General features: G+C 73.4%; 57 protein-coding genes (1 of these 57 cut by a window edge). 29 read left to right on the top strand and 28 right to left on the bottom strand.

What is annotated here, in order from left to right; translation table 11 throughout:
- Both ACFRU2_RS08620 and ACFRU2_RS08615 read right to left on the bottom strand, forming a co-directional pair.
- On the bottom strand, positions 1-131 hold the start of the coding sequence (locus ACFRU2_RS08620; RefSeq protein WP_382969357.1) for a spermidine/putrescine ABC transporter substrate-binding protein. The gene continues 1000 nt to the left of window position 1, outside the view; only the first 131 of its 1131 coding nucleotides appear in the window; it begins with the start codon at positions 129-131; the stop codon falls past the left edge of the window.
- A gap of 130 nt (positions 132-261) precedes the next feature.
- Positions 262-1449 (bottom strand): aromatic ring-hydroxylating dioxygenase subunit alpha, encoded by a 1188-nt coding sequence (locus tag ACFRU2_RS08615; protein ID WP_382969354.1) that lies wholly within the window; start codon positions 1447-1449, stop codon positions 262-264.
- Positions 1450-1856: 407 nt separating this feature from the next.
- Here ACFRU2_RS08615 and ACFRU2_RS08610 point away from each other — a divergent pair, with 407 nt between their 5' ends.
- From ACFRU2_RS08610 to ACFRU2_RS08575, 8 genes are all read left to right on the top strand, one after another.
- A complete protein-coding gene (locus ACFRU2_RS08610; protein ID WP_382969352.1) occupies positions 1857-2258 on the top strand; it encodes a hypothetical protein in 402 nt (133 codons plus the stop codon).
- A complete protein-coding gene (locus ACFRU2_RS08605) occupies positions 2255-3565 on the top strand; it encodes an NADH-ubiquinone oxidoreductase-F iron-sulfur binding region domain-containing protein (protein WP_382969350.1) in 1311 nt (436 codons plus the stop codon). Before ACFRU2_RS08610 ends, ACFRU2_RS08605 begins: the two co-directional genes overlap by 4 nt.
- The gene (locus ACFRU2_RS08600; protein ID WP_267041223.1) at positions 3562-3753 is read left to right on the top strand and encodes a ferredoxin; all 192 of its coding nucleotides are present in this window, start codon (positions 3562-3564) and stop codon (positions 3751-3753) included. Before ACFRU2_RS08605 ends, ACFRU2_RS08600 begins: the two co-directional genes overlap by 4 nt.
- 1 nt (position 3754) lies before the next feature.
- A complete protein-coding gene (locus tag ACFRU2_RS08595) occupies positions 3755-5857 on the top strand; it encodes an acetate--CoA ligase family protein (RefSeq protein WP_382969347.1) in 2103 nt (700 codons plus the stop codon).
- A gap of 133 nt (positions 5858-5990) precedes the next feature.
- Positions 5991-7166: an acyl-CoA dehydrogenase family protein gene (locus ACFRU2_RS08590; RefSeq protein ID WP_382969344.1), complete on the top strand. Its 1176-nt coding sequence runs from the start codon at positions 5991-5993 to the stop codon at positions 7164-7166.
- Between the two features lie 90 nt (positions 7167-7256).
- Positions 7257-8432 (top strand): acyl-CoA dehydrogenase family protein, encoded by a 1176-nt coding sequence (locus ACFRU2_RS08585; protein WP_382969341.1) that lies wholly within the window; start codon positions 7257-7259, stop codon positions 8430-8432.
- 62 nt (positions 8433-8494) lie between these two features.
- Positions 8495-9355: a 3-hydroxybutyryl-CoA dehydrogenase gene (locus tag ACFRU2_RS08580; RefSeq protein WP_382969338.1), complete on the top strand. Its 861-nt coding sequence runs from the start codon at positions 8495-8497 to the stop codon at positions 9353-9355.
- 132 nt (positions 9356-9487) lie between these two features.
- The gene (locus tag ACFRU2_RS08575) at positions 9488-10123 is read left to right on the top strand and encodes a TetR/AcrR family transcriptional regulator (RefSeq protein ID WP_382969336.1); all 636 of its coding nucleotides are present in this window, start codon (positions 9488-9490) and stop codon (positions 10121-10123) included.
- A 71-nt stretch (positions 10124-10194) separates the two neighbouring features.
- Here ACFRU2_RS08575 and ACFRU2_RS08570 read toward each other — a convergent pair whose 3' ends face one another.
- From ACFRU2_RS08570 to ACFRU2_RS08535, 8 genes are all read right to left on the bottom strand, one after another.
- Entirely contained in the window at positions 10195-11616 is a 1422-nt protein-coding gene (locus ACFRU2_RS08570) for an ATP-binding protein (protein WP_382969333.1), read from the bottom strand.
- The gene (locus ACFRU2_RS08565) at positions 11613-12344 is read right to left on the bottom strand and encodes a response regulator transcription factor (RefSeq protein ID WP_382969331.1); all 732 of its coding nucleotides are present in this window, start codon (positions 12342-12344) and stop codon (positions 11613-11615) included. The genes ACFRU2_RS08570 and ACFRU2_RS08565 overlap by 4 nt, the downstream gene beginning before the upstream one ends.
- 25 nt (positions 12345-12369) lie before the next feature.
- Positions 12370-12942 (bottom strand): hypothetical protein, encoded by a 573-nt coding sequence (locus ACFRU2_RS08560; protein WP_382969327.1) that lies wholly within the window; start codon positions 12940-12942, stop codon positions 12370-12372.
- A 57-nt stretch (positions 12943-12999) separates the two neighbouring features.
- Positions 13000-13743, bottom strand: coding sequence for a cytochrome c biogenesis CcdA family protein (locus tag ACFRU2_RS08555; protein ID WP_382969324.1), 744 nt, complete (start codon positions 13741-13743; stop codon positions 13000-13002).
- Positions 13740-14363 (bottom strand): TlpA family protein disulfide reductase, encoded by a 624-nt coding sequence (locus ACFRU2_RS08550; RefSeq protein ID WP_382969321.1) that lies wholly within the window; start codon positions 14361-14363, stop codon positions 13740-13742. The genes ACFRU2_RS08555 and ACFRU2_RS08550 overlap by 4 nt, the downstream gene beginning before the upstream one ends.
- Positions 14360-15139: a thioredoxin family protein gene (locus ACFRU2_RS08545; RefSeq protein ID WP_382969319.1), complete on the bottom strand. Its 780-nt coding sequence runs from the start codon at positions 15137-15139 to the stop codon at positions 14360-14362. Before ACFRU2_RS08545 ends, ACFRU2_RS08550 begins: the two co-directional genes overlap by 4 nt.
- 288 nt (positions 15140-15427) lie before the next feature.
- A complete protein-coding gene (locus ACFRU2_RS08540; protein ID WP_382969316.1) occupies positions 15428-15991 on the bottom strand; it encodes a hypothetical protein in 564 nt (187 codons plus the stop codon).
- A 226-nt stretch (positions 15992-16217) separates the two neighbouring features.
- Positions 16218-17111 carry a CAP domain-containing protein gene (locus ACFRU2_RS08535; RefSeq protein WP_382969313.1) on the bottom strand — a complete coding sequence of 298 codons (894 nt, stop codon included), beginning with the start codon at positions 17109-17111 and terminating at the stop codon, positions 16218-16220.
- Positions 17112-17404: 293 nt separating this feature from the next.
- Between ACFRU2_RS08535 and ACFRU2_RS08530 the strand changes: the two genes are divergently transcribed.
- The 6 genes from ACFRU2_RS08530 (at position 17405) to ACFRU2_RS08505 (ending at position 24665) form a co-directional block, all read left to right on the top strand.
- Entirely contained in the window at positions 17405-19906 is a 2502-nt protein-coding gene (locus tag ACFRU2_RS08530) for a SpoIIE family protein phosphatase (RefSeq protein ID WP_382969310.1), read from the top strand.
- A gap of 76 nt (positions 19907-19982) precedes the next feature.
- A complete protein-coding gene (locus ACFRU2_RS08525) occupies positions 19983-21350 on the top strand; it encodes a pyridoxal phosphate-dependent decarboxylase family protein (RefSeq protein WP_382969307.1) in 1368 nt (455 codons plus the stop codon).
- Positions 21351-21414: 64 nt separating this feature from the next.
- Positions 21415-22014 (top strand): putative glycolipid-binding domain-containing protein, encoded by a 600-nt coding sequence (locus tag ACFRU2_RS08520; RefSeq protein WP_382969305.1) that lies wholly within the window; start codon positions 21415-21417, stop codon positions 22012-22014.
- Positions 22004-22681: a GAP family protein gene (locus tag ACFRU2_RS08515; protein ID WP_382969303.1), complete on the top strand. Its 678-nt coding sequence runs from the start codon at positions 22004-22006 to the stop codon at positions 22679-22681. Before ACFRU2_RS08520 ends, ACFRU2_RS08515 begins: the two co-directional genes overlap by 11 nt.
- A gap of 110 nt (positions 22682-22791) precedes the next feature.
- The gene (locus ACFRU2_RS08510; RefSeq protein WP_382969300.1) at positions 22792-23337 is read left to right on the top strand and encodes a potassium channel family protein; all 546 of its coding nucleotides are present in this window, start codon (positions 22792-22794) and stop codon (positions 23335-23337) included.
- A complete protein-coding gene (locus ACFRU2_RS08505; protein ID WP_382969297.1) occupies positions 23334-24665 on the top strand; it encodes a chloride channel protein in 1332 nt (443 codons plus the stop codon). The genes ACFRU2_RS08510 and ACFRU2_RS08505 overlap by 4 nt, the downstream gene beginning before the upstream one ends.
- Before the next feature lie 49 nt (positions 24666-24714).
- Here ACFRU2_RS08505 and ACFRU2_RS08500 read toward each other — a convergent pair whose 3' ends face one another.
- Both ACFRU2_RS08500 and ACFRU2_RS08495 read right to left on the bottom strand, forming a co-directional pair.
- On the bottom strand, positions 24715-26121 hold the full coding sequence (locus tag ACFRU2_RS08500; RefSeq protein WP_382969295.1) for a serine hydrolase domain-containing protein: 1407 nt from the start codon (positions 26119-26121) through the stop codon (positions 24715-24717).
- A 193-nt stretch (positions 26122-26314) separates the two neighbouring features.
- Positions 26315-27373, bottom strand: coding sequence for a PP2C family protein-serine/threonine phosphatase (locus tag ACFRU2_RS08495; RefSeq protein WP_382969294.1), 1059 nt, complete (start codon positions 27371-27373; stop codon positions 26315-26317).
- A 346-nt stretch (positions 27374-27719) separates the two neighbouring features.
- Here ACFRU2_RS08495 and ACFRU2_RS08490 point away from each other — a divergent pair, with 346 nt between their 5' ends.
- Entirely contained in the window at positions 27720-28460 is a 741-nt protein-coding gene (locus tag ACFRU2_RS08490) for a hypothetical protein (RefSeq protein WP_382969292.1), read from the top strand.
- 26 nt (positions 28461-28486) lie between these two features.
- On the opposite strand, the gene rpsN is transcribed toward ACFRU2_RS08490, so the two are convergent.
- Positions 28487-28792: a 30S ribosomal protein S14 gene (rpsN, locus tag ACFRU2_RS08485; RefSeq protein WP_382969290.1), complete on the bottom strand. Its 306-nt coding sequence runs from the start codon at positions 28790-28792 to the stop codon at positions 28487-28489.
- Positions 28792-29028, bottom strand: a complete 237-nt coding sequence (gene rpmB / locus ACFRU2_RS08480) for a 50S ribosomal protein L28 (protein ID WP_382969288.1) — start codon at positions 29026-29028, stop codon at positions 28792-28794. Before rpmB ends, rpsN begins: the two co-directional genes overlap by 1 nt.
- 68 nt (positions 29029-29096) lie before the next feature.
- Between rpmB and rpmG the strand changes: the two genes are divergently transcribed.
- From rpmG to rpsR, 4 genes are read left to right on the top strand one after another with little or no spacing between them, the layout of a single operon-like run.
- Positions 29097-29261, top strand: coding sequence for a 50S ribosomal protein L33 (rpmG, locus tag ACFRU2_RS08475; RefSeq protein ID WP_030162346.1), 165 nt, complete (start codon positions 29097-29099; stop codon positions 29259-29261).
- 52 nt (positions 29262-29313) lie between these two features.
- Positions 29314-29562 carry a type B 50S ribosomal protein L31 gene (locus ACFRU2_RS08470; RefSeq protein ID WP_382969286.1) on the top strand — a complete coding sequence of 83 codons (249 nt, stop codon included), beginning with the start codon at positions 29314-29316 and terminating at the stop codon, positions 29560-29562.
- Positions 29559-30728, top strand: a complete 1170-nt coding sequence (locus tag ACFRU2_RS08465; RefSeq protein WP_382969283.1) for a CobW family GTP-binding protein — start codon at positions 29559-29561, stop codon at positions 30726-30728. Before ACFRU2_RS08470 ends, ACFRU2_RS08465 begins: the two co-directional genes overlap by 4 nt.
- A 49-nt stretch (positions 30729-30777) precedes the next feature.
- On the top strand, positions 30778-31017 hold the full coding sequence (rpsR, locus tag ACFRU2_RS08460; RefSeq protein ID WP_382969282.1) for a 30S ribosomal protein S18: 240 nt from the start codon (positions 30778-30780) through the stop codon (positions 31015-31017).
- A gap of 63 nt (positions 31018-31080) precedes the next feature.
- Here the strand turns inward: rpsR and ACFRU2_RS08455 are convergent, their stop codons facing one another.
- Positions 31081-32574, bottom strand: a complete 1494-nt coding sequence (locus ACFRU2_RS08455; RefSeq protein WP_382969279.1) for an MFS transporter — start codon at positions 32572-32574, stop codon at positions 31081-31083.
- Positions 32575-32719: 145 nt separating this feature from the next.
- Between ACFRU2_RS08455 and ACFRU2_RS08450 the strand changes: the two genes are divergently transcribed.
- The gene (locus ACFRU2_RS08450; RefSeq protein WP_382969276.1) at positions 32720-33244 is read left to right on the top strand and encodes a MarR family winged helix-turn-helix transcriptional regulator; all 525 of its coding nucleotides are present in this window, start codon (positions 32720-32722) and stop codon (positions 33242-33244) included.
- Between the two features lie 23 nt (positions 33245-33267).
- Here the strand turns inward: ACFRU2_RS08450 and ACFRU2_RS08445 are convergent, their stop codons facing one another.
- Positions 33268-34290, bottom strand: coding sequence for a glycoside hydrolase family 26 protein (locus tag ACFRU2_RS08445; protein WP_382969273.1), 1023 nt, complete (start codon positions 34288-34290; stop codon positions 33268-33270).
- Positions 34291-34544: 254 nt separating this feature from the next.
- Here ACFRU2_RS08445 and ACFRU2_RS08440 point away from each other — a divergent pair, with 254 nt between their 5' ends.
- The 3 genes from ACFRU2_RS08440 to ACFRU2_RS08430 all read left to right on the top strand — a co-directional run bounded on the left by ACFRU2_RS08440 (position 34545) and on the right by ACFRU2_RS08430 (position 36783).
- Positions 34545-35237, top strand: coding sequence for a hypothetical protein (locus ACFRU2_RS08440; RefSeq protein ID WP_382969271.1), 693 nt, complete (start codon positions 34545-34547; stop codon positions 35235-35237).
- 96 nt (positions 35238-35333) lie between these two features.
- The gene (locus tag ACFRU2_RS08435) at positions 35334-35840 is read left to right on the top strand and encodes a DinB family protein (protein WP_382969269.1); all 507 of its coding nucleotides are present in this window, start codon (positions 35334-35336) and stop codon (positions 35838-35840) included.
- Between the two features lie 118 nt (positions 35841-35958).
- Positions 35959-36783, top strand: coding sequence for a YhjD/YihY/BrkB family envelope integrity protein (locus tag ACFRU2_RS08430; RefSeq protein ID WP_382969266.1), 825 nt, complete (start codon positions 35959-35961; stop codon positions 36781-36783).
- Between the two features lie 31 nt (positions 36784-36814).
- Here ACFRU2_RS08430 and ACFRU2_RS08425 read toward each other — a convergent pair whose 3' ends face one another.
- The 3 genes from ACFRU2_RS08425 to ACFRU2_RS08415 form a co-directional block, all read right to left on the bottom strand.
- Positions 36815-37084 (bottom strand): DUF6296 family protein, encoded by a 270-nt coding sequence (locus ACFRU2_RS08425; protein ID WP_382969264.1) that lies wholly within the window; start codon positions 37082-37084, stop codon positions 36815-36817.
- 144 nt (positions 37085-37228) lie between these two features.
- Positions 37229-38323, bottom strand: coding sequence for a glutamate--cysteine ligase (locus tag ACFRU2_RS08420; RefSeq protein WP_382969261.1), 1095 nt, complete (start codon positions 38321-38323; stop codon positions 37229-37231).
- Positions 38324-38378: 55 nt separating this feature from the next.
- Entirely contained in the window at positions 38379-38882 is a 504-nt protein-coding gene (locus tag ACFRU2_RS08415; RefSeq protein ID WP_382969258.1) for a hemerythrin domain-containing protein, read from the bottom strand.
- A 169-nt stretch (positions 38883-39051) separates the two neighbouring features.
- On the opposite strand from ACFRU2_RS08415, the gene ACFRU2_RS08410 reads away from it, so the two are divergent.
- Together ACFRU2_RS08410 and ACFRU2_RS08405 are read left to right on the top strand one after the other, a co-directional pair.
- A complete protein-coding gene (locus ACFRU2_RS08410) occupies positions 39052-39594 on the top strand; it encodes a hypothetical protein (protein ID WP_382969256.1) in 543 nt (180 codons plus the stop codon).
- Position 39595: 1 nt separating this feature from the next.
- Positions 39596-40036 carry a hypothetical protein gene (locus tag ACFRU2_RS08405; RefSeq protein WP_382969253.1) on the top strand — a complete coding sequence of 147 codons (441 nt, stop codon included), beginning with the start codon at positions 39596-39598 and terminating at the stop codon, positions 40034-40036.
- Here the strand turns inward: ACFRU2_RS08405 and ACFRU2_RS08400 are convergent.
- Entirely contained in the window at positions 40000-41460 is a 1461-nt protein-coding gene (locus ACFRU2_RS08400; RefSeq protein WP_382969251.1) for a mycothione reductase, read from the bottom strand. The two genes, ACFRU2_RS08405 and ACFRU2_RS08400, sit on opposite strands and share 37 nt — an antisense overlap.
- 108 nt (positions 41461-41568) lie before the next feature.
- Positions 41569-41724: a DUF6131 family protein gene (locus tag ACFRU2_RS08395; RefSeq protein WP_204357835.1), complete on the bottom strand. Its 156-nt coding sequence runs from the start codon at positions 41722-41724 to the stop codon at positions 41569-41571.
- A 198-nt stretch (positions 41725-41922) separates the two neighbouring features.
- Here ACFRU2_RS08395 and ACFRU2_RS08390 point away from each other — a divergent pair, with 198 nt between their 5' ends.
- Entirely contained in the window at positions 41923-42372 is a 450-nt protein-coding gene (locus ACFRU2_RS08390; RefSeq protein ID WP_382969634.1) for a flavin reductase family protein, read from the top strand.
- A gap of 14 nt (positions 42373-42386) precedes the next feature.
- Here the strand turns inward: ACFRU2_RS08390 and ACFRU2_RS08385 are convergent, their stop codons facing one another.
- The 3 genes from ACFRU2_RS08385 to ACFRU2_RS08375 are packed head-to-tail and all read right to left on the bottom strand — an operon-like array spanning position 42387 to position 44372.
- On the bottom strand, positions 42387-43412 hold the full coding sequence (locus ACFRU2_RS08385) for an iron-containing redox enzyme family protein (protein ID WP_382969249.1): 1026 nt from the start codon (positions 43410-43412) through the stop codon (positions 42387-42389).
- Positions 43409-43705 (bottom strand): CDGSH iron-sulfur domain-containing protein, encoded by a 297-nt coding sequence (locus ACFRU2_RS08380; RefSeq protein ID WP_382969246.1) that lies wholly within the window; start codon positions 43703-43705, stop codon positions 43409-43411. Before ACFRU2_RS08380 ends, ACFRU2_RS08385 begins: the two co-directional genes overlap by 4 nt.
- Positions 43689-44372, bottom strand: coding sequence for a HemK2/MTQ2 family protein methyltransferase (locus ACFRU2_RS08375; protein WP_382969243.1), 684 nt, complete (start codon positions 44370-44372; stop codon positions 43689-43691). Before ACFRU2_RS08375 ends, ACFRU2_RS08380 begins: the two co-directional genes overlap by 17 nt.
- A gap of 279 nt (positions 44373-44651) precedes the next feature.
- On the opposite strand from ACFRU2_RS08375, the gene ACFRU2_RS08370 reads away from it, so the two are divergent.
- Positions 44652-45578 (top strand): SigB/SigF/SigG family RNA polymerase sigma factor, encoded by a 927-nt coding sequence (locus ACFRU2_RS08370; RefSeq protein ID WP_382969240.1) that lies wholly within the window; start codon positions 44652-44654, stop codon positions 45576-45578.
- Positions 45579-45612: 34 nt separating this feature from the next.
- A complete protein-coding gene (locus ACFRU2_RS08365; protein ID WP_382969238.1) occupies positions 45613-46590 on the top strand; it encodes an anti-sigma factor RsbA family regulatory protein in 978 nt (325 codons plus the stop codon).
- 10 nt (positions 46591-46600) lie between these two features.
- On the opposite strand, the gene ACFRU2_RS08360 is transcribed toward ACFRU2_RS08365, so the two are convergent.
- Positions 46601-47818 (bottom strand): anhydro-N-acetylmuramic acid kinase, encoded by a 1218-nt coding sequence (locus ACFRU2_RS08360; RefSeq protein ID WP_382969632.1) that lies wholly within the window; start codon positions 47816-47818, stop codon positions 46601-46603.
- A gap of 65 nt (positions 47819-47883) precedes the next feature.
- The gene (locus tag ACFRU2_RS08355; RefSeq protein WP_382969236.1) at positions 47884-49206 is read right to left on the bottom strand and encodes an MFS transporter; all 1323 of its coding nucleotides are present in this window, start codon (positions 49204-49206) and stop codon (positions 47884-47886) included.
- Positions 49207-49463: 257 nt separating this feature from the next.
- On the opposite strand from ACFRU2_RS08355, the gene ACFRU2_RS08350 reads away from it, so the two are divergent.
- Positions 49464-50072, top strand: a complete 609-nt coding sequence (locus ACFRU2_RS08350; protein ID WP_382969234.1) for a response regulator transcription factor — start codon at positions 49464-49466, stop codon at positions 50070-50072.
- Positions 50073-50106: 34 nt separating this feature from the next.
- Here the strand turns inward: ACFRU2_RS08350 and ACFRU2_RS08345 are convergent, their stop codons facing one another.
- Entirely contained in the window at positions 50107-51879 is a 1773-nt protein-coding gene (locus tag ACFRU2_RS08345; RefSeq protein ID WP_382969231.1) for an ATP-binding cassette domain-containing protein, read from the bottom strand.
- A complete protein-coding gene (locus tag ACFRU2_RS08340; protein ID WP_382969229.1) occupies positions 51873-53777 on the bottom strand; it encodes an ATP-binding cassette domain-containing protein in 1905 nt (634 codons plus the stop codon). Before ACFRU2_RS08340 ends, ACFRU2_RS08345 begins: the two co-directional genes overlap by 7 nt.
- Between the last annotated feature and the right edge of the window lie 244 nt (positions 53778-54021).

The following is a 54021-nucleotide window of genomic DNA, read 5'->3' as shown; positions in this document are numbered from 1 at the left end:
TCCGCGGTCGCTTTGCCGGCCGGGTCGTCACCGGACGCGAACCCGCAGCCGGCCGCCGACAGGCCGAGTGCGGCGGCGGTGCCGGCGCGGAGGAGAGAGCGTCTGGACAGGAAGTGTGCCTCGGGGGACATGCGGGGTCCTCTCCGTAGGGGGCCGCTGGGGGGGGCGGCGGGTTGGGACGACGTGCGGGGTGCGGGGTGCGGCACGGGGGCCGTGGGGCCGTGGGGCCGTGGGGCGAACGGAGGGTGCCTCAGGCCCGGTTCAGCTCCCGGCGTCGGGCTCGCCGGGATCTGCGGCGGCGTCCAGGTCCGCCCGGATGCGCCCGGCGAACCATCCGACCGCCGACTCGCGGCGGGACAGCGGGCCGGGCTCGAAGCCGGGGGTGGAGAGCCCCTTCTGCACGCGGGCGACCAGTTCGACGTCCTCGTCGTTGGTGATCCAGCCGATGTGGATGTTCAGGCGGCGGGCGATGCGGGTGCGCAGGCTCGTACCGCGCCGGGTGTAGAAGCCGCCGGGGACGGCGACCCGGTCCACCGCCGTCGGGATCGCGGTCCAGGCAAGGACGTGGTCGGGGTAGAAGTCGATGAGGGTGTTCGGGTAGATGACCGCGTAGCGCCAGACCCGGCGGTCGGCTTCGGCGAGGCCCGGCATGGGGGCGGCGATGCGCTGGTAGAGGCGTTCGGCCCAGTTCGAGGACGGCTTGTCCCGCAGGGGCGAGGCGAACAGGGCGTAGGACTCCGCGATCTCGCAGGAGTAGCCCTGGTAATCGAGCAGCCGCATCAGGCCGGGGTGGGCCACCGGCACGTGGTAGCCCTCCAGGTAATTGTCGACCGTCACCTTCCAGTTGGCCTCCTGGACCTCGGCTCCCGCCAGGTCGTGGATCCGGTCGCGGCCGACCGGCACCAGATCGGCCCCGGCGTAGTGGCCGACGGCTTCGGCGAGCCCGGCGCACTGCTGCGCCAGGGGCACGGCGTCGAGGTCGAGGTTGACGAACACGAACCCGAGGAAGGATTCGACGCGGGCCGGGAACAGGCCGAGCGCGGGCTTGTCCAGGCAGGGGATCTGCCGTGCCTCCGGGGCTCCGACCAGGCTCCCGTCGAGGCGGTAGGTCCAGCCGTGGTACGGGCAGCGGATGGCTTTGCCGGCCGGTTCGGGGGCGGTGACCAGGCGCGTTCCGCGGTGGCGGCACACGTTGAGGTGGGCCGCGAGGGCGCCGTCCTCGGTGCGGACGACGAGCACCTCGCGGCCGGCGACGGTGGCGGCGAGCCGGGCGCCCGGGTCCGGCAGGTCGGACTCGTGGCAGACGAGCTGCCAGGCCTTGGCGAAGACCTTCCGGACCTCCTCGGCGGCCGTGTCGGGATCGGTGTAGTAGCGGGCTGACAGGGCGGGCCCGGGGACGTCCGGGACCGGCTGGTCGACCGGGGGCTTTTCAGGGGCTCTGGAGTGCATCGGGTGACTCCTCCGTAGCGGCGGTGCGGGATCGGTCTCGGCTCAGGGCATCGAGACGACCCGGCGGTGGACAGCAGGCCGGGGCGGACGCCAAGGCCTTGCTGACCGATTGGACAGCCAGATTGCTGGCTGATTTCCGCCGGGTCAAGACTTGTACGCTGACCGATCGGTCAGCTAGCGTATTTCTTGTCGCTGCACCGACGTTCGGCCTCTTCTGGGCCTTTTGTCGGGCTGGATGCAGCCCCGCCGCCCTGGCGCCCGCCCGGGCCCCGCACCCTTTCCAGCCCCTCCCCCCTGCCGCACGCCATCGGCGTCCCTGCTGTGAGCCCCGGGCCTTCCCATACCGCCCCCGGCTCCCGGCACCGGCCCCGTGGCCCACGGCACCCCCACTCCTCCCGGAGGCACGCATGAGCGGTCGTCGGCATCTGGACTGGCTCGGGCTCACCCCCGAACCGGAGCGGGAACTGCCCGCTGCGGTCGCCGCCCTGCGCGCTTCCCCGGCCCGTCCCCCCACGGACCTGGTCGCCTCCGAGCGGCGCCGCCTGGAGCACCTGGTCCTACGGGGCAGCCGGCGCGGCTGGCTGCGCTACCTGGCCGAGGTCACCGCGCTGGTGACCGCCGCGGCCGGCGGCCCCGGGCAGGACGACCGCGCGGCCGCCCTGATCGCCGGCGAGGTGGTCCTCGACCACCACCGCATGCTCATCGGCCTCCCGGGAACGGGATACGCCCGCACCGCCGCAGACCGCACCGCACTCGAGAGCGCCGTACGGACCCTGCGCGCCACCCCTCGGACAGGAAGCAGCCGATGACCACGATCCGATTCCCGACGGGGCCGCCACCGGGCTCCGTACTCGGCGCCGCACCCGGCACGACGGAAGGCGTCGAGGCGTACCTCGCCGGCGGCGGCTACACCGACGCCACCGGCCCGGACGAGCTGCTGCACCACCTCGCCGCATCCGGTCTGCGCGGGCGCGGCGGGGCCGGCTTCCCGGCCGCCGTCAAACTGCGCGCCGTCCGCGACCGCGGCGGCGTCCCGGTGGTGGTGGCGAACGGCGAGGAGGGCGAGCCCGGTTCGGTCAAGGACCGCTGGCTGCTGCGGGCCAGGCCCCATCTGGTCCTCGACGGCCTCGCCCGCGCCGCCGCGGTCACCGGCGCCGTACGCGGCTACGTCTACCTCTCGGACCCGGTGGCCGCCGACCGCGTCCGCCGGGCCCTCGCCGAACGGGAGCCCTGCCTGCCCGTCGAGGTCGTCGAGACCGCCCACACCTACGTCGCCGGGGAGGAGAGCGCGGTCGTCCGCCGGATCGACGGCGGGCCGGCCCTGCCCACGGCCAAGCCGCCCCGCCCCTTCGAGCGCGGTGTCGGCGGCGCGCCGACCCTGGTCTCCAACGTCGAGACGCTCGCCCGGATCGCCCTCACCGCCGCCCGTCCCGGCCTGCGGCAGGCGATCGCCCGCTCCACCCTGGTGACCCTGTCCGGCGGGAGCGCGACCCCCGTCCTCACCGAGGTCCCCTACGGAGTCCCCCTGCGCACGCTGGCGGCCGGGCTCGGCGCTCCGGACGCGGCCGGGGCCCTGATGGGCGGCCTGTTCGGCGGACTCGTCGACGCCCGCGCCCTGGACCTCCCCCTCGAACCCGGCGCGCTCGCCGAAGCCGACACGGCACTGGGCTGCGGAGCGATCCGCTTCCTCGCCGCCGGGGCCTGCCCGGTGAGCACCGCCGCCGACGCCGTCGGCCACCTCGCGGCGGAGAGCGCACGGCAGTGCGGGGTCTGCGTCTCGGGCACCGCGGCGGTCCGCGACGCCGTGTACGCCCTCGCCGCGGGGACGGCCGGCCCCGACACCCTCAGCCACCTGGACCGGTGGGCGCAGGGCCTGCCCGGCCGTGGCGCGTGCGGCCTGCTCGACGCCGCAGCGGGCCTGGCCGGCAGCCTCCTGCGCGCCTTCCCCGAACCGGTCCGGTCCCACCTGCGCGGGCCCTGTCCCGGCTGCGCCCGCGCCTCCTCACCCGCGAGCGGTCCCGGGCACCGCCTCACCGTGGCCGTACCGGACGTCTCCGACACGGCCGCGGACGACCGGACCGAACCCCGCTTGCCCGCCCTGAAGGGAACACCGTGAAACTCCTGCTGGACTCCACCCGCTGCCAGGGCTACGGACTGTGCCAGGAACACGCACCCCACCTGGTCGAACTCGACGAGTGGGGCTACGCGAAGGTCCTCTCCGTCACCGTCCCGCCCGGCGCCGAGGAAGCGGCGCGCGCCTGCGCCGAGAGCTGCCCCAACTCCGCGCTCAGAGTGGAGAAGTGACATGGAACGTGATCTGCGCGCTCTCTTCGACCCCCGCTCGGTCGCCGTGGTCGGCGCCAGCGACGACCCGGCGAAGTACGGCCACGCGGTCGCCTCCCAGGCCTTGCGCGCCGACGGCCGGCGCCCGGTGCACCTGGTGAACCGGCGCGGCGGCACCGTCCTCGGCCGGCGGGCGGCCCCGTCCCTCGCCGCGATCGGCGAACCCGTCGAGCTGGTGGTGATCTCCGTCCCCGGCAGCGGCTTCGAGGCCGCCGTGGAAGAGGCCCTGGCCTGCGGGGCGAAGGCCATCGTCGGCATCACCGCAGGCTTCGCCGAAGCCGGCCCCGAGGGAGCGGCCCGGCAGCGCGCGGTCGTCGCCCGGGTCCGGGCGGCCGGAGCCGTGCTCGTCGGACCCAACTGCCTGGGCATCGCCGACAACACGACCGAGCTGTACCTCGCCTCGGACCGCTTCGCACCCGGCGGCGTCGCCCTGCTGAGCCAGAGCGGCAACCTCGCCCTCGAACTCCAGCTCCGCGGCGCTCCCCACGGTCTGGGCTACTCCAGGTTCGTCTCCCTCGGCAACCAGGCCGACGTCACCCTCGTCGACCTCGTCGAGGACTGCGCCCGCCACGAGGCCACCGAGGCGATCGCCGTGTACGCCGAGGACTTCGGCGACGGCAGGGCCTTCGCCCGGGCCGCCGCGGCGGGCAAGCCGGTGGTCCTGCTCACCGCCGGGCGCGGCTCCGCCTCGGCCCGCAGCGCCCTGTCGCACACCGGAGCACTCACCACATCGGCCGATGTCGTGGCCGCCGCCTGCCGCGACGCCGGAGTGGAACTCGTGCGCACGCCGCGGGAGATGACCGTCGTACTGGCCGCCCTGAGCAGCCGCCCCGGGTCTCGTACGGGAGGAGGCCGGACCGCGGTCTTCACCGACGGCGGCGGCCACGGGGCGATCGCGGCGGACGCCGCGGAGGACGCCGGGCTCGTCGTGCCAGAGCTCACCCCCGCAACCCAGGACCGGCTGCGGACGGTGCTGTGGGCGCAGTCCGCGACGGGCAATCCGGTCGACCTGGCGGGGATGGGCGAGCAACAGCCCCTCTCCTATGCCGACACGGTCGCGGAACTCCTCGCCGCCGAAGAGGTCGACGCGGTCCTGATGACGGGCTACTTCGGCGGGTACGCCGCGTCCGAGGGCGGCCTGGGCGGCGGCGGACAGACGGGCGGCTCCGCGCTCGCGGAAGGGGAGACGCGGGCCGCCGAGAAGATCGTCACCCACTTCGCGGGCTCGCCGAAGCCCCTGGTGGTGCAGTCCATGTATCCCGGGTCGCCGAGCTGCCGGGTGCTGGCCGAGGCCGGCATACCGGTGTTCGCCGCCACCGAGGACGCCGCCCGCGCGCTGTCGGCGATGACCGGCCGGTCGGCGGGCTCCGCACCCGAACTGCACGAGCCGCACGAACCGCCCGGGATCCCCGCGCTGCCGGCAGCCGCCCCACCCCTGCAGGACCCCGGGTACCACCGGGTACGCGCACTGCTCGGTGCCGCCGGGGTGCCGTTCCCGGCCGCCCGTGAGGTCACCGACGAGGCCGGAGTGCTGGCCGCGGCCGGGGAGTTCGAGGGCCCGTACGTCCTGAAGGCCCTGCACCTGCTGCACAAGTCCGACGCGGGTGGCGTGGCGCTGCGCCTGGCGGACCGGGACGCGCTCCTCGCCGCCTACCGGGACATGCGCGCCCGGCTCGGCGCGGGCACGTACTCGGTCGAGGCGATGGCGGACCTCTCGGACGGCATCGAGCTGATCGTGGGCGTGAACCGCGACCCCCGGTTCGGACCGGTCGCCATGGTCGGGCTGGGCGGGGTCCTCACCGAGACCCTGCGCGACGTGGCCTTCGCGCCGGCGCCCGTACCGGCGCGGCGGGCGGAGGAGCTGCTGCGGGGGCTGCGCACCGCCGCTCTGCTCGCGGGTGTCCGGGGCAGGCCGGCCGTCGACGTGGCCGCCGCGGCGGCCGTGATCGAACGCATCACCACGGTGGCCGCCGCGCATCCGGAGATCGCCGAGCTGGAGGTCAACCCGCTGCTGGTCCGCCCGGACGGCGCCCTGGCCCTGGACGCACGGGCCGTCCTGGGCTGAGCGACCGGCCCGCCTTCCGGCACGACGCACCTCTCTCACCCATCAGATCGATCAGATCCATCACGCCCCTCACACCCATCACAACTCTTCCGCCCCTTCCGCCCCTTCCGTCCCTTCCGCCCTGGAGAGCGTCATGGACTTCCGCTACACCCCCGAGCAGGCCGACCTCAAGGCCCGCGCCGCCGCCTATGCCCACCTCCTGATGGGGTACGAGGAGCAGTCCGAGGAAGCGGGTGGCCCCCTGCCCGCCGCGACGGTCCGCGAACTGACCCGTGCCGCCATGGACGCCGGCGTCTACGCGATCAACATGCCCGCGGCCTGGGGCGGGGCCGGCCTGTCCCTGCTGGACCAGGTCATCGTCGAGGAGGAGTTCGGCAAGGTCACCAACTGCCTCTGGGACATCCCCTGGCGGCCCGCCAACGTCCTCGCCCACGGCACCGAGGCGCAGCGCGAGAAGTACCTCCTGCCGGTCATCCGGGGCGAGCGGTTCGACGCGTTCGCGGTCACCGAACCCGGTGCCGGCTCGGACCCCGGCTCGTGCACGAGCACCGCGACCCGCAGCGAGGGCGGCTGGCTGCTGAACGGCGAGAAGTGGTTCGTGACCTGTGGTGACATCGCCGACTTCCTGCTGGTGCAGGCCGATGCGGGCCCGGAGCGGGCGGCAACCCTGTTCTTCGTGGACAAGGGGGCGGCGGGCGTCGAGATGACCCGGGTCCCCCGGTTCATGCACTCCGCGGTGAACGGGCACCCCGAGTTCACCTTCACCGACGTCTTCGTCGCCGACGAGGACGTGCTCGGCGGAGTCGGCAACGGCTACGAGCTGACGAAGGAGTGGTTCACGGACGAGCGGCTGATGATCGCGGCCCGGACCGTCGGAGCGGCGGAGCGGGCCCTCGAACTCGCCCGCGACTGGGCGGTGCGCCGCCGCCAGTTCGGCTCCCCCATCGCCGACTTCCAGCTGATCCAGGGCATGCTCGCCGACTGCGCCGTCGACATCGCCGTCAACCGCGCCTACACCCACCAGGTCGCCTGGGAGGCCGACCAGCCGCACACCGACCCCAAGACCCTGCACGCCAAGGCGTCTACGGCCAAGCTCGCCGCGAGCGAGGCCGCGGGACGGGTCATCGACCGGTGCGTGCAGATCTTCGGAGGCCGCGGCTACGACCGCTCGTACCCCGTGGAGCGGATGTACCGGGAACTGCGCGTCGACCGGATCTGGGAGGGCACCTCCGAGATCCAGCGCCTGATCATCGCGAACGAGCTCGTCAAACGAGGTACGCGGGCCCTCGCGCTGCCCGGCAGCTCCTGACGGGTCCCCGTCGCCACACGCACCACCACCACAACCGGCACCACCACCTGCCCCCTCACCCACGATCACGATCACGAGGACGAACAGAACATGGACTTCCGCCTCACCGCCCGTCAGGAAGAGCTCCGCGACTCGGCGCGCGCCCTCACCGCGTTCATCACGAAGTACGAACTCGACTGCGAGGAGAACAACGGCCTGCCTCCGCAGGCCCACGCCGAGATCCGCGACGCCGTCCTCGACAGCGGCCTCCAGGCCGTCAACATGCCCGTGGAGTGGGGCGGCGCCGGCCTGACCATCCTGGAGCAGGTCACCGTCCAGGCCGAGCTCGGACGGCTCACCGGCGCCCTGTGGGACATGGTGTGGCGGCCGGCCAACGCGCTGTCCTTCTGCACGCCGGAGCAGCGCGAGCGCTACCTCGTCCCGGTGATCCGGGGACAGCGCCGCGACTGCTACGCGGTGAGCGAGCCCGAGGCCGGCTCCGACCCGCAGAGCCTGCGGACCACGGCGACGCCGACCGGGGACGGCGGCTGGGTGCTGAACGGCGAGAAGTGGTTCGTCACCGTGGGCGACCACGCCGACTTCATGATCGTGCTCGCGGCCGCCGGGGAGGAGCGGGCACCGACCCTGTTCCTCGTCGACAAGGACACCCCGGGCATCGAGATGACCCGGGTGCCCCGCTGGATGCACACCTTCGTCTACGAGCACCCCGAGTTCACCTTCACCGATGTCCGCCTGCCCGCGGACGCCGTGCTCGGGGAGGTGGGCACGGGCTACGACATCACCCGCTCCTGGTTCACCGAGGAGCGGCTGATGATCGCCGCGCGCACGATCGGAGCGGCGGAGCGGGCCCTGGAACTCGCCCGCGACTGGGCGGTCGAGCGACGCCAGTTCGGCTCCCCCATCGCCGACTTCCAGCTGATCCAGGGCATGCTCGCCGACTGCGCCGTCGACATCGCCGTCAACCGCGCCTACACCCACCAGGTCGCCTGGGAGGTCGACGAGGGCGCCCTCGACCGCAAGACGCTGCACGCGAAGGCGGCCATCGCCAAACTGTCGGCGAGCGAGGCGTCCGGCCGGGTCATCGACCGCTGCCTGCAGATCTTCGGCGGCCGCGGCTACGACCGCTCGTACCCCGTCGAACGGCTCTACCGCGAGCTGCGCGTCGACCGGATCTGGGAGGGCACCTCCGAGATCCAGCGCCTGATCATCGCGGGCGAACTCGTCAAGCGCGGCACGGGCGTACTGCGGATGCCCTCGGACGTGTGACCTCCGCAGCCGAAGAATCCCGAGAGTCCCGAGAGTCCGAAGAGTCCCGAGGGGGAGAGCCGATGACCGACGTCGAACGGGTCGGGATCGTGGGGTGCGGCCTGATGGGCTCCGGCATCGCCGAGGTCTGCGCCCGCGCCGGACGGGACGTGGTGGTCGTGGAGACGAGCCGGGCGGCGGCCGACGCCGGCCTGGAGCGGATCGCCCGCTCCCTGGCCCGTGCCACGGCCGCCGGGAAGCTGTCGGCCGCCGAGCGCGACACGGCGGTGGGCCGGATCGCGATGACCACGGACATGGACCGGATGGCGGACCGGGACCTCGTCGTCGAGGCGGTGGCCGAGGACGAGCGGGCGAAGCTGGAGGTCTTCGCCCGGCTCGACCGGACCGTCGGCCGCAGGGACGCGGTCCTCGCGACGAACACCTCCGCCATCCCGGTCATCCGGCTGGCGGCGGCCACGTCCCGGCCCGAGCAGGTCGTCGGCCTCCACTTCTTCCAGCCCGTCCCGGTGCTCGCGCTGGTCGAACTGGTGCCCTCCTTGCTCACCTCCGCGGAAACGGTGCGGCGCGCGCGGGAGTTCGCCTCCGGCGTGCTGGGCAAGCAGGTCGTCCACGCCGAGGACCGGGCCGGGTTCGTGGTGAACGCGCTCCTCGTTCCGTACCTGCTGGCGGCCGTACGGATGGCCGCATCACGGACCGCGTCGGCCGAGGACATCGACCGGGCCATGACCCTGGGGTGCGCGCACCCGCTCGGGCCGCTGGCCCTGGCCGACCTCATCGGCCTGGACACCGTCCAGGCCATCGCCCGGTCGATGTACGCGGAGTACCGGGAGCCGCTGTACGCCCCGCCGCCGTTGCTGGCCCGGATGGTGGACGCGGGCCTGCTCGGCCGCAAGACCGGCCGGGGCTTCCACACCTATTCCTGACCACCGTGCCCCGACGGCCCGGGCCCGGCCGCCCCATGCGCGAGGATGGGGTTCGGCGGGCCGGGCCGCCGGGGCCTTCCGCCCACCCACGCACCCGATCCGACGGGTGCGCCGACACGGGGAGCAGCCAACGTGACCAAGGCCGAGCGTGCACTCGAAACGCGGGAGCGAATCCTCACGGCCGCGTGCGAAGTCATCGCCGACATCGGTTTCGAGCACGTCAGCATGCGCAAGGTCGCCGAACACGCCGGTGTCTCGAAGGCCCTGCTCCACTACCACTTCGACACCCGCGAGAAGCTCTTCGCCGAGGCGATGACGCATTCCTTCGCCAAGACCGGTACGGACACCGGCAGCGAGGACGATTCGCTCCCGGCGGCCGTCGTCCTGGCCCGGATCGTACGGAGCATGCTGCCCACGGACGCCGAGCTCCGCCAGGACTGGAAGCTCTGGCAGGAGCTGTGGGTGCGCGCCCTGCGCGACGCCACGGCCCGGGACCTCGCCGTCGACCTGTACGACCAGCTGCACGCGTGGGTCGCCGGAGTCGTGGAACGGGGCATCGCTTCCGGCGAGTTCACCGACTGCGACGTCGCCGAAGTGGGCACGTTGGTGCTGGCGCTGTGCGACGGCCTCGGCAACCGTCTGATGCTGGAGGACCCCCGCATCGACCACGCCACGGCCCAGTCGACGATCTGGCGGGCGATCGCGCCGGCCCTCGGGATCGCCCCCGTCTTCCCCGAGGTCGCGCCCGAGGTCTCCCCGGCGGTCTGACGGCGCGGCCCGCCCTGGTCCTGCACCGGCGACCCCGCCCCAGGCCTACGCCGGCGGCCCGCCCCGGGCCTTCACCTGGCGCGCCGCCATCCCGTACGCCGCCGCGAGGCGCGCGGCGCGCGCCCGGACGGCAGGGGTGCGGCCAGGCCGAAGACCACGGTGATCCGGGCGCCGCCGCGCGGGCCGCGGGCGATGCGCACCGAACCGCCGGTGACGGACCCGGCCCTGCGGGCGATGTCGAGGCCGAGCCCCGAGGAGCCGGTGCTGCTTCCGCGGGAGAGTGCCTGCTCCGGTTCGGGGATGCCCGGACCGGCGTCCTCCACGACCAGTTCCACGGCCTGGGCGGTACGGGCGACGCGGACGGCGAACGCGGTGCCGGGCGGGGTGTGCCGGAAGACGTTGCCGATGAGCGCGTCCACCACGGCGGCGACGTCGTCCTCGGACAGGCCGACGGCCGCGGGCTCCTGGGTGAGGTCGAGGGAGCAGGGGCGGTCCTGTTGCTCCGCCAGGACCGCCCAGAAGGCGGTCCGGTGGCGCACGACGTCCGCCGCCTCGCAGCGGGGTCCGGCCGGTCCGGGGTGCGGGGCGTGATAGGCCCTACCCGTGTCCCTGTCCGTGCCCGCTTCCGTGCCGAGCATGCCCTGTCCCATCGGTCCCACGGCGAGCGGGGTGCGGGCCGCGGTGATGATGGCCCGGAGTTCCGTCTCCAGGGCGCACACGGCGGCCTCGACCCTGGCCGACTCCGGTGAGCCGGCCATGCGTTCCGTTGCCAGGTGCAGGGCGGTCAGCGGGGTGCGCAGCCGGTGGGAGAGGTCGGCGACCAGTTCGCGTTCGACGGCGAGCAGTTCGGTCATCCGGTGGGCCATGGTGTTGAAGGCGATGCCCGCCTCGCGCAGTTCCCTGGGTCCCATGGGGTCCACGCGGGCGTCCAGATTGCCCCGGCCCAGGGCCTGGGAGGCGTGGGCGAGCCTCTTGGAGGACCTGACGACCTTCGCGCCGAGCCGGTCGGCGACCAGGACGGAACCGCCGACCAGTCCGACGGCGAGGAGGAGCATGACCGTCCAGGAGGCCGTGACCCCGCGGGTCAGCTCCTCTTCGGGGACGAAGTTCTCGATGACGGCGACCTGGTCCCCGGGCAGTACCACCGGCTGCAGGCAGATCCACCCGCCGGCCATCTCCCGGGAGATGGACTCGCGGCCCTGCTGGGCCCGTTCGAGCAGGGCCGCCGGGGCCCGGGACGCGCCGAGGGCGGGTTCGTCCGGCAGGTGGACGACCAGGTACTCGGCCGCGTCCAGGCTGGCGGCGGATTCCCGCAGGGCGGACGGATCCGTGGTCAGGGCCAGTACGGGGGCCAGGGCGGCGGCCTGCTGCTCGGCCGCGGTGACGCTCTGCTCCTTGACGAGCGACATCACCAGGGCGGCCAGCGGTATGAGGAAGGAGAGGGCGACCATGGACGTGACGGCGAGCGCCACTCCGGCGAGCGAGCGTCTCACCGCGGCGCCACCAGCTTGATGCCGACGCCGCGGACGGTCAGCAGGTAGCGCGGGGCCGCCGCGCGTTCGCCGAGCTTGCGGCGCAGCGAGGACAGGTGCACGTCGACGGTCTGGTCGTCGACGTAGGGTTCGCGCCAGACCTCGGTCAGCAGCCGCCGTTTGGAGACGACCTGACCGGTGTGGTGGGCGAGGAAGGCCAGGAGGTCGAACTCGCGGCGGGTGAGCCGCAGCTCACGGCCGGACAGGTGCGCGGTGCGCGCCCCGGGGTCCACCGCCAGCTCGCCCACGATGGTGGGGCGCAGCGGTTCGGCGGCCGGCGCCGGCCGCGAACCCCGGGCGCCGTGCGCGGCATGGGCGGGCGGCAGCGGGTTGGTGCGCCGCAGGACGGCGGAGAGGCGTGCGATGAGCTGTCCCCCGGAGAAGGGTTTGACCAGGTAGTCGTCGGCGCCCGCGTTGAGGAGCCGGATGATTTCCGCCTCGTCGTCGCGGGCGGTGGCCACCAGGACGGGAACGGAGGAGATGCCCCGGATCATCCGCAGTGCGTCTCCTCCGTCCAGATCGGGCAGCCCCAGGTCGAGGACCACCGCGTCGACGGGCGACTGGGTGACCTCGCGCAGGGCGCCGAACCCGTCGCCCGCGCTGCGTACGGCATAGCCGTGCTCCGCCAGGACTTCGATGAGTGACTGGCGGATGCTGGGGTCGTCTTCGACGACCAGGACGCTCGGCATGGGCACACCTTAGTGAACGCTCGTTCTATCGGTCGCCGAAGGTGGGGCCCTTGTCGGTGACGCGCAGGTGGACGGGGCGGTCGGAGACCGGAATGGTGCACCCCTCGTCCGCACTGCAGCTCGCGTACCCGAGGAGTACGGTCGCGTCCCCGTTGCCGTCCAGGCGGACAGGCAGGGTGGTGGTGACCGGGCCGTCCGGGTAGACGGGGACCGGGGCTTCGACGCCGGGCACGCTGATCGTCCGTACGTCCGCCGCGGCCGTCAGCTTCCCGTCCGCCCGCAGGACTCCGGTGACGCCCAGCGAGGTCGGCCGGCCGACGCCCTCGATGCCGGTGGCCGGCAGATCGGTGCTGTAGAGGTGGAACCCCTTCTCCTCGGGGGTGAAGACCGCGGTCAAGGTGCCCCGCGGTGGCTGCCATGCGGAGACCGAGAGGGTGACGGTGACCCCGTTCTCGGTGAAGCTCGTCGTGGGCGTGGGCGTGGGCGCGGGGGCGGTCGCGGCGGTCTGTTCGCCGCAGGCCGTGAGGGCGGCCAGGGAGAGCAGGGCGGCGGCGAGGCGGGCCTTGCGGGAGTGGCGCGCGTACGGGGACACGTTCATCGGCTGTGCTTTCGTCAGGGAGGGAGGGGCGGGGGGAGGGAAGGGGTTCGGCCGGGTCTACACGGCCGTGGTGTACGCCGCGCTCCACAACTGGAGCCGGTAGACCAGGTCGTTCCACAGACCGGAGGCCAGCAGCACGCCGACGAGGACGAGCATGCCGCCACCGGCCCGCAGGACCCACTGGTAGTGCCGTTTGACCAGGCCGAAGGCGCCCAGTGCGCGGCGGAAGGCCAGGGCGGCGAGGAGGAACGGCAGGCCCAGCCCGAGGCAGTAGGCCGCCATCAGCAGGGCCCCGCGGGCCGCACTGGCCTCGCTCCAGGCGAGCGCCTGTACGGCGGCCAGCGTCGGGCCGATGCACGGGGTCCACCCGACCGCGAACACGGCCCCCAGCAGCGGCGCGCCCGCCAGGCCGAGCACGGGCCGCCGGTGGCTGCGGAACTCCCGCTGCGTGAAACCCGGCAGGAAGCCCATGAAGGAGAGCCCCATCAGCACGGTGAAGACGCCGAGCACCTGGGTGACCACCTCCTGGTGGGCCAGCAGGGTGCGGCCGAAGTACCCGAACAGGGCGCCGCCGGAGACCAGTACGGCCGTGAAGCCCAGCACGAACATCGCCGCGCCGGCCGCCATGCGGCTGCGCTGCCCGCCGCGGGCGTCCGCCAGGTCGGAGACCGACAGGCTGGTCACGTAGCTGAGGTAGCCCGGTACGAGCGGCAGGACGCACGGCGAGAGGAAGGAGACCAGTCCCGCGAAGAACGCCACGGGGGCGGCGACGACCAGCGTCCCGTGGAGGAGCCCCGTCATGCCGTCTCCTGCGCGACGCGGGCGAGCAGGGGCCTCAGTTCCTCGTCGGTGACCGCTCCCCCGATGCTGACGGCGATCCGGCCGCGGCGGTCGATCACCAGCGTCGAGGGGATGGTCTGCGGGTTGAGGAGCGCGGGCGGGAAGCGGAGCAGGAGCTCGCCGGTGGGGTCGTGGAGGCTGGGGAATCCCAGGCCGTGCGCGCGTACGAAGGACTGCGCCGCCGCGCGGTCCCGGTCGCGGGTGTTGATCCCGAGGAACCGGACGCCCTGCGCGCGGGTCTGCCCGCTGAGCCGCTCGAGGTCGTCGGCCTCCGCCCGGCAGGGCCCGCACCACGATCCCCAGACGTTGAGGACGACGACCTGGCCCCGGAACTCGGCGAGCCCGAGCGGCTTTCCGTCCAGGTCGGCGCCCGTCAGCGCGGGCGCGTCCGGCCGGGCCCCGGAGTCCACGACCACGGCCGCGGACATGGGCCTGACGGCTGCTCTCCCCGGGCCGGGCGCCTCCCCGTTGCCGTCGCCGCCGTCGGGGGCGGCGCCCGCAGCGGCGTAGAGGCACCCGGCGAGCGCCACCGCGAGGCCGGCGCCGGCCAGGGCGGTGGAGCGCGGGAGGGTTCGTCTCATGACGCCCACTTGCGGAGGAAGGAGCCGAGGCCGTCCGAGGTCAGGGCGGGATTGCCGGTGACGTGGGTGTCGGTGCGCACCGTGCCGGACGGCGAGACCACGACCAGGACGGGCATCTTGTACGTCCCGCCCGAGGGGCTGTACTTGCTCAGGAGGGCGGAGTTGGCGGAGCTGTTGCCGCCGATGTCCACCTTGACCAGGTGGTACGAGGCTCCGAGGATCGACGCCGTCTGGGGCTGGGCGAAGACCTTGTCGGCCGCCTTGCAGTTGCCGCACCAGTTGGCGCCGAAGTCGAGCAGCACCATGCGGCCGTCGGCCTTGGCCGCGCGCAGCGCCGCGTCGATCAGCTTCTGTGCATCGGCCGAACTGTCGTAGCCGGGGCCGGGTATCCGGGCCGCCGGGGCGGGCGCGGCGGAGGTGCGGGACGGCTTGGGGGCGGGCTTGGCGGACTGGGCGCGCGAGGGGGTGGGCGAGGCGCCGGCCGGGGTGGCGGCCGGTGCGGACGCCGACGGCGCCGCGGAGGGCGAGGCGGACGCGGTCGGGGACGCCTCCGCGGACGCGGACTCCGTTGCGGCCCCGGTGCTCTGCGAGGGCTGTCCGGCCGTGGCCGGGGCGGCGGCGCCGGTGGGCTGGGCGGACGGACCGCACGCCGCGGTCAGCCCGGCGGCGACCACGGCCGCGGCCACCAGGGGCAGCCGCACGGCCAGGGGCGCGGCGGAGCCCGGGCGCGGCGTGCGGCGGGTGGCACGGGCGGGTCGGAGTATGCGAGAAGTCATGGCGAAGACACCCCAAGGCACGGTTCGGAGTACGGAAGCGCGAAACGCCTTCCGGATCGGTGGAGCCGATGGCACGGCAGCACGGCGGCTCGTCGGGGGCGCCGGGACAGGGGTGCCCGGGCGCCGAGGGCCGCTCGGCTGACGCGAGCATAGGACCGCCGGGGGCCGCCGGAACCGGCTGGGCGTGATCTTGAGGTTCCCCTAAGGAACAGCTCACCTTCCGCTTCGCCGGAGCTCGGGAGATAGGCGCGCACAAGGGGGTGGACCGCCGAAAAGGGGTCAAGGGTATCAGAAGGACGTCTCGCGCACGCTGGCCTTCGCCGACGGGGTGATCGTCGCGGTGATCACCGAGCGGTGGTCCGCGCCGGTGAACGTGACGGTCAGGGTGTCGTCCACGGTCTGTGACGTGGCGGCCTTGTATCCCCGGCCGGGGACCGCGGAGATCAGGCACACGCCGCGGTTGCCGTAGCGCACGGTGACCTTGCCGCCTTCGGAGGGAACGGTGTGCAGGCCGTATCCGCCCCCGGTGCAGTCGACGGACGGTTTGGGCGCCGTCGTCCGGGGCGTGGCCGTCGGGGCCTTCGCGGAGGCGGGTGTCGAAGCCGGGGGTGACGGCCGCTCCGTCGCGACGGGCGACCCACTGGCGGTGGCGTCCGGGGACTGCGGGCTCGGTGACGGGGCCGGCACCGCCGTCCAGGCCGGCGGCGTCTCGACGACCGCGGGGGCGGACCGCGCGACCGGGGGCGTGTGCCTGGTCGAACCGACGACGAACTGGACCGTGCCGAGCACGGCGGTCACGCTGGCGGCCGTGCACGACAGCCATATGAGCAGGTAGCGCGGAATTCGGGGCACGGCCCCATAGTGGCCGACCCGTTCGGCCGGCCGTCACCGCCTCCCCCGTAACGGACCCGGCCGCGCCGGACGGCCCGCCGGACTAGCCCCGGACGGCCTCCGGACGGCCTGCGGACGGCTCCTTGGACGGCTCCTGATGCGCGGGAACGCAGACGTCCTCCTGGCCCGCGTACGGGTCGGAGGACGACGTGTGCCGGGCCCCGTGGGTGCGGGGCGGGTGAGGGGTCTACCCGGCGGTTCCGAAGTTCTGCGTCCACCAGGGGCCGCCGTCGCCCTTGTGGAAACCTATGCCGATCTCGCGGAAGCCGCAGTTGAGGATGTTGGCCTTGTGGCCGGGGCTGTTCATCCACGCGTTCATGACCGCGGCGGCGTCCGCCTGGCCGCGGGCTATGTTCTCGCCCAGGCGGGACCAGCGGTATCCGGCGGCCTCCACGCGGGTGGTCATGGTGGACCCGTCGGGCCCGGTGTGGGACATGACGCCGCTGCGGGCCATGGTGTCGCTGTACGCCCGTGCCGCGGCGCTCAGCTTCGCGTTCGCGGTCACCGCACCGCACCCGGCCGCGGCCCGCTCCTTGTTGACCAGGGCGAGGACCGCGGACTCCACGGCGGAGGAGCCGGAAGAACCGGAGGAACCCGAAGAACCCGAGGAACCGGAAGACCCCGAGGAGCCCGAGGAACCGGAGGAGCCCGAGGAAGCGCCCGAACCGCCCGAACCGCCGCCGGTGGTCGTGGTGGGCGTACGGGTGGGCTTGGGCTTGGCGGCCGGGGCCGGGGCCGCGGGGGCCGGGCTGCTCTCCGCCGCCGGCTTCGTGGGGGCGGCGGATCCCGTGGGGTCGGTGCCGGGCGGCGCCGACGGCATCGCGCCCGTCGCGGACGCGGCGTCGGCGGAGAGTGCGGGGGCGGCGGAAGGGGAGGATTCCGCCGCCTGCCCGCCACCGGAGACCGCCGCCCGGGCCTTCGCCCCGGTGGTTCGTGCGCCGTCGCCGGAGGCTGCAACCGCGACCCCGACCGCCACCACCGCGCCCGCGGCGGTGAGGGACAGCACGATGCGCGTGCGCACCGTCTTCTTCCGCCGCGCCTCGATGCGGGACGGAGTTCCGGGGGTTCTGCTGCGGCTCATGCCTGGGGACCTCTCGGCGAGAAGGGGGAGACGGCTGCCCCGAGCCTAGGGTGGTGACCAGCGGAAATGGTGATTCGGAGGCGTTCTTCAAGGTCCCTTAAGGAAGCCCGCAGGGTGGGCACAGGAACGGGACCGCTCACCGGGGCGTCCGCAGGGGCGCGCACCGGGCGGAGGCTCGGGAGACACTTTGACTGACGTCTGAAGCGGTACCGGGTGGCGCAACGCCCCTGGCTGCCGTTCCCGACATCGACCAGCATGGGGACAGTCGGACCGGGCTGACGAGATGGGCACGCATGCGCGCCACGGAGAGCAACCAGGATTATCCCTTCGCCGTCACGAACACGGCCGCGGCACTCCTCGACGGTGCCGGGACGGTCGTCGCCTGGACACCGGCGGCCGAAGCCCTCCTGGAACGCCGGTCCGCGGACGTGTGCGGCCGCCCGGCCCGCGAGCTCCTGGCGGACCCGGATCCGGGCAGCTGGGAAGCGGTGCTGGCGCAGAGCAGGTATGAGGGCGGGAACGGGGGCGGGGACGGGTGGGAGGGCCGGGCCACCCTGCGACACGGCTCGGGGCGCGAGCTGGAGATCGGCTTCCGCGTCATCCCGCTGAACGACGGCGTACGGGGGGAGGCCGGCCGCTGCCTCGTACTCGGCGCGCCCCTGGAGCTGGTCGCCCGATGGCGGCAGGACCACGCCTTCACCCAGGAGCTGTTCCTGCAGGGGCGGGTGGGACTGGCCGTCTTCGACGCCGACCTGCGCCTGCTGCGGACCAACACGCACCTGTTGCCCTACACCGGGGTGCCCGTGGACCTGAAGGGCCGGCGCCTGTCCGACTTCCTGTGGGCGTCGGACGCGCGGACCATCGACGACCGGCTGCGGGAGGTCCTGCACAGCGGGATCCCCCTGATCGGTTTCCACACGACCGCGAGCACCCTCGACGACCCCCGAGGGGGTCGGATCGTGACCATCCAGGCGTTCCGGCTCCAGCAGCCCGACGGACGCCCGATGGGGGTGGCGGCGGTGTTCACCGACGTCACCGACCACGAGCGGTCGCGCGGGCGCCTGGACCTGCTGTACCGCGCGACCGGAGCGCTGGGCGGTTCGCTGTCCGTCCTGCGCACCGTCGAGGACCTGGTCGGCGTACTGGCGCCCTCGTTCGGCGACTGCGCCGCGGTGGATCTCGTGGAGACCGTTCTGAGCGGCGGTGAACCGCCCGCCGACGGGCATCATCTCCCGCTGCCCCTGATCCGGATGGCCGTCGCCGGAGCGGAAGCGGACGCGCTGCGCAAGGGGACGACGCGGTTCTCCGCTCCGCTCGCCGGCGCCGTCGCCCACCCGGCGACGACCGGGGCCGGAGGGCCCGAACCGGCCGTGCCCGAGGACCGGGAATGCCGGGGAGAGCTGATCACGCTCCGCGGGGCGCCCACGGAGCCCGGGAGCGACCCGCCGAAGTGGGCCACCGCCGTCCCGGGCGCGCACTCGGCGATGACGGCTCCGCTGTGCGCACGGGGCATCGGGTTCGGAAGGCTCACGCTCTGGCGCACGGGGGACACCGCCCCGCTGGAGGCGGACGACCTGGCGCTCCTCGAGGAGATCGCGGCCCGTGCGGCCGTCGCCGTGGACAACGCGCGCCGGTACACCAAGGAACGCCGCACCGCGGTGGGCCTGCAGCGCAGCCTGCTGCCGCCGGCCACCGCGGAAACACCTGCGGTGGAAGCCGCCGGCCTCTACCTGCCCGCCGACGCGGACAGCGGAGTGGGGGGCGACTGGTTCGACGTCATCCCCTTGTCGTCGGCCCGTGTCGCCCTGGTGGCCGGGGACGTCACCGGCCACGGGCTGCACGCCACGGCCATGATGGGGCGCCTGCGCAGCGCCGTACGCGCGATGGCGGACCTGGAACTGGAACCCGAGGAACTCCTGGCGCACGTGGACGACATGGTCCTGCAGGTCGGCGCCGAGGCCGAGAGCGACGCCGCCGAAGACGGAGACGGGGGCACGCCGGTGCCGGGCGGACCGGCCGGAGCCACCTGCCTGTACGCCGTCTACGACCCGGTGACCCGCGGCTGCGTCATGGCGAGCGCCGGGCACCCGCCGCCGGCCGTGGTCGGCCCGGACGGAACCGTGGAGTACGTCGAGCTGAGCCCCGGCCCGCCCCTGGGGGTCGGAGGCTGGCCCTTCGAGGCCGTGGAACGCGAGCTGGCGCCGGGGAGCGTGCTCGCCCTGTACACCGACGGGCTGATCGAGCGCGGGGAAGGCGACATCGACGAGGGCATGCGCGATCTGGCGGACCGGCTGCTGCGCGCGGACGTAGTCGGGCGGCCGCTGCGCGAGGCCCGCCACGACATCGTGGAGGGGCTGCCGCCGGGCAGGCTGCGGGACGACGTCACCCTCCTGCTGGCCCGTACCCGGGTGGTGGATGCCGCCTCCATCGCGACCTGGCAGCTCGACGCCGACCCGGCCGTCGTCGCCGACGCGCGCCACCTCGTCCTGGCGCAGCTGACCGCCTGGGACCTCGACGAGCTCGCCTTCGGTACGGAGCTCATCGTCAGCGAGCTGGTCACCAATGCCATTCGGCACGCCGGCGGCCCGGTCCGGCTCCGGCTGATCCGGGCGGACACCCTGACGTGCGAGGTCTCGGACTCCAGTAACACGCAGCCGAGGATGCGGCGCGCGAGGAGCTCCGAGGAGGGCGGGCGGGGCCTGTACATCGTCGCCCAGCTCTCGCACCGCTGGGGCAGCCGCTACGCCCGGGGAGGCAAGACCGTCTGGTCCGAACAGAGCCTGCCCCTCCCCTGACTGCCGGCCGCCGGTCGCCGGTCGCCGGTCCGGCCGCGGCTTGCGGGGTCGTGGCTCCTGGCTCATAGTCCGAGGTATGGACGCGCGCGAGGCAGCGCTCCGACGGGCGCACGACCATGCCGTCCGCTGGCTGGCGAGCCTGAACGACCGCCCGGTTCCCGCCCGCGCTTCGGTCGACGAGATCGTGCGCGCGCTCGGCCGTGAACTGCCCGCCGCTCCCGGTGCACCCGCCGATGTCGTCGACCTGCTCGCCACGGCCTGCGAACCGGGGCTCACCGCGTTTCCCAGCGGCCGCTTCTACGGGTTCGTGGTCGGGGGCACCGAACCGGCCGCACTCGCCACGGACTGGCTCGTCAGTGCCTGGGACCAGAACTGCGTCATGCACGCCGCCTCGCCCGCGTACTCGGCGGTGGAGGAGGTCGCCGGGGCCTGGCTCCTGGACCTGCTCGGACTGCCGGGCGACAGCGCCGTCGGCTTCACCACGGGTGCCACGATGGCCAACTTCACCTGCCTCGCCGCCGGGCGCGACGCGGTGCTGCGGCGCGCCGGCTGGAACGTCGCCCGCGACGGACTCACGGGCGGGCCGGCCGTACGGGTCCTCGCGGGCGAGGACCGCCACATGGCCATCGACCTGGCGCTCCGCTACCTGGGACTCGGGCAGCCCGAACTGATCACGGCGGACGGGCAGGGCCGCATCGAGCCCGCGGCCCTGCGGCGCGCCCTGGCGGCCTGCGGGCAGCGCCCCACGCTCGTGATCCTGCAGGCCGGAGACATCCACTCCGGTGCCTTCGACCCCTTCGCCGAGGCGATCGGTGCCGCTCGCGAGGCGGACGCGTGGGTGCACGTGGACGGTGCCTTCGGGCTGTGGGCGGCCGCGTCTCCCCGGTACGCGCACCTGACGGCGGGCTGCGCGGACGCCGACTCCTGGGCGACGGACGCCCACAAGACCCTGAACGTCCCGTACGACTGCGGCCTCGCCCTCGTGCGCGACCCCTCCGCGGTCCGGGCGGCGATGGGTCTGCGCGGCGACTACCTCATCCAGCACGAGCAGGGCGACCCCATCGACAAGGTCCCGGAACTCTCCCGTCGCGGCAGGGCCTTCACGGTGTGGGCAGCGCTCAGGTCCCTCGGCAGGTCGGGCGTGGCCGACCTCGTCGAGCGGCTGTGCGGGCACGCCACCGCGTTCGCCGACGGCATCGCCGGGACGGACGGCGCGACCGTCCTCAACGACGTGGTGTTCACCCAGGTCTGCGCCGAGTTCGGCGACGACGCGCGTACGGAGCGGGTCCTCACCCGGCTGCTCGACGACGGCACGGCCTGGATCAGCGGCTCCACCTGGCGCGGGCGGCGCGTCATGCGCATCTCGGTGAGCAACTGGTCGACGACCGACGACGACGTGGCGCGCACACTCGAAGCGATCCGCCGCGCATCCGCCGGCACCTGACGGCATCCCGTGAGCCGGGCTGCCAGTCGGCCCCGAACGCCACGAGGGCGGATACGGTGACGGCATGAGCGGATCCCGGCGCCTCGCGCGCACCTGGGAGGTCTTCCCCGGCTCGGGCTACTCGACCGCCTGGGTCGACCTCGGCCAGGGCGCCCTGGCCGCGCGCGGTCGCGCCGTCGGTCTGGACCCCGAGCCGTACTGGCTGACGTACGCGCTCGAGACCTCCGACTGCTACGTGACCTCGCGCCTCCACGTGACGGTCGAGACGGCGGCGTCGGCCCGCACGCTGGACCTGCGGCACGCCTCCGGACGCTGGACCGTGGACGGCGCGTACCGCCCCGATCTCGACGGCGCGCTCGACTGCGACCTGGGCCTCTGCCCGATGACCAACACCATGCCCGTGCTCCGCCACGGCCTGCACCGGCCGCCCGGAACCGGACCGCACCACTTCCTCATGGCCTGGGTCTCGGTCCCGGACCTCGCCGTCACCGCGAACCGGCAGACGTACACGCACCTGGGCCGCGCCGAGCACGGCACCCGCGTCCGCTACGAGTCCGGCGACTTCCGCGCGGACATCGCCTTCGACGACGACGGCCTGGTCCTGGACTACCCGTCCCTGGCGGCCCCGGTCCCGCACGGAGTGCGCGGCGGCCATGCTGCTTGACCTGTTCTTCATCGGCCTGGTCATCACGCTCTACCCGCTCCCGGTCATGGCCTTCGTGCTGGTGCTGTCGGCGCCCGGGGGCGCGTGGAAGGGGCTCGCGTTCATCCTCGCGTGGTTCGCCTGCCTCGTCGCGGTGATCGCCGCCGTCATCCTCCTCACAGGTGGCGAACCGCCTCCGCCCCGGTCTCCGCCGTCCGACGCCGCTCACGCGGCGAAACTGGCCATCGGCATCGGCCTGGTCCTTTACGGCGAGCACCGGCGCCGCGGGCACCGCAGGGTCCCGGCGTCGCCGGCACCTTCCGGGTCCGGTTCCTCCGGTGGCGGCTCGCTCACGTCCCGAATGGATCAGGTCACCGTGTGGTCGGCGGCCGGGCTCGCCCTGCTCCTGCAGCCCTGGGGCATGGTCGGCGCCGGAGCGGCCACCGTCGTCGAGGCGGACCTGTCCCGGAGCGGGTCGTACCTGGCCCTGCTGGCCTTCTGCGTCCTCGCGACGTCAAGCCTCCTGGCCATGGAGCTGTACATGGTGTGCGCGCCGGACAGGGCCGGGCTCGCGCTGACGAACCTGCGCACCTGGCTGTCGGGACACAAGGACCGGGCCGTCGTCGTCACCTGCCTCGTCCTCGGGGTGTGGCTGGCGGGCAGGAGTCTTTACGAGCTCACGCGCTGAACCCGGAGCTTCCGAAGATGCAGGTCATCGCGACGGATGCTGCAATGTCCTGAGGTCCCTGCCCGCCAAGGGATGCGCCACAACATCCCGGTCCGGTGCGAGGAGTGGTCATGAGCGACGACGAGAGTGGCGGGCGCCGACCGCCACGGCCCCGTCGGCTGCTGGCAGGTTGCCTGCTCCGTTCGGTCGCATCGGTCGTCCTGCTGACCGGCCTGTTCTATCTGGTCCCTCTGGAGAGCGGGTTCGGCGTCCTCACCGTCGCGCTCCTGGTCGTCGGGCTCGCGCTGTTCGGCGGTCTGGTGGCCTGGCAGGTCTCCGCCATCGCCCATGCGGAGTACCCCAGGCTGCGCGCCATCGAGGCACTGGCCACCGCCGTGCCGCTGTTCCTGGTCCTGTTCGCCGTGTCGTACTTCCTGCTCGCCCAGCAGGTACCGCCGTCGTTCTCGGAGCCCCTGACCCGGACCGACGCGCTGTACTTCACGGTGACGGTGTTCGCGACCGTGGGCTTCGGGGACATCGCCCCCGCCACCCAGGTCGCCCGCGCCTTGACCACCGCTCAGATGGCCGCCGACCTGGTCGTGGTGGGAGTCATCGCCAAAGTCCTCTTCGGCGCCGTCAGGATCGGGATGCGAAGGCGAGGGGAGGACAACCCATGACGGAGCCGAGCCCCCGGTCCGACGCGTCCGTCACCGGGACCCAGCCGCAGGAGGCGGAGCTCCTCCGGGGCATGCTCCGCAGCCCCGGCTACCTCAAGGCGCTCGTCCTCTGCGCCCTCATCGGCATCCCGGTGTCCCTCGCCGCCTTCTGGTTCCTCGTCGGGCTGCACGAACTGGAGCACGCCCTGTGGACGGACCTCCCCGGGGCGATGGGCTGGGACACCCCGCCCTGGTGGTGGCCCCTTCCCCTGCTGCTCGTCGCCGGAACCGGGGTCGGCCTGGTCGTCACGCACCTGCCCGGAGCGGGCGGCCACGTCCCCGCGTCCGGACTGCACACGGGAGGCGCTTCGTCGGCCACCCTGCCCGGAGTCCTGCTCGCCGCGGTGGCGAGCCTGCCGTTCGGCGCGGTGCTGGGGCCGGAGGCCCCTCTGATCGCACTCGGCGGCGGCCTGGCCCTGGTGTTCCGCGACCTCGCGCGGGCACCGGCGACCCCGCAGAGCACGGTGCTCCTGGGCGCGGCCGGAGCCGCCGCGGCCATCTCCGCGATCTTCGGCAATCCGTTGATCGCCGCGGTGCTGCTGATCGAGGTGGCGGGCGTGGGCGGGCCGCAGCTGTTCGCGGTGATGCTGCCGGCTCTGCTGTCCAGCGGGGTCGGGGCCCTGGTCTTCACCGGCCTCGGACGGTGGACAGGTCTGGCGACGGGGGATCTGTCCCTGAAGCTTTCCCTGCCGTTCCCCCGCCTGGACGTGGCGGACGTGCTCTGGGCCGTGGTCATCGCCGTGGCCCTCGGCCTCGTACTGCATCCCCTGCTGGCCGGGGCCCGGGCGATCGCCGCGTACGTCGCGGCACGGCCCCTCGTACGGACCGTCCTGTGTGCCCTGGGCGCGGCGGCCTGCGCCGCCCTCTACGCACTGATCACCGGGCGCTCACCCGGCGACGTCGTCTCGTCGGGCCAGGCCGGCCTCGCCGGACTGGCCGCGGACCCGCACGCCTGGGGCGTCGGCGCCCTGTGCGCCGTCCTGCTGTTCAAGGGCGCCGCCTACCTGCTCTGTCTCGGCAGCCTGCGGGGCGGCCCCGTGTTCCCCGCGCTCTTCCTCGGAGCCGCGGCGGGGGTCCTCCTCGCGCCCCTGCCGGGCCTGGGGGTCGTATCCGGGATGGCGGCCGGCATGGCGGCGGCCTCGGCCACCACGCTGCGGCTGCCGGTGAGCAGCGTGGTGCTCGTGATCCTGCTGCTCGGCAGCTCCGCCATGATGCCCATCGTGATCCTGGCGGCCGTGGTCGCCTTCGTCGTCACCGAGCTGCTGCCTCCCGGGCCCGCCGTGGCGTAGCGGGCGCCGGAGAGGCGCAGCAGGTGCGGACGGCCGGCGCGGGCGACCGTCAGGCCGTGCAGAACTCCGCCGCCAGCATGCCGTTCAGGCTGTAGAGCTCCCAGAGGGGCCAGTCGCCGTTCATGTTGAGCACGAGGGCGTGGCTGCCGTCCGCCGTGGAGTAGAGGTAGCTCAGCGAGCCGAATCCGCCGCCGTTGTGCCCGTACAGGACGACCGTGGAGCCGTCCTGGCAGGTGATCGTGCGGCGGGTGAGCCCGAGTCCGTAATCGGCCTGGACGGCCTTCCAGGGGCGGCTCGCGTACCAGTAGCCGGGCGTGGCCTTGTCGCCCGAACTGACCGTGCTGATGGCCGGGTTGACGATGCACTCGGGCCAGGCTCGGGCCGGGTCGCAGGGGACGCCCGGGAGTGGGGAGCCGGGGGCTCCGGCCCCGGTGGGGTTCAGGTCGGTCATCATCTGCGCGAGCTGCGCCGGGGGCAGGAGTCGGCCTGTGAGCAGGGCGCGGATGAAGGTCACCAGGTCGCCGCTGGTGGACACGATGGCCCCGGCCGCGCCGCCGAGGGACGGGTTCCAGTCGGCGGCCGGACGGGAGAGGTGGCCGAACACCCCGCGCGGCCGGAGGTAGTTCGTGAAGAACTGGTCGTGGGGCGTCGGCAGGGTGGCCGTGGATCCGGGGAGCACGGTGTGGGTGAGGCCGAGCGGCTGGATGACCCGGCGGGTGACCTCGTCGGCCCACGGGTGTCCGGTCACCCGCTCGATGACCATGCCGAGCAGGACGTAGTTGGTGTTGCTGTAGTGCATGCCGGCGCCCGGCGCGAACTGCGGTCCGTGGGAGGCGCCTTCGTCGACGAGCTGCTGGGCGGAGTAGTCGGGCAGGTTGGGGAAACTGCTGCCGGCACTCGCCAGCACCCCCAGGTCGCCGAGGTAGTTGAAGACTCCGCTGGAGTGCTGGAGCAGGTTCCGTACGGTGATGGGCGGGCTGCCGGGCGGCGGGTTGAAGCACTGCCCGGTGCTCGGGTTGCAGCCCGCGACGGGGTTGGTCTTCAGGACCGGGCCCAGCAGGCCGAACACGTCGTCGTCGAGGCTGACCCTGCCCTCGGCGACGAGCTGGAGCACGGTCGTCGCGGTGAAGATCTTGGTGATCGAGGCGGCCCGGAAGGGGCTGTCCGGATTGCGTGCGGGTGTTCCCGCGTCCGTGGCTCCGGTACCGGTCCAGGAGACGCCGTCCTGGTAGGTGCGGGCGATCACCCCGGGGATCCCGTCGCCGCCGACGGCGGTCCCCGCCTCGGCGCGCAGGGCGGCGAGCAGGGGTTCGTGGCTGTCGTGTGCGGCGGCCGGCGTGGACGGCAGGCCCATGGCCACGAACAGGACGGTCGCGGCGGCCACCACGAGGCGACCCCGTGTGGTGCGTGCGGTGCGCGTGATGCGTGCGGTCCGTGCGGTGCGCGTTCTGCGCATGCCTCTCATCGCTCTCCCCCGTGTCGACACCGCCGGGCGGAGCTGCCCGGCAGCGGCGAAGCTACGCAGGGGCGGCCGACAAGGGAAGGGCCGCGGGCGGGAACGGGCGGGAACGGGCCGGACCGACCGGACCGACCGGACCGGCCGCGTGGGCCGGACCCGGCACGCGCAGGTCGACCGCGACGGTCCCTCTTCAGGCGAGCCGGTCCACGAGGATCATCGCCACGTCGTCCGTCAGGCGGCCCTCGGTGTGCCGGACCAATGCCAGGTGCACTTCGTCCAGGAAGTCCTGTGGGGAGGTGTCGGCGGGTATCTCCTCCATGGTCTCCGCCAGGGGGAGGAACTCGTTGTCACCGTTGCGGGCTTCGATCACGCCGTCGGTGTAGAGCAACAGCCGGTCGCCGGGCAGGAACGGGAAGCTCTCGGGCTCGGCGGGAGGGCCGTCGGCGAGGTCTTCGAATCCGAGCGGCAGCAGGGGCACGGCGGGCATCAGAGCCCGGACCTTGCCCTCGCGCAGCAGCAGCGGAGGGGGATGGCCGCGGTTGACCAGGTACACCACCGGTTCGTCCGACACCTGGGCGATGAGCGCAGTGGTGAATCCCTCCATGAGGACTTCGGGAAGTTCCGTCTGGGAGTAGGTGCCCGGCACGGCGGCCTCGCGCCGCAGCGCGGCCGCGCAGTGGTTCATGACCTCCTGTACTTCGTCCTCGTAGTGCACGGCCTCCCGGAAGGCGCCCAATGCCACCGCGACCGCGCGTATGGCGGACAGCCCTTTCCCCCGTACGTCCCCCACGATCATGCGGACCCCGTAGCGCGTCTGCACCGCGTCGTACAGGTCGCCGCCCACCAGTGCCCCCGTCCCGGCCGTGAGGCACAGGCTGGCCGTCCGTACCGGGCCCAGGAGCTCGGGGACGGGCCGCAGGACGACCTCCTGGGCCGCCACCGCGATCCGGCGGACCTGGTCGAGCTCGCTCTGTCTGCGCGTGCGCACCGCGTTGCTCAGGATGACGCCGGCCACGGACACCACGATGATCCCCAGGAAGTTGCCGATGATCAGCTGGGTCTGGGTTCCCCACGAATGGTTGTACGTCGCGGAGGTCGCGTTCACACTCGCGGCGAGGGCTGCCGCCGACAGCGTGCCCACCGGGCCCATGGTCAGCGCCGCCAGGGCCGGCGTCGTGGTGAGGACGGGCCCGGTGACCAGGTCGTGTGCGGGCGAGAGCTCGATCCCCAGCACGCCCAGCGCGATCATGAACGGCGCACACTGCGCCAGCGTGAACAGGAACGACGTACCGTGACCGCCCGCTCCCGGCCGGGAGGACGCTCCCGGCCGAGCGGGCGATCGAGGATGTGACCTCATGGGAACAGCCTGCCCCGCGGAAGCTGCCGGGGCCTCCCGGAAGCCCGTGACCAGCGGCTCCCCCGACCGCGGCGGGCGTCGGGGCGGACGCCCCGCGCCGACGGCCGCCCGCCCGCACTGCGCCCGCCACGGCGCGGACCTACGCTGATCTCGTGACGGCCGCACCGGAGGCCTGGCGATCGCACGATGGCGCCATCGCGGATGCCCTCCGGAGTCGGCCGGAAGGAGGTGGGGCGCGATGTCCGCACCCCGGGCAGCCGCGGCCCGCAGCGCGGCCGCCGGAGCCGTCTGCTCGTTGATCCTCGTGGGCGCGGGAGCCGCCCGGGCCGATGACAACGGCATCGCCGACAAGAGTGCCCAGGGCATCGCGGACGCCTCGCGCGAGGCCATGTCCGGCGTCACGTCCATGCGCATGGTGGCCAAGGTGACCGACAAGGCGGGCACCACCGCCCTGGACCTCCGTTTCGACGTGGGGGGCAACTGCGTCGGCACCGTCACACCTCCCGGCGGTTCGGGCACGGCCGACATCATCAAACGCGGCGACGACGTGTGGATGAAGCTCGACGACGCCCTCCTGCGGGCGCAGGTACCGGGAGTCGCGGCCGAGGACGCCATCGCGCTCGTCAACGGCCGCTATCTGCACGGCACTACGCACAGCCCCCTGTTGCGCGGCTTCGCCGACTTGTGCGACCTGGACTTCTTCAAGAAGGAGTTCTCCTCGAAGCCGGCGAACGAACAGCTGACCAAGGGATCGCGGACCACCGTCGACGGCCGCCCGGCCGTCACGGTCACCAGCCGGCACGACGACGAGACGGGCACGTACCAGGTCTCCACCGAGGACGAGCCGTACCTCCTGCGGATCCAGGGCACCGAAGCTCCCGACAAGCGGGTCGAGGCCTCCTTCTCCGCCTTCGACGAGCCCGTTCCGGCCGAGCCCCCCGCGCCCGCCGACTCGGTGGACGTGTCCCGGCTCCAGTAGCACCGACGGGCCTGCGCGCGCAGGCCCTACCAGGACGACTTCGTGACTCCGGGCAGGAATCCGGCGTGCGCCTGTTCCCGCATCCGCACGCGGGAGAGTCCGAACTTCCGCAGATGTCCGCGGGGCCGTCCGTCGACACCGTCCCGGTTGCGCACCCTGGTCGCGCTCGCGTCGCGCGGCTGCCTGCGCAGCTCGGCGACGGCCGCCGCCCGTTCGGCGTCCGTCGAGGATGGCCTCCGGATGATCTCCTTCAGCTCCGCCCGGCGGGTGGCGTGGCGCGCGACGGTCGCCTTGCGCTTCTCGTTCTGCGCGATCTTGCTCTGCTTCGCCATCAGACCTTCACTCCCCGGGCGCGGATGCGTGCCACCGCAGCCTCGACACCGATCGCGTCGATGGTCTTGATCGCCTTGGCGCTCAGCTCGAGGCGGACGTGGCGCCCTTCACCGGGAAGCCAGTACCGCTTGCTCTGGATGTTGGGGTCGAAGCGGCGGGAAGTGCGCCGGTGCGAGTGGGAGATGGCGTTGCCGAAGCCCGGCTGGGCTCCGGTCAGCTGGCAGTGGGCGGACACGGGTCACCTGTCCCTCTCTGAACGGGGATCGTTATTGGAAATGATTTCCATTCCCGTATAGTAGCCCCATGGCACGCAACGAAGTACGCCCGATCGTCAAGCTCCGCTCCACCGCGGGCACCGGCTACACCTACGTCACCCGCAAGAACCGGCGGAACGATCCCGACCGGATGGTGCTGCGCAAGTTCGACCCGGTGGTCCGCCGGCACGTCGACTTCCGCGAGGAACGCTGAACCCAGCCCCCGCCCCCTGCCCCGACCCGCTTCCCTGCCTGAAGGACACGTCATGAAGCCCGGAATCCATCCCGCCTACGGCCCCGTCGTCTTCCGCGACAAGGCCGCCGACTTCGCCTTCCTCACCCGCTCGACCGCCACCAGCGAGAAGACCGTGGAGTGGGAGGACGGCGAGACCTACCCCGTCATCGACGTCGAGATCTCCTCGCGGAGCCACCCCTTCTACACCGGCACCGCCCGCGTCCTGGACACCGCCGGCCGCGTCGAGCGCTTCGAGCGCCGCTACGGGGGCGGCAAGTGAGACTGCCCGTCGTCATCGTCGGCGGGCTGCACTCCGACGCCCGCAAGGAAGTCGTGGACCGCCTGCTCCGGTCCGTTCCCGGCAGTGTCGCGCTCCACCACGACCTGGCCGCAGCCCCCGCCGGCACCGTGCTGCGCATCGTGCGCGACGCTTCGGGTGAGCTGTCCCGGGGCGAAGCGCCGCTCTTCAACGACTGCGCCTGCTGCGCGCTCCGCGAGGACCTGGTCCCCGAGCTCGAACGGCTGGCCGGCAGCGGATTGACGCGCCTGGCCGTCGTCGAGCTGTGGGACTCCGTCGAGCCCAAGGCGATGGCCGAGGTCGTCGCCGAGCACGGGGCCGACGCACTCGATCTCACCAGCGTGATCACCGCGGTGGACCCTGCCCTCGTCCTGCCCTATCTCGTCAACGGCGACGATCTGGCGGACGTGGGCCTCGCGGCGGCCGCCTCGGACCGGCGTACGGTCGGGGACACCTGGGCCCGGCAGCTGGAGTACGCCGCCGTACTGGCCCTCGTGGACGGCAAGGACGCCGGGCACGCCGGGCACGCCGGGCACGTCGAGGACGCAGACCTCGCCCTCCTGGCCCAGCTCCATCCGACCGCCCGCCGGGTGTCCGCCGGATCCGGGGAACTGGCCCGGGCGGCCTTCGCCGGCTTCGACGTGGAGACGGCGGCGGCCGCCCAGCACCCGGCCTGCGCCCTGCTGCCGCAGGAGGCGGAGGAGGCGGGAGTCAGCACCTTCGTCTGGCACCGCAGCCGCCCCTTCCACCCCGAGCGGCTCTACGAGGCCCTGGAGGACCTCTGCTGCGCCGCCGCCCGCAGCCGCGGCCGGTTCTGGCTCGCCGACCGCCCCGACACCCTGCTGGCCTGGGACGCCGCGGGCGGCGCCCTGTGCGTGGAGAACGCCGGCCCCTGGCTGGCCTCCCTCCCGGACGCCGCCTGGGAGATGGTGCCGCCGATGCGCAGGGCGGCCGCCTCGCTCGACTGGCATCCGGAGCACGGCGACTGCTGCCAGCACCTCGTCTTCACCTCACCCGGCCTCGACCGCGACGGGCTGGAGCGACTGCTGGAGTCCTGCCTGCTCACGGACGCCGAGTACGCCTCGGGGCGCGAGGAGTGGCGGAGACTGCCGGCCGCCTTCGACTCGCTCCTCGACCCCGTCTCCTGACGCCCCGCCGACCGGCACCTCCATCACCCACACCGCTCAAGGAGCCCTCATGGCCCGCCGCCAAGCCCCCCACAAGCCGCTGAAGTCCCGGCCCAACCCCCTGGACGCCGCAAGGATCACGTACATCGACTACAAGGACACCGACCTGCTGCGGAAGTTCATCTCCGACCGCGGCAAGATCCGCAGCCGCCGCGTCACCCGGGTCACGGCGCAGCAGCAGCGACGGCTCGCCGCCGCGATCAAGAACGCCCGCGAGATGGCCCTGCTCCCCTACGGCAGCAGCCGGTAGGGCCGTAGGACTCCGCACGCGGTGCGCGGCACCTGGCGGCGGGGCGGTCCGGGGCTCCGGGCTTCACACGGCGACCTGCGGGGTGTCCGTGGCGACGCCGCCGTGGTGCTCGTCCTCGGGGCGCCCCTGTCGGGGCAGCAGGAACGTGAGGGCGAGGAACGCGACCAGCAGGCACGCCTGGACCACGAGGGCGTAGTGGAAGCCGCCGGTGAACTCGCCGGCCTCGGCCCGGTCGAAGAACACGGAGCCGAACACGGCCACGCCGATGGAGCCCCCGATGGACTGGACCGCGGACAGGACTCCGGAGGCGGAACCGATCTCGTCGTCGTCCACGGCGGCCAGGACGAAACTGAACAGGGCGGCGATGACCATGCCCGCGCCGATGCCCGAGACGGCCACGCCCGGGGCGATGTCCCGGATCGAGAAGGAGTCCGCGGTCAGGGCGTCGAGTTCGAACCAGAGCAGGGCCGCGCCTGCGAGCTGGACGAGCGGGCCGATCTGGAGGACCTTGCGGCCGATCCTGTCGGCGAGGACGGCGCCGCTGACCGCACCGCCGATGGCCGTGCCCACCGCGAGCGGCAGGTTGCCGAGTCCCGCGTCGCCGGCGGTGAAGTGCCGGCCGATCTGGAGGTAGAGGGTCAGCACGAGTTGGGTGCCGACGAGCCCGGCGAAGAACAGGGCGATGGCGCCGAGCCCGACGGTGAAGGCGGGCTTGCGCAGCAGGCTGGGGGTGATCAGCGGCTCACGGCCCGCCGCGGCCGCACGGCGCTGCCGCAGCGCGAACAGGGCGAATCCGATGACCGAGGCGGCCATGGACAGCCAGGTCCACAGCGGCCAGCCGTCCTCCTGCCCCTGGTTCAGCGGCAGGACGAGGAACGTGCAGGCCATCACGACCAGCGCCGCCCCCACCACGTCGATGCTCACCGTCCGGTCACCGGGCTTCTTCGGTACGCACTTCGCGGCGACGATCAGGGCCGCGATGCCGATGGGCAGGTTGACCAGGAACACCGACCGCCAGCCGAGGCCGAAGAAGTCGCCCTCGATGAGGAAGCCGCCGAGGACCGGGCCGATGATGCCGCCGAGCCCCAGGACGGGGCCGAAGATCCCGAAGACCTTCGTGAGCTCGCGACCGGAGAAGTTCTCCCGCAGCAGGCCGAGCCCCTGGGGCAGGAGCATCGCCCCGGCGGCGCCCTGCAGCAGCCGGAAGGCGATCAGCGACCCGATGTTCGGGGCCAGCGCGCAGAGCAGCGAGGTGGCGGTGAAGGCGGTCAGGCCGAGCAGGAACATGCGGCGCCGCCCGTAGCGGTCGCCGAGCCGCCCGCCCAGCACGAGCCCGGCGCCCAGGGTGAGCGCGTAGCCGCCGATCACCCATTGCAGGCCGACGGAGCCGGCACCGAGGGACCTCTCCAGGTCCGGACCGGCGACGTTGACGATCGAGGCGTCCAGGAGATCCATGATCTCCGCGACGAGCATCACCACCAGGATCAGCCACCGCCACCGGTAGGGCTCCGCGGTCTCGTCGGTGGTCTCGTCAGGGGTGGGGGACGGGTCACGCACGCCAGATACCTCCATCGTGGAATAGTTCCACGGTGAAGGTAAAATGGTGACGGTAGGTTGTCAAAAGCAGACCGCCGACGCGGATCGGCGTCGCGGATCACCGACGCGGACCGAGCACGGCCGGAGAGAAGGGCGGAGGGCCTCCATGGAGGAAGCGCAGCGCGACGACGTCGCGGCGCAGCACGAGCGGCTGATGGAATCGCTGAGGATCCACGGCCGCCACTACGCCGAACTCAGTCGGCGCTTCGCCGCGTGGCTGGGCCTGCACTCCACCGACGCGACCGCCGTACTGGAGATCGCCGCCGCCGAAGAACGCGGCACCCCCCTGTCACCGGCGCGGCTGAGCGAACGCATCCCCCTGTCCACGGGGGCCACCACCGCGCTCCTGAACCGTCTCGAGGCGGCGGGGCACATCACCCGCGTCCGCGAACACTCCGACCGGCGCGTCATCACCCTGCGCAGCGGCGGGCACATCCAGGAACGGGCCGACGAGTTCTTCGGCCCGCTCGCCCACCGCCTCGACACCGTGATGTCGCACTACCCGCCGCAGCTCCTGGAGCAGTTCGGCTCGTTCATGGCCGACCTGAACTCCGCCATGGACACCCACCTCGGCGAGCAGGACACGGCAACGCCGCGCTCCCCCGGCGCCCCGGGCGACCGGAATCCCTGACCGGGCGAGGAAGCGGCCGGCCGTCAGGAACGCGGCCGGGCCCCCTGCGGCTCGCCGCCGGAGAAGAACTCCCGGAACACCCGCGAGGAGCGCGGATTCTGGCCGCACTGCCACACGCCGTGCGGGCAGAAGTCCGTGATGCTGTGGTACAGCGGCCTGTGCTCCTCGATCCATGCCAGCATGCGCCGCACGTACTCGGGGTTGTCGCCGTGCCGGAACAGCCCCCACTCGGGGTACGAGGTCTCCTTGCCGTGGGCCCTGGCGAAATCGACCTGGTGTTGCAGTCCGTAGGGCTGGGCGACCTGCTCGTCGAAGGTCCGGCCGGGTTCCTGGTCGTACGAGTCCATGCCGAGGACATCGACCACGTCGTCACCCGGGTAGCACCGGGTCCACGCGATCGCGTCACCGCCGCGGTTGGGGGCGAAGTCGAAGCGGAAGTCCTGCCCCTCCACGGAGCGCATGGCGGCCACGATGCGCCGCCAGTACTTCTTCCAGTTCTCGGGGTCCGGCCGGCACCGGTGGGTGTAGTCGAAGCCGTTCATCTCCCAGCCGAGCACGATCACCGTGTCCCGCACGTCGAGGTCGACCAGACGCTGGGCCAGCCGCCGGAAGTGGTGGTCGTACGTGCCCCGCGCGCCGGTGCGGATCAGTTCGGCGACCCGGGCATCGGGGAGGCGGGCCTCGTTGCGCTCCTGCATGGGCACGTTCAGGACGAACAGCCGGTCGGCCTTCGCATTGCGCCACCGCGCCCAGGTGCGCAGGGAATCGGGCGCCCCCTCGATGTTCGCCCAGGTGTCGCCCGGCAGATAGGTGTGCCCGACGCGCAGCTCGGTACCCCCGAGCCAGCGCGAGAGCCCCTTCATCCGCTCGACGCCGGGCGATCCGTAGTGCAGGTAGGCACCCACCGCGATCTCGCTGCCGGCCTTCCTGCCGGAGTCCTGCCGCGGCGGCGTGGTCAGGGCGCCCCGGGCGCCCCCGGTCAGGAGCAGGCCGACGGCGACCGTAGTCGCGCAGACGCCCGCGAGCAGGCGGCCCCGACGGGACATGACACCTCCACAAGCTGCGCGCACCGATGTGTCTGGAATCGACGTTAGGCATCTCATCCGATGCACGGCCTGTCCGCTGTCCCGATGCTGGGCCATTCGCGGCAGCCACCCGCCCCCGCTAGACCCGACCGGGTGAAGCCTCACCCGCGCACCGCGCACCGCGCACCGCGCACCGCGCGGGCCCGGCCGGGCGCGGCGTACGGTCCGGGCGCACCGGCCCCTGCGGCCGGGAGCCGCTCCGGTAGCGTGGCCGGGTGATCTCCGGTGACATCCTCCTCGAGCGGCTGCACGAGCTGGCCGCCCGCGTCCCGTTCGACCTCGCGGTACAACCCGGCGCCACGGCTGCCGACTTCGACCGCTGGCCCGTCCCGGTGCCGGCCGAGGCACGCGAACTACTGGGCCGGCTCGGCGGGTTCGCCGTGCCGCCGGTGGAGTTCACCCTGACCGGCCACCCCCGCCAGGCCGGCGACCACGGCCTGCCGCACCCCCACTGGCTGGTCACCGACGACGGAGGCGGCGGCGTCACCTGGGTCGACATCGAGGCCGACGGCCGGTGGGGCCAGGTCCTGATGCAGTACCGCGAGGGCGGCCTCCACGTCGAGGCCGACTCGCTGCCCCACTGGCTCGACCGGATCATCGCCGCGGCGGAGGAACTGGTCGAGGAGACCGGCTTCGAGGAGGGCGTCCAGCCGTACGCCGACGATTTCTGGGACCTCCTCCAGCTGGACGGCCCGGAACTGCCGCTGCACCCGGCGGCCGAACTCCGCGGCAGCCCGGACCCGGTGGTCGCCCGGCTCGCCGCCCGCGTGCCGGACGGCGCGCTGATCGCCGACCTCCGCGGAGTCCTGCCGGGCAGCCGCGCCCGCTTCGACCGGGCGCTCAGGCGATACCGCCTGGCCCGGGCCGTCGGCGCCCCGGTGTTCGCCGCCGTCCCCGGCGAGGACTGACCCCGGGGCCGATGCGCAACCGGGCCGGGAGGAGCGGTGCGGACCCGTAGGAAAATTCCTCGACACCCAACGCTCCGATCAGCGACGATGCGCGGGATGACCAGAATCGACGACACACCTCCCGCGTGGGACGAGCGCACCCAGCTCACCACGTTCCTCGACTACGCACGTGCCGGCGCCCGCGCCAAGTGCGCAGGCGTCTCCGCCGAGAACGCCCGCAAGGCGCTCCTGCCGGGCTCGCCGCTGATGACCCTGAGCGGAGTGATCAACCACCTGCGCTGGGTCGAGTACTACTGGTTCCAGGTGGTCTTCCTCGGCGAGGAGGACCACGGCCCCTGGACCGACGAGGACCCCGACCGCGAGATGCGCATCGCCGTCGACTTCCCGCTCGCGCAGCTCCTCGACGAGTACGCCGACCAGAGCGCCCGCTACCGCGAGCTGGTCGCCTCGGCAGCCCTGGAGCAGCGGGCCGAACGAGCCGTCCGCGACGGCCTCCACGTCGACCTGCGCTGGATCCTCCTCCACCTCACCGAGGAGACGGCCCGCCACAACGGCCACCTGGACATCCTGCGCGAGATGCTCGACGGCACGACCGGCTCCTAGGCTCGCGCCGGCTCCGGTACCCGGGTGCGCGCACCCGGGTACTGCGGTGGATTCCCGGCCGGGAGGGTTCTACCGTGAAAGCAGCACCTGGAGTTGCCATGCCCATCACCTCGGTGAGATGACCGGGTCCGGTGGGACCCGTCGGCTGTCGCCCTGGGGACGGCTGCGCAGTGCGGCCCGCCGCGCGCGGGCCGGACGCCGCTGGGTCCACGTCCGGGACGTCGACCTGTGGCAGCGCTCCCTCGGGTTCGCGGCGCTCGGGTTCCTGACCCTGGTACCCCTGCTCATCGTCGTGTCCGCGGCGGACACCCGCGGCGGGCAGGGGTTCGCGCAGTGGCTGGGAGACGGGCTCGGGGTATCGCCGGCCGCCAGGGCCGAGATCGAGCGGCTCTTCGCCCTGCCCGGCCAGGCCTGGCGGACCACGACGGCCTTCGGCCTCGCGCTGCTCGCCGTGTTCGGCCTGTCCTTCGGCACGATGCTGCAGAGCGGCTACGAACGGGTCTGGGACCTGCCTCCGTCCCGCTGGTGGGCACGCTGGCGTCACGTACTGTGGCTCGGCGCGCTGGTGGGGATCCTCTACCTCTCGGCGGTCACGGTGCCCTGGCGCGAGTCCCCGGCCCGCGGCTTCGTCACGGTGGCGATCGGAACCCTCTTCTTCTGGTGGTCCCAGCGCCTGCTGCTCGGCGGCCGGGTCCCGTGGACGGCCCTGCTCCCCGGGGCCGTGGCCACCATGCTCGGGCTGCTCGGGCTGCGGGTCTTCTCCCGGCTCGTCTTCTCGCCGCTGATCGCCTCCAGCGCCGTCACCTACGGCCCCTTCGGAACCGTCCTCGTCATCCAGACCTGGCTCGTCGGCATCGGCGTGGTCGTGTTCGGGGGCGCGCTCGTCGGTCGGCTCTTCCACGACGAGCTGCACCGGGCACCTCCCGCGGATCCCGGACAGTGAGGCGGGAGCGGGTCCGAGAACGTCGAACGGATCACCCGGACAAGGGGCGGGCCGTGACCCCGTGGGCCGGTTCCTGACCGGCCCCGGTGGCCAGCACGCGCACTTCCGACCGGTCGCTGATCTCCGCCTGGATGATGCCCGTGGCGTCCTCGTAGACCGGGTGGCCTCCCGGCCCCGTACGGTCCGTGGCGGTCACCCGCACGACGTCCCGGTCACCCTCGGTCACCCCGGGGAACACCAGCTCGAACGCTCGCCGCACCTCGTCTCCCGGCACGTCCACCGCCGGATCCGTCTGTCCCATCACCCTCTCCCCTCTGCGCCGGTGCCGGCGCGGGGCAGTCGCAATGAGCCCTTCCGTCTCATCCTCCCCCTGCCGGAACGATGGTGCCGATCGTGCAAGGGACACGGGGACGGCGTACGGGGTGCCACGCCCGCCACCGGACGCTCAACCGGAGGTGGTCGCGCCCGTGAGCAGGCCCACCAGGCCGGGTATCCCGCCGTCGGCCAGGGCCCGGAGCTGGCGGTCGGCGGGCGTGCCTTCCCGCAGGAGCCGGTGGACGAGGGCCGTGACCTCGCGGACGTCACCCGCTTCCTCCAGGGCCGGCGCGATGTGGCGTACGAGCGAACACAGCACGTCACCACTGCTCTGCGGGATGCCGGAGGGATCCACCAGGGTGCGGTTCAAGCCGTGCCGGGCCGCATGCCAGTTCCCGGCCTGCACCAGTTCCGGCGCGCACACGGCCAGGGGTACGCCCGCCTCCTCCTCCGCGATCGCCGTGGCGACCAGCCCGCGGACGATGCCGGCGAACATGACCGCGTCGTCGGCGCGGAGCTGCACGTCCAGGCAGCGCACCTCGATGGTCGGGTAGCGGTCGGACAGCCGGGCCTGCCAGTACACCTGGCCGCGATCGGCGATCACCCCGGTCGACAACAGGGCCTCGAGTCGCCGCTCGTAGTCGGCGGAGCCGTCGAAGACCGGCGGCGGCCCGCTCACCGGCCAGCGGCCGAAGACGATGGTGCGCCAGCTGGCGAACCCGGTGTCCCGCCCGTCCCACAGAGGAGAGTTGGCGGACATGGCCAGCAGCGTCGGCAGCCAGCCGCGGATCCGGTTCATCACGGCGACACCGGTGGCGGCATCGGGTACGGACACGTGGACGTGCATCCCGCAGATCAGCTGCTCGTCGACCAGTTGCCGCGCCTGCCCCTCCATCCGCAGGTAGCGCTGCGTCCGGGTCACGGGCACGGGCAGGGGCCCCCGCAGGGGCGCAGCGCCCGTGGCGGCGATCCTGCAGCCGTTCTCCTCGGCGGCGGAAGCGACCGCATGGCGCAGCCGCAGGAGGTGGCCCCCCACCTCCTCCAGGCTCGAGCACACGGGAGTGGCCACCTCGATCTGGGACTGGAGCAGCTCGTCCTGGACCTCGCCCCGCTCGGTGAGCGGTCCCAGGCCGGCCGTACGGCGCACCTCCTCGACGAGGGGCGCGGGCAGCCCGGTCGTCGGATCCACCAGCAAGTACTCTTCTTCGACGCCAACCGTGATCACCCCCTGCGGCTACCCGGCCGCGCCATGATCACCCCCTTTGCGGGGCCGGTCCGCGTCATCCCCGTACGGCCGCGCGCACGTTCTCGACGCTGCCGCAGTCGGCGGCGAGCTGCCGCTCCCGCTCCTCGAGGAACGCCGCCCCGAGCTCGGCGCGCCGCTCGTCCGGGACGTTCTCCCTGGCGTCGTTGAGGATGGTCCGCTCCTCCTCGTCGAGGTGGTGGTTCACCGCCTTGACCAGGTCCTCCAGGCGCGCGTCCCACGCGTCGGAACCCACCTCGGCCACCTCCAGCAGGGCGAGCAGCGCCTCGTTGCCCTCGGCGTGCTCCTTCGTCCCGTGCTCGACCTCCTCGTTGTCCACGTCCTTGAACCTCTTCAGCGCGCCGTACACCTCGGCTTCCTCGGCCTCGCCGTGCGCGACGAGGAGCGCGGAGAACTGCGCGAGGGCGCCCGCCCGGTCCGCCTCCACGCTGCGCATCCGGCGGAAGAGGTCCTCCATCCTCCGGTGGTCCTTGAGGATCAAGGCGACGACGTCCTGGGTCTCCTGCTTGTCCGCGGCCATGCCACGTCCCTCCTGCTCGGCTCTGCTGTCGGCTTCGATGTGCAGGGCGCCTGCTCGATGGCGGTCGGTTCAAACCCGGGCCCCCCTGCCCCACCCGTTCGGGTTTGCCCGCCACCCGGCAGGGCAGCCGCGTCGACAGACACGATGAGCCCCCGGACGGAGGCAGAAGATGTCAACCAATGCACTGATAGCCGTCATCGTCGTGGCGGCGGTCGTCGTGCTCGCGCTCACGGCACTGCTGTGGACGCTGGCCCGACGACGCCACCTGCGCGAACGGTTCGGACCGGAGTACCACCGCGCCGTCGAGGAACAGGGCGACAAGCGCTCCGCCGAACGGGACCTGCGCGCCCGTGAGGAGCGGCACGACCGACTCGACATCAAGGAGCTCTCCCCCGATCGCCGGCACCGGTACGCGGACGAATGGACCGGTGTGCAGCAGCAGTTCGTAGACCGGCCCGAGGGTTCCGTCGCGGGAGCCGACGAGCTGGTGACCCGGCTGATGGGTGAGCTCGGCTATCCCACCGAGGGGTACGAGGACCAGGTCCGCGATCTCTCGGTGGAGCACGGACGCACGCTGGAGGAGTACCGGGCCGCGCACGCGGCGAAGGTGCGCAGCGATGCGGGACAGGCGACGACGGAGGAGCTGCGCGGGGCGATGGTCCACTACCGCACGCTGTTCGAGGAGCTCCTCGCCGACCAAAGGAGCCGATGACATGCAGAACCACGACGACACGGCGGGACGGGAGCGGGAGCCCGTCCTGACCACGGAGGATCTCGCCCGCCCCGCGCCGCCCGGTGACAGGGACGCGCCCCTCTTCCCCGGCGAGGCCACGGACGTACCGGAACCCGGCCCGGCGGAGTCCGTACACGCAGCCGGGACCGAGGAGGAACCGCTGCTGGGAACCGCCGAGGCCGAGCGCTATCGCGCGCGGTGGGGCGAGATCCAGGGCCGGTTCGTGGACGATCCTCAGGAGGCGGTCCGGTCGGCGGACACCCTGGTGGCGGAGGTCATGCAGACGTTCGCCGGCACCCTTTCCGAACACCGGAGCGGGTTGGAGAAGCAATGGGACCGCGGTGAGCAGGTCGCCACCGAGGACCTGCGGCAGGCCCTGCGGGCCTACCGCTCGCTGGTCAACCGGCTGCTCGACACCTGATCCTCGGCCGCGGCCTCTTCCTCGGCCCCGCCCGCCCCGCCATCGGGGCGGGCGGGGCCGAGGTCGAGGTCGAGGAGGGCCTTCTCCACCAGCTCGGTGAGCGCCGGGTGGATCCAGTACGGGGATTCGGCCACGGTGAGTGCGTCGATTCCCAGGGTCATCGCCAGGACGAGGGGCTGGATGAGCGTGGCGGCCTGCGGGCCCATGAGGTGGGCGCCGAGCAGGCGGCCGGTGCCGCGTTCGGCGAGCACCTTGCAGAAGCCGGTGGTGTCCTCCATCGCCCAGCCGTAGGCGATGTCCGCGTACCGGGCCTCGCCCACCAGCGGATCGAGACCCCGGTCCCGGCACTCCTGCCCGGTGGCGCCGATCGAGGCGATCTCGGGGCTGGTGAAGACGGCCGCGGGCACCAGGTCGTGGTCGGCCGTGATCAGGTCGCCGGGGTGGCGGAGGTTGTGGGCGACGACCTGCGCCTCGCGGTTCGCCACGTGCTTGAGCGGTAGGGGTGTGCAGATGTCACCGAGCGCGAAGACCCCTTCCGCGGTGGTGCGTTGGTACGCGTCCACGACGACGCGGCCGTCGTCGTGGAGGGCGACGCCGGCGGCCTCGAGGTTCAGCCGGTCGCTGTTCGGCACGCGGCCCGCGGCGACCAGCAGCATGTCCGCCTCGACCGTGGAGGCGTCGTCCAGGGTCAGCCGCAGGGCGCCCGGGCGGCCGCCCACCGCGGTCACTTCCCGGCCGAGTCTGAGGTCGTAGCGGGAACGGACCAATTCGGTGAACCGTTCGGCGACCGTCTCGTCCTGCGGGCCGAGCAGGCGGTCCTCCTTCTCCACGATGACCACGGAGCTGCCGGCCGCCGCGAACACCTCCGCGAGCTCGGCCGCGATGTAACCGCCGCCCAGGACGGCCAGGCGGCGGGGCGGGGCGTCGATCCGCATGACGGTGTCGGACGTCTCGTACGGCAGCGAGGACCGGAGCACGGGTGGGGGTACCAGCGGGCGGCCCCCGGCGGCGATGACGATCTGCCGGGCGCCGATGTCGACGGAGCCGTCGGCGCGCGCGATGCGCAGCTCCCGGGGGCCGGTGAAACGCGCCCTTCCCTCGTACACGGTGACGGAGTCGGCTTCCCGGCGCCCCCGGCGGCCCTCCTCGCGCTCGGCGTCCAGGCGTCCGAACACCCGGTCGCGCATCGCCCGCCAGCGCACGCCGAGCAGCTCCGCGCCCACGTCGTACGTACCGGCTTCGCCGACGGTCCGGGCCACGTGCGCGGCGTAGGCGAACATCTTGCTCGGGATGCAGCCCGCGTTCAGGCAGGTTCCGCCGAACCATTTCTCCTCGACGATCGCCACGTCGAGACCGGCGAACGAATCGTCGATGACGGCGTTGCCGGAACCCGCACCGATGACGACGAGATCGTGCCGGCGCATCAGGCGAGCCCGGCTGTCTGGATCTTCCGCGACAGCCGGGCGAAATCGCTCCGCGTTTCCGCTCCTGCGGGCGGGGGGCGCACCTTCTCCGTAGAGTTCACGGTCCGGTTACCAGTAGTGGCGTCGTCCGCCGACCGCGTGCCCGACCGAGCCCAGGATCCAGAGCACCGCGCCCACCACCAGCAGGATGATTCCGATGGTCCACAGAATAGAGATTCCGGTCAGGAATCCGATGAGCAGGAGGATGAGTCCGGCGAAAATCATGGTGTCCTCGTTCTCATGTCGGGAATTCGACGGACCGGTTGATCCGTCCGGGTGCCTTGAATCGCGCCTACCCGGGAATGTGGTCCTTAGCTGTCGATCGGCCCTGAAATTCTGCGGCGCACATTCCACCGCTCACCCGAGGAGTTTTCCGTGACCGGACCCGGACTGGACGGTTTCACCGACGTCCTCGATTACCCGATGTACGTCGTGACGGCGGCGGCCGACGGCGAACGGGCCGGCTGTCTGGTGGGATTCGCCTCGCAGTGCTCGATCGACCCGCCCCGGTTCATGGTGTGGATCTCCACCTCCAACCGGACGTATCGCGTCGGACGCCGCGCCTCGCACGTGGCGGTCCACGTCCTGCGCCGCGAGCAGAGGTCCACGGCGGACTGGTTCGGCGGGCGGACCGGCGACGACGTGGACAAGTTCGAGCGGGTGGCCTGGCGGCCCGGAGAAGGGGCCGCACCGGTCCTCGCGGACTGCGCCGCCTGGTTCGTCGGCCGGGTGCGGGGGCACGTGGAAGGCGAGGGGGACCACGTCGGCTTCCTGCTCGAGCCCGTGGACCAGAGCCCGCCCGGGCGGCGCGACGAGCCGCTCCTGCTCCGGTTCAGCGATGTCGCCGGCCTCTCGCCGGGGCACCCTGCCTGATGGCCTGATCCGCATCACGGTTCCGCGGACAGCCGCGTCCGCAGCGCGGAGCGTCCGTTCTCCCAGGCTTCGCGCAGGTGTGCTCCGAGGCGGTCCTCCAGCAGGACCGTGGCCGCGCAGCCGAAGGCCACATCGGGCTCCAGGTGCGGTTCGTCGGCGAGGAGTCCGCCGATCACCTCGCGCCGTACGACCTGCTCGTGCACGGCGTCGGCCTCCACGTGTTCCGCGTAGAAGCGCTCCGCTGCCGGGCCCGCCCCACATCGCCGCATGGCCTTGGCCAGGCGGCGCGAGCCGGGTGAGGAGGTCACCTCGACGCAGGCGAAGTGCCCCACCAGGGCGCCGCGCAGGGCGCGGTGCAGGCCGAACAGCGACATGAGGTTGACCGTGGCGAGGACCGGGGCCGGGGCGTGGTCCAGGTACCTGCCGTACGTGGGGTCCAGGCCGAGGTCGTCCATGAGGTCGGCGAAGAGCTGCGCGTGGATGTCCGCCGCACGCCCGGCGCCGAACTCGTCGTACTCGATCGCGACCATGGCGGCCTTGGCCCGCCCCGTGAGCCGGGGCACGACCCAGAGGTGCGGGTCGGCCTCCTTGAGGTGGTAGAGGGAGCGCAGGGCCGCGTACTCGCGCAACTGCCAGAGCTCGCCCTGCGTTTCGAGGAGGTGGCTGATGCTGTCCGTGAGGTCGACCGGCTCGACGAGGAGCGGCGCGAAGGCTTCCTCGACCGAGCGGGGGGCGTCCGCCAGTTCGGTGCGCAGGGCGTGCAGGAACCGGGTCTCCATCGCCTGCCGCAGGCGGAGCAGGTCCGGGTCCCACTCCCGGTCGTCGCCGACCCCTTCGAAGCCCCGGTAGTGGAGTTCGTAGAGCAGGTGGAGGGCGAGCTGGAGGTCCTCGCCCCACGGATCGGCCACGAGGACGGCGACCGCCTGGTGCGTCGGAGGGCGCCCTGTGGTCAACGCCTCCAGGACGGCGTCCGACAGTACGCCCCGGCCCCCTACCAGGGTGGGTCCGCTCCTGGGGGTGGTGGCGGTGGGGGTCGTCATCCGGTGCTCCTGTCCTGTGGGCCGTCGGGGCGTTCGCGGGGGCGGTGGCTCGTATCGCACCAGGGGTAGGTGCGGCTGCGGCGGCAGGTGCACACGGCGACCGTGAAGCGGTCGGACCGGACGACGCTCCCGTCGTCCAGGACGACCTCCACGGGCCCCTCGACCAGCACCGGGCCCTGCGGATCCACGGCCACTCGGCGGGCCGCGCGGCGTTCGCCGCGGCCGGGCCCGTCCCGGTCGGCCGGGCGGACGTCAGGGCAGTCGTCAGGGCGGTCGTCAGGGGCGCCGGGCACGGATGACCACCAGCTCTTCCTGCTCGTCCCCGTCCGCCAGGTCCCGGCTCAGCAGCCAGGCCCGTCTGGACCGCAGCACCGGGCCCCAGGGGACCACGGTCCGTGACACCACCGCGGCGCTCAGTCCTCCGCGCCTCAAGTGGTCCACGGTGCTCGCGGCCCCGCACATGCCCGAGTGCACCATGAGCAGGACCCCGCCCGGCCGCAGCAGCTCCGGGGCGCCCGCGCAGATCCGGTCGATGATCGCGCGTCCGTCGGGGCCCGCGTCCCATGCGCGGGCGGCGCCGTACGAGGGCGGACGGGCCCGCGGGGACGGTACGTACGGCGGATTGGCGAGTACGAGGTCGAAGCGTCGGCCCCGCGTGCGCGCGGCGAAGTCTCCGTGGAGCACGCGCAGCGGCAGCCGACGGCGCAGCGCGTTGAGCCGGGTCGCGATCACGGCGGGCCAGGAGACGTCGACCGCCGTCACCCGCGCACCGGCGCCGGCCGCGCACAGCGCGAGGGCGCCGGTGCCGGTGCCGATTTCCAGGACCTCGGTCGCGGGCCCCGCCCCCTCGCGGGTGAGGGCATCGGCCAGCAGCCGCGTATCGGACTGGGGCCGGTACACACCGGGCAGGGCGATCAACCGCGCCGGAGCGTCCCCGCCGGTCAGGACCGTGTCGAGCATCGCGCACCTCCGGGGTCGGACGCGGTGACCCCGGCCGGGATCGCGTCGGTGGACGGAACGACTGGCGACTGCCCGGACAGCGCAGGCCTACCCAGGACCTGCCGATCTTCGGAGGATCACACGAGGACCGTCGGGGGCGGCGTACGGGGAGCCACCGACGCAATACCTGCGAAGGCAAAGGGTCAGCCCGTCCCGTGAGGGGGTATATAGCCATCGGGAAGACGACGACGGTCCCCCGCTGCGCCTTCCGGCCGCGGCCCCATCCGTCGGAGGTTCCACATGTCACCCATTACCCGCGACACCTCGGACCCCCTCCATACCGAGCTCCTCCCGGACCTCCTCGGCCTTCCCGAGGACCTGGTCGGGGTGAGCACCACGGACGCCCGGGCCCTGTCCGTCGAGCTCTTCCGGCGGCTGGGCACCCTGGAGGAGGGCACCTCCGAGTTCTCATACGTGCGCAACACCCTGGTCGAGCTGAACCTCAGCCTGGTGAAGTACGCGGCCCGCCGCTACCGCGCGCGCAGGGAACCGCTGGAGGACATCATCCAGGTCGGCACGATCGGCCTGATCAAGGCCATCAACCGGTACGACGTGGAGCGCGGGGTCGAATTCGCCACCTTCGCGATCCCCACCATTACCGGTGAGATCAAACGGTTCTTCCGTGACACCAGCTGGTCGGTGAAGGTCCCCAGGCGCCTGCAGGAACTTCGGCTCGACATCGCCAAGGCCTACGACGCCCTCGAACAGGGGCTGGGCCGCCGGCCGACCGATCACGAGCTGGCACAGTGCCTCGGAATCACCGAGACCGAGCTGGCCGAGGGCCTCCAGGCCGCCAACGGCTACACCGCCGGATCCCTCGACACACCGCTCGGCGAGGACACCGACGCGTCGCCGCTGACGTCTTCGCTCGGCGCCGAGGAAGCGGCGTACGACCGCATCGAATGCCTGGAAACGCTCAAGCCCCTGCTGACGACCCTCAGTGACCGCGACCGCCGGATCCTGGCCCTGCGCTTCGGCGAGGAACTCACCCAGTCCGAGATCGGCGACCGGCTGGGCCTCTCCCAGATGCACGTCTCCCGGCTGCTGAACCGGATCACGGAGCGGCTGAGGACGGGCCTGCTGACCGACGACGATGTCGCTGACGACCGCGTCACCGGCGAGACCGGCACCGGCGATGCCCGGGCAGCAGTCCCCATGCGCGCATAGACGACGAAAGAGGTCGGAGTCGGGAGGGACCACCATGACCAGCCGGGTCGTACAGGACGCGACGAGCGGCACGAGGTCCGCGACGCCCTTCGAACACCCGGTGTTCTTCTACCGGGGCGAGGACGAGTACCTCGCCACTCTGGTGCCCTTCATCCGGGCCGGCGCGGCGGCCGGAGAACCCGTGGCCGTCGCGGTGCCGGGCCGCAATCTCCGGCTGCTCAGGGAGGCCCTCGACCCGGACCGCGGTGTGCGCTTCCTCGACATGGCGCTCGTGGGGCGCAATCCGGGCCGGATCATCCCCAAGGTCCTCCTGGCCTTCGCCGACGCCCACCGGTCCGGCCGCGTCCGCATCATCGGTGAGCCCGTCTGGCCGGGGCGTACACCGCGGGAGTATCCGGCGTGCCTCCAGCACGAAGCCCTGATCAACGCCGCGTTCCACGGTCGTGACGTGACGCTCGTGTGCCCGTACGACGCGGACCGCCTCCCCGCGGAGACCCTGGCCGACGCGCGCGTCACCCATCCGGCGTTCATCGAGGACGGCCGGGAGAGCCTCAGCGATGACTTCTCACCCACCCGCGCCCTCGCGCGCGGCAATGCGCCGCTGACCGACGAGGGTGCCGCCGACGCCGCGGCCTATGACTTCGACGACCGGCGTCTGCACGGCGCACGCCGCTTCGCCTCCCGGGCCGCATCGCGGCTCGGCATGGCGGAGGAGGCCCGTGCGGCCCTTTCGCTGATCGTGGCCGAGCTGACGACGAACAGCGTGGTGCACGGAGGCGGTCGCGGGATCCTGCGGCTCTGGGCCGAGGGCGACCAGCTCGTCTGCGAGGTGCGCGACCCCGGGCTGCTGCGCGATGCGCTCGCCGGCCGCCTGACTCCCCCGGCCGACCGGCCCGGGGGCCGCGGACTGCTCCTCGTCAACGACTTCGCCACGCTGGTCCGCATCCACACCGGCCCCGGGGGCACGACGGTCCGGGCCCATCTCGACCTGCGGCCCACCCCCCTGCCGTGACGCCCGGCGCTCACCGGAGCGTGCGCGGGGCGCGGACGACCAGGCGGTCGGGCGCCGTCGTCAGCGGCGCGGGCAGGCTTCGGCCCGCCCCGCCGGGCGTGATCGAGCCCAGGACGCTCGGGTGCCGGGCGCCGGTGCAGGAGGGGAGGGTCGCGGGCAGACCGTGCGCGGTGAGCCAGCCCAGGACGGCGAAGGCGTACGCCTCCTTCGTGCCGGAGGGCAGTCCGAGCTCGTCCGAGGTCCGCAGCGGTACGCCCGCGCCGCCCCCGCCCAGCTCCTCCCGCAGCCACCGCATCAGCACCGGGTTGCGGGTGCCGCCGCCCGACGCGATCACCTCCGTCGCCCCGAAGGGGCGGACGGCGTCGGCGACGGTCCGTGCCGTGAGCCGGGTCAGGGTGGCGACGACGTCCTCGGCGGGCAGCGGCCCGCAGGTGTCCAGCGCCGCGCGCAGGTAGGGCAGGTGGAAGAGTTCCTTGCCCGTCGTCTTGGGTGCGGGCAGGGCGTAGTACGGCTCGTCCAGCAGGGTGCGCAGCAGCCCCGGGTGCACGGTTCCGCGTGCGGCGAGCATGCCGTCCACGTCCATGGACCGCGCCCCGCCGGGGTCGCCGCCGTCCGCGAGCTCCCGTACCGCCGCGTCGATCAGCGCATTGGCGGGTCCGGTGTCGAAGGCCAGCGGTGCGCCGCCCGGCCCGTCCGCGATCACCGTCACGTTGGCGATGCCGCCCAGGTTCAGCGCCACGGGGACGCCCGGCCGCCCGCGCAGCCACATGACGTCGAAGACGCTCACCAGGGGCGCGCCCTGTCCTCCGGCGGCCACGTCCCGCGTGCGGAAGCCCGAGACGACGGGCCGGCCGGTGGCTTCGGCGATCCAGGCCGGCTCGCCGATCTGGAGCGTGCCGTACACCCGGCCGGACTCGGCCCAGTGGTAGACCGTCTGCCCGTGCGAGGCCGTCAGATCGGTCCGGCCGTCGCACAGTTCGAGGTCGGCCCGTACGGCCGTTGCGGCGAAGGCCCGGCCGATGTGCGTGTCGAGCCTGCACACCGTGGCCAGATCCGTCGCGGCGGGTGGCAGGGCCCCGGCGAGCTCCGCCCGCAGGCCGTCCTCGTACGCGGTACTGATCATGCCGAGCGGCGTGAGCACCAGCGTGTCCCCGTCCGGCGCGAGGTCCGCGGCGGCCGCGTCGATGGCGTCGTACGAGGTGCCCGACATCATCCCCACCACGCGCAGGGCACCCGCCCTGCGGATGCCCGTCGGCGGGCCGTCCACGGGCGGGCCGCTCACCGGCGGGCCGCTCACCGGAGCGTCCGCGTGTGGTCGTCGCCGCGCAGGGTCAGCAGCGCGGCGGCGCTGACCGCGCAGGCGGTCGCGGCGTAGTACGCGGGGATGTCGGCGTCCCCGGTCCACGCGACGGCCCTGGTGATGATCAGCCCCGCGCAGCCCGAGAACACGGCGTTGGACAGCGCGTACGCCAGCCCCAGCCCGGTGTAGCGCACCGTGGTCGGGAACATCTCGGACAGCATCGCGGGACCGGGTCCGGCCATCAGCCCGACGGCGGCCCCCGCGGCGAAGAGCGCGGCCCCCTTCGCGTACACGGGCACGTCCGGGTCCTGGACCAGGTTCAGCAGCGGCAGCGCGAGCACGGTCACCAGCAGCGCTCCGGCCAGCATCACCGTCCGCCGCCCGAGCCGGTCGCTCAGCGCGCCGGCGGGCAGGATGGTCGCCGCGAACCCCAGGTTCGCCAGCACGGTCGCCACGAGGGCCTGCTGGAAGGTCGCGTTCAGCGTGTTCTGGAGGTAGGAGGGCAGGACCACCAGGAAGGTGTACCCGGCCGCCGACCAGCCCATGACCCGCCCGGCACCCAGCGCGACGGCCCTCACCGTCTCCCCGGCGGGCGGTCGCCGCGGGGGGCCGCCCGCCGGGGCGACGGCCGAGACGAAGGCGGGCGTCTCGTCCAGGCGGACGCGCAGCCACAGTGCGGCGAGCCCGAGCGGCAGCGTCAGCAGGAAGGGCACCCGCCAGCCCCAGGCGTTCAGCTCCGAGGGGGTCAGTACGGTCGCCAGGAGCGCCGTCGTACCGGCGCCCGCGAGCAGGCCGAGCGCGACCGTGAACGACTGCCACGCCCCGTACCGCCCCCGGCGGCCCTGCGGTGCGCTCTCCGTCATGACCGAGACCGCTCCGCCGAACTCCCCGCCCGCCGAAAGCCCTTGCACGGCCCGCAGCACCGTCAGCAGCCACGGCGCGGCCGCGCCGATGGTCGCGTACGTCGGGAGCACGCCGATGAGGGTCGTGGCGCCGGTCATCAGGCAGATGACCAGGACGAGCGTCGGCCGCCGGCCGATCCGGTCACCGAGCCGCCCGAACAGCGCCGCCCCGACGGGCCGGAAGAAGAACGCGAGGGCGAAGGAGGCGTACGTCTTGACGAGCCCCTCCACCGCGCTGCCGCCCTCGGGAGTGAAGAAGTGGGCCGCGATGACGGTGGCGAGGTAGCCGTAGACGCCGAACTCGTACCACTCGATGAAGTTGCCGACGCAGCCGGCGAGCAGCGCCCGGCGGGAACGGGCCCGCCGGGCCGCTGCCCCAGGGGAGCGGACCGGTCCGGGAGCGGGTGACAGCATGGGGGCAAGCCTGCTGAGCGCGTGGCCGCTCCACAAGTTCCGTCCGCCATCTGCCGTACTGGGCGACGGGGTGGCCGGCGTCGGCTCGGTACGGGGCCGGTCTTCAAGGGGGTTCCCCGCCAAAGGCGGGCGCGGCGACTCGGGTATCTCGGCCAAGCTCGCCGTACGCCCCTACGCGCCCCCGCAGTGACGTTCCATCGGCCGACACCGGGGCACCCGTGTGGTGCCGTTGGTTCGTCTACCGAGGAGAGCACACGATGACCAAGGTCCTCGTCCTGCACAGCGTCAGCCTGGTCCGGTCGGCACTGGCCGCCCTGCTCAGATCCGAAGGGTCCTTCGACGTCACATCGGCGGGTTGGCGGACCGCGGTACGCCAGGCCGAGTCCTTACGACCAGACGTGACGGTCGTCGACCTCGACTGTCCGGGGGCGACGGCCGTCCTGGCCGACGGCGGAGGCCCGGACCGCCAGGGCCTCGCTTCCCCGTCCTCGGTGCTGGTGCTCGCGTCGACCGGCGCGCCCGGTTCGCTGCACCGGGCCTTCCGGGCCGAGGCACGCGGCTACGTCGACAAGGACGGCTCGCCGGGCCGGCTCGTACGGGCGGTCCAGAAGGTCGCCGCCGGGGAACGGTTCATCGACGCCTCGCTGGCCTCCGCCTTCATGGAGGCCGACCCCGTCCCGCTGAGCCCCCGGGAACTCAGCGTGCTGGCCCGGGCCGCGGAGGGCGATTCCATCGCCGAGATCGCCCGCACACTGCACCTGGCGAGCGGGACCGTGCGCAACTACATGGCCGCGGCCACCCGCAAGACCGGTGCACGCAATCTCATCGACGCGATCCGGATATCCCGGCGGGAGGGCTGGGTCTGATCCACGGCTGCCGCGGACGGGCACGGCGCCTCCGTCACCCGTCCTCGGCCGGGTCCCACTCCCCCACCAGATCACGGTACAAGGGCGATCCGGCCGGGAGGTCCGCGTGCGTGCCGCACACGGCGCGCGTCCCGTCGAGGACGAGAACCCGGTCGGCGCGGGCCGCGGAGGACATCCGGTGGGCCACCACGACGAGGGTGCCGGGCCGGTCCGCGAGGGCCCGTTCGGCACGCTCCTCGGTCCGGGGGTCCAGATGGCAGGTGGCCTCGTCGAGCAGGAGCAGCGGGGCCGGCGAGAGGTAGGCGGCGGCGAGGGCGAGGTGCTGGCCCTCGCCGCGGGACAGCAGCCGGGGGGACACCCGGGCGTCCAGACCGCCCAGCCGCTCCAGGAGGCCTTCCAGTCCCAGGATGCCGGCGGCGCGCAGCACCTCGGCGTCGCCCGGGACGGGGCGGCCCGGCCGGGCCGCCAGGTGGGTGAGGTTGTCCCGTACCGTGCCCGTGAACACGTAGGCCTGCTGCGGCAGCAGGGTCCGCCGCGGGTCGGGTCCCGCGGCACCGGGTGCCCGCCGTGCGGCGGCGCCGGCGACGAGGACCGTGCCCGCGCCGGGTGACAGCATCCCCGCGAGCAGTGCGGTGAGCGTGGACTTTCCGATGCCGCTCGGCCCGACGACGGCGAGGTGCTCCCCCGGCCGCACGACCAGGTCGAGCGCGTCGAGCACGGGGGCCGCGCCGGGGCCGTAGGCGAAGCTGACGCCCCGGAGTTCCACCGCCGCGGCGGTCCGCCGGCCGGTGCGTACGGGTGCCGGAGCCGGCGCCCCGCCGCCGCCGTCCTCGGCTGCCGGCGGCGGATCGCAGAAGCGCTCCAGGACCACCAGCAGGCGGGTGCCTGCGGATCCCACGGCCGTCATCAGGGTGCTCAGCGCCGGAAGCAGGGCCTGCACCAGGTACGTGAGGCCCCCGGCCAGCGTCCCGGCGGTGATCCCGCGTCCGAGCAGCCAGGGCGTCGCGGCGAGCAGGGCGATCACCGGCAGCCGGCCCGCCGTGCCCAGCGCCAGGGTGCGCAGGGCCGTCCAGCGTGCGAGCCGTCCGGCCAGCCGCTCCTGGGCTGCTATCAAGGGCTCCACCCCGGCCTGCGCCGCCTCCTGTCCGCCGCAGGCGACGATGTCGCGCAGCCCCTCGCCGACCGCCCCCACCCGGTCCGACAGTGCCTCGTCGGTGTCCAGCGACCGCCGTTGTACGGACGCCATGGGGCGGAGCGTCGCCAGGAAGGCGGCCGCGCCGAGCAGCAGCGGGGGCAGCACGATCAGCAGCAGCACGGGATCCAGGGCCGCCATGCCCGCGAAGGCCCCCACGGCGGTGAACACGAACGAACGGGCCGTCAGGACCAGCCCGGCGAAGGAGTCCCGGGCCATCTCCGTCTGCTGGGTCAGCCGGGCCACCGCGCCCGCGCCGGGCGCGCGCGCCGGGTCGGCCACCGCACGGTCCAGTGCCTGGCGCACGGCCCGCCGCACCAGGCCGTCCCGCAGCGGCTCGACGAGGTCCGCGAGTCCGGTGAACACACGGCGCAGTGCGAATCCGCCGAGCAGTGCTCCGGCTCCGGCCGCGGCAAGCCAGGCGAGACCGGTGGTGGTGCGGCCGGCCAGGAAGCCGTCGTCGAGGGCGCGGGCCACGCCGTAGCCGCCGAGGAAGGTGTGCGCGGACTCCAGGAGCGACCATGCCGCGAGCCGGCCCAGGGCTCCCTTGCGGCCGCGCAGGAACCGCCGGGCCTCGGGGGCCACCCGGCGCCAGGTCTCGCCCTCGGTCACCACGCCGCCTCCCGGTTTCCCCGGCTGTCCCGGCTGTCCCCGGTCGGCCGGTGGTCGTCCGCTTCCGGCACCGCGGGGGCTCGCGCGGCCGCATCCTCGCCGGCTCCCGTCTTCCCGTTCTCGTTCGCGTTCCCGTTCGCGTCCGCGTCCGCGTTCCCGTTCTCGTTCGCTGCGAACACCGCCCGATAGGCGGGGTCGTTGCGCCACAGCTCGCCGTGGGTGCCGGTCGCCCGTACCCGGCCGTCCTCCAGCCAGACGACGAGGTCGGCGCGGACGGCGGACGAGAGGCGGTGCGCGACCACGATCCGGGTGCCGGGCCGGACCTCACGGGCCAGCGCCCGCTCGACCTCGCGGGCCGTGACGGTGTCGAGGCTGGAGGTGGCGTCGTCCAGCACGAGGAGCCGCCCCGCATGACAGAACGCCCGTGCCAGTCCCAGGCGTTGGACCTCACCGCCGGACATCGGGGCTTCGGCGAGGCGCGTGCCGAACCCGTGGGGCAGGCGCCGTACGAAGGCGTCCGCGCCCGCGGCGCGGGCTGCGGCGCGGACCGCTTCGCGGCCGGGGTACGGACCCGCGCCGAAGCCGATCGCGTCGCCGACCGTGTCCCCGAGCAGTACCGGCCTGTCGAAGGCGTAGCCGACCTCGCGGCGCAGCGCTTCGGCGGTCACCTCCTGCAGGGGGACGCCGTCCAGCAGCACCCGGCCCGCGTCGGGGTCGGTGAGCCGGCCGGCCACGGCGGCGAACAGGGTCTTGCCTGCACCCGACCGGCCCACCACCGCCACCGTGGTGCCGCCGGGGATCACGAGGCTGATGCCGCGCAGGACCGCCGATCCGCCGCGCACGACCCGGACGTCGCGCAGTTCCAGGGTGCCGGGGCCGCCTTCCGGCAGTTCCGCCCGGCCGTGGCCGAGTACGGGCAGGATCAGCAGGGCGGCGGTCCGCCGGGCGGCCGCCCGGCCCCGGGCCACGGCCGCCAGCCCTCCGGTCACCGCGCCGACTCCGGCCGCGAGGCCCGCGTACCTCGACGCGGCGAGCAGTTCGCCGACTCCGATGGCCCCGGCCGACAGCCGGATGCCGCCGACGGCGAGCACCGCGTAGAAGAGCATCGGCATGAGGGCCGCCGACCGGGCCGTCGTACTGCCGTAGACCTGCCACATGCGCCGCCCCTCGGTGCCGAGCTCCGGCAACTGCGCCAGGATCCGGGCGCGTTCGCGGTCCGCACTGCCGGCGGCGGCGATGGTGCGGGCACCGGCGAGCGCCTCGACGAGGCGGCCGGCGGTCGCGAGCTGCACCTGCTGGTAGCGGGCGACGCTGGTGAGGGTGTCGCGGGAGAAGGCCCGTAGCAGGAGCACCAGCAGCGGAACGCCCACGAGGAAGGCGAGCGCCGTCCACAGGTCGATGAGGAGGAGCGCGACCACCGCACCGAGCGGCGCCAGGAGGGCGGCGACGGCGTGGGCGACGGCGGCCGGTACCTTTCCGGCCTCGGCCGCGTGGGCCGTCAGCCGGGCGGCGGTTTCGCCGGGTGCGTGGCCGGCCGCGCGGTGCGGGGCCGTCCGCAGCAGCCGGGCTAGCCCGAGCCTGCGCAGCCGGGCGGTGGAGCGGCCGTCCACTTCTCCGGTCAGCCGTGCGGCGGCGGCGTCGAGCGCCACTTCGGCCGTGATGACCCCGGCGCACAGCAGCGTCCAGGCGGGGCCCGACGGGGCGTGGCGGAGCAGCAGGTCGAGGGTGTGGCCGAGGACCGCGGGTTCGGCGAGCGCCGCCCCGGCGGCCGCCACCTCGCAGCCGAGGACGGCGGCGGTGCGCCCGCCACTGTGCCGGGCCGCTGCCCGCAGAGCCCGGTCGGCGGCGTGGGCGACGTCCTGCGGCTGCGCGCTGTCGGCCGCCGTGTCGGGGGCTCTCATCGGCGGATGCCTCCAGGGGTGTGGTGCGGGGCCGGGGGGGGAAACCCCCCGGCCCCAAGTTGCCCCGTCCGCGAAAGAGTATTCTTCTCCCGCCCCTCTTTTCCCCCAAACAACAACCCGCCCTCCTCTCCCCCCCCCCCACCCCCCCCGCCCAGGGGGAGAAGTTTTCTCCAAAAGGGGAAACACCCCCACCGCCTGCCCCCCCGCCACGGCCCTGCTCATGGCCTCCGGCGCCGCCCTGGGC

The sequence above is a fragment of the Streptomyces sp. NPDC056883 genome (assembly GCF_042788835.1).
Lineage (GTDB): Bacteria > Actinomycetota > Actinomycetes > Streptomycetales > Streptomycetaceae > Streptomyces > Streptomyces stoeckheimensis.
This window is presented reverse-complemented; position numbering and strand designations above follow the sequence as displayed.

What these genes read in the sequence shown, in the direction of transcription:
- ACFRU2_RS08615 (WP_382969354.1), bottom strand. Translation starts at nt 1,449, where the DNA reads ATGCACTCCAGAGCCCCTGAAAAGCCCCCGGTCGACCAGCCGGTCCCG.
- ACFRU2_RS08610 (WP_382969352.1), top strand. Translation starts at nt 1,857, where the DNA reads ATGAGCGGTCGTCGGCATCTGGACTGGCTCGGGCTCACCCCCGAACCG.
- ACFRU2_RS08605 (WP_382969350.1), top strand. Translation starts at nt 2,255, where the DNA reads ATGACCACGATCCGATTCCCGACGGGGCCGCCACCGGGCTCCGTACTC.
- ACFRU2_RS08595 (WP_382969347.1), top strand. Translation starts at nt 3,755, where the DNA reads ATGGAACGTGATCTGCGCGCTCTCTTCGACCCCCGCTCGGTCGCCGTG.
- ACFRU2_RS08590 (WP_382969344.1), top strand. Translation starts at nt 5,991, where the DNA reads ATGGACTTCCGCTACACCCCCGAGCAGGCCGACCTCAAGGCCCGCGCC.
- ACFRU2_RS08585 (WP_382969341.1), top strand. Translation starts at nt 7,257, where the DNA reads ATGGACTTCCGCCTCACCGCCCGTCAGGAAGAGCTCCGCGACTCGGCG.
- ACFRU2_RS08580 (WP_382969338.1), top strand. Translation starts at nt 8,495, where the DNA reads ATGACCGACGTCGAACGGGTCGGGATCGTGGGGTGCGGCCTGATGGGC.
- ACFRU2_RS08565 (WP_382969331.1), bottom strand. Translation starts at nt 12,344, where the DNA reads ATGCCGAGCGTCCTGGTCGTCGAAGACGACCCCAGCATCCGCCAGTCA.
- ACFRU2_RS08560 (WP_382969327.1), bottom strand. Translation starts at nt 12,942, where the DNA reads ATGAACGTGTCCCCGTACGCGCGCCACTCCCGCAAGGCCCGCCTCGCC.
- ACFRU2_RS08555 (WP_382969324.1), bottom strand. Translation starts at nt 13,743, where the DNA reads ATGACGGGGCTCCTCCACGGGACGCTGGTCGTCGCCGCCCCCGTGGCG.
- ACFRU2_RS08550 (WP_382969321.1), bottom strand. Translation starts at nt 14,363, where the DNA reads ATGAGACGAACCCTCCCGCGCTCCACCGCCCTGGCCGGCGCCGGCCTC.
- ACFRU2_RS08545 (WP_382969319.1), bottom strand. Translation starts at nt 15,139, where the DNA reads ATGACTTCTCGCATACTCCGACCCGCCCGTGCCACCCGCCGCACGCCG.
- ACFRU2_RS08535 (WP_382969313.1), bottom strand. Translation starts at nt 17,111, where the DNA reads ATGAGCCGCAGCAGAACCCCCGGAACTCCGTCCCGCATCGAGGCGCGG.
- ACFRU2_RS08530 (WP_382969310.1), top strand. Translation starts at nt 17,405, where the DNA reads ATGCGCGCCACGGAGAGCAACCAGGATTATCCCTTCGCCGTCACGAAC.
- ACFRU2_RS08525 (WP_382969307.1), top strand. Translation starts at nt 19,983, where the DNA reads ATGGACGCGCGCGAGGCAGCGCTCCGACGGGCGCACGACCATGCCGTC.
- ACFRU2_RS08520 (WP_382969305.1), top strand. Translation starts at nt 21,415, where the DNA reads ATGAGCGGATCCCGGCGCCTCGCGCGCACCTGGGAGGTCTTCCCCGGC.
- ACFRU2_RS08515 (WP_382969303.1), top strand. Translation starts at nt 22,004, where the DNA reads ATGCTGCTTGACCTGTTCTTCATCGGCCTGGTCATCACGCTCTACCCG.
- ACFRU2_RS08510 (WP_382969300.1), top strand. Translation starts at nt 22,792, where the DNA reads ATGAGCGACGACGAGAGTGGCGGGCGCCGACCGCCACGGCCCCGTCGG.
- ACFRU2_RS08505 (WP_382969297.1), top strand. Translation starts at nt 23,334, where the DNA reads ATGACGGAGCCGAGCCCCCGGTCCGACGCGTCCGTCACCGGGACCCAG.
- ACFRU2_RS08500 (WP_382969295.1), bottom strand. Translation starts at nt 26,121, where the DNA reads ATGCGCAGAACGCGCACCGCACGGACCGCACGCATCACGCGCACCGCA.
- ACFRU2_RS08495 (WP_382969294.1), bottom strand. Translation starts at nt 27,373, where the DNA reads ATGATCGCGCTGGGCGTGCTGGGGATCGAGCTCTCGCCCGCACACGAC.
- ACFRU2_RS08490 (WP_382969292.1), top strand. Translation starts at nt 27,720, where the DNA reads ATGTCCGCACCCCGGGCAGCCGCGGCCCGCAGCGCGGCCGCCGGAGCC.
- rpsN (WP_382969290.1), bottom strand. Translation starts at nt 28,792, where the DNA reads ATGGCGAAGCAGAGCAAGATCGCGCAGAACGAGAAGCGCAAGGCGACC.
- rpmG (WP_030162346.1), top strand. Translation starts at nt 29,097, where the DNA reads ATGGCACGCAACGAAGTACGCCCGATCGTCAAGCTCCGCTCCACCGCG.
- ACFRU2_RS08470 (WP_382969286.1), top strand. Translation starts at nt 29,314, where the DNA reads ATGAAGCCCGGAATCCATCCCGCCTACGGCCCCGTCGTCTTCCGCGAC.
- rpsR (WP_382969282.1), top strand. Translation starts at nt 30,778, where the DNA reads ATGGCCCGCCGCCAAGCCCCCCACAAGCCGCTGAAGTCCCGGCCCAAC.
- ACFRU2_RS08450 (WP_382969276.1), top strand. Translation starts at nt 32,720, where the DNA reads ATGGAGGAAGCGCAGCGCGACGACGTCGCGGCGCAGCACGAGCGGCTG.
- ACFRU2_RS08445 (WP_382969273.1), bottom strand. Translation starts at nt 34,290, where the DNA reads ATGTCCCGTCGGGGCCGCCTGCTCGCGGGCGTCTGCGCGACTACGGTC.
- ACFRU2_RS08435 (WP_382969269.1), top strand. Translation starts at nt 35,334, where the DNA reads ATGACCAGAATCGACGACACACCTCCCGCGTGGGACGAGCGCACCCAG.
- ACFRU2_RS08430 (WP_382969266.1), top strand. Translation starts at nt 35,959, where the DNA reads ATGACCGGGTCCGGTGGGACCCGTCGGCTGTCGCCCTGGGGACGGCTG.
- ACFRU2_RS08425 (WP_382969264.1), bottom strand. Translation starts at nt 37,084, where the DNA reads ATGGGACAGACGGATCCGGCGGTGGACGTGCCGGGAGACGAGGTGCGG.
- ACFRU2_RS08415 (WP_382969258.1), bottom strand. Translation starts at nt 38,882, where the DNA reads ATGGCCGCGGACAAGCAGGAGACCCAGGACGTCGTCGCCTTGATCCTC.
- ACFRU2_RS08410 (WP_382969256.1), top strand. Translation starts at nt 39,052, where the DNA reads ATGTCAACCAATGCACTGATAGCCGTCATCGTCGTGGCGGCGGTCGTC.
- ACFRU2_RS08405 (WP_382969253.1), top strand. Translation starts at nt 39,596, where the DNA reads ATGCAGAACCACGACGACACGGCGGGACGGGAGCGGGAGCCCGTCCTG.
- ACFRU2_RS08400 (WP_382969251.1), bottom strand. Translation starts at nt 41,460, where the DNA reads ATGCGCCGGCACGATCTCGTCGTCATCGGTGCGGGTTCCGGCAACGCC.
- ACFRU2_RS08395 (WP_204357835.1), bottom strand. Translation starts at nt 41,724, where the DNA reads ATGATTTTCGCCGGACTCATCCTCCTGCTCATCGGATTCCTGACCGGA.
- ACFRU2_RS08390 (WP_382969634.1), top strand. Translation starts at nt 41,923, where the DNA reads ATGTACGTCGTGACGGCGGCGGCCGACGGCGAACGGGCCGGCTGTCTG.
- ACFRU2_RS08385 (WP_382969249.1), bottom strand. Translation starts at nt 43,412, where the DNA reads ATGACGACCCCCACCGCCACCACCCCCAGGAGCGGACCCACCCTGGTA.
- ACFRU2_RS08375 (WP_382969243.1), bottom strand. Translation starts at nt 44,372, where the DNA reads ATGCTCGACACGGTCCTGACCGGCGGGGACGCTCCGGCGCGGTTGATC.
- ACFRU2_RS08370 (WP_382969240.1), top strand. Translation starts at nt 44,652, where the DNA reads ATGTCACCCATTACCCGCGACACCTCGGACCCCCTCCATACCGAGCTC.
- ACFRU2_RS08365 (WP_382969238.1), top strand. Translation starts at nt 45,613, where the DNA reads ATGACCAGCCGGGTCGTACAGGACGCGACGAGCGGCACGAGGTCCGCG.
- ACFRU2_RS08355 (WP_382969236.1), bottom strand. Translation starts at nt 49,206, where the DNA reads ATGCTGTCACCCGCTCCCGGACCGGTCCGCTCCCCTGGGGCAGCGGCC.
- ACFRU2_RS08350 (WP_382969234.1), top strand. Translation starts at nt 49,464, where the DNA reads ATGACCAAGGTCCTCGTCCTGCACAGCGTCAGCCTGGTCCGGTCGGCA.
- ACFRU2_RS08340 (WP_382969229.1), bottom strand. Translation starts at nt 53,777, where the DNA reads ATGAGAGCCCCCGACACGGCGGCCGACAGCGCGCAGCCGCAGGACGTC.